Annotated in this window: 62 protein-coding genes and 2 tRNA genes (1 of these 64 cut by a window edge); 43 read left to right on the forward strand and 21 right to left on the reverse strand. The window is 61.6% G+C overall.

What is annotated here, in order from left to right; translation table 11 throughout:
- Window positions 1-5 precede the first annotated feature (5 nt).
- On the reverse strand, window positions 6-683 hold the full coding sequence (locus ACFMPD_RS12135) for a hypothetical protein (protein WP_380994601.1): 678 nt from the start codon (window positions 681-683) through the stop codon (window positions 6-8).
- 134 nt (window positions 684-817) lie between these two features.
- Here ACFMPD_RS12135 and ACFMPD_RS12140 point away from each other — a divergent pair, with 134 nt between their 5' ends.
- The 4 genes from ACFMPD_RS12140 to ACFMPD_RS12155 all read left to right on the forward strand — a co-directional run bounded on the left by ACFMPD_RS12140 (window position 818) and on the right by ACFMPD_RS12155 (window position 5196).
- Window positions 818-2113 carry a competence protein CoiA family protein gene (locus ACFMPD_RS12140; RefSeq protein WP_380994604.1) on the forward strand — a complete coding sequence of 432 codons (1296 nt, stop codon included), beginning with the start codon at window positions 818-820 and terminating at the stop codon, window positions 2111-2113.
- Between the two features lie 300 nt (window positions 2114-2413).
- Window positions 2414-3784 carry an antiviral reverse transcriptase Drt2 gene (drt2, locus tag ACFMPD_RS12145; RefSeq protein WP_380994607.1) on the forward strand — a complete coding sequence of 457 codons (1371 nt, stop codon included), beginning with the start codon at window positions 2414-2416 and terminating at the stop codon, window positions 3782-3784.
- Between the two features lie 126 nt (window positions 3785-3910).
- The gene (locus ACFMPD_RS12150; protein ID WP_217361175.1) at window positions 3911-4090 is read left to right on the forward strand and encodes a helix-turn-helix transcriptional regulator; all 180 of its coding nucleotides are present in this window, start codon (window positions 3911-3913) and stop codon (window positions 4088-4090) included.
- The gene (locus ACFMPD_RS12155) at window positions 4087-5196 is read left to right on the forward strand and encodes a hypothetical protein (protein ID WP_380994610.1); all 1110 of its coding nucleotides are present in this window, start codon (window positions 4087-4089) and stop codon (window positions 5194-5196) included. The genes ACFMPD_RS12150 and ACFMPD_RS12155 overlap by 4 nt, the downstream gene beginning before the upstream one ends.
- Here ACFMPD_RS12155 and ACFMPD_RS12160 read toward each other — a convergent pair.
- Window positions 5193-5453: a hypothetical protein gene (locus ACFMPD_RS12160; protein WP_271108867.1), complete on the reverse strand. Its 261-nt coding sequence runs from the start codon at window positions 5451-5453 to the stop codon at window positions 5193-5195. The genes ACFMPD_RS12155 and ACFMPD_RS12160 overlap by 4 nt on opposite strands.
- Window positions 5450-5683, reverse strand: coding sequence for a hypothetical protein (locus tag ACFMPD_RS12165; protein ID WP_170436864.1), 234 nt, complete (start codon window positions 5681-5683; stop codon window positions 5450-5452). The genes ACFMPD_RS12160 and ACFMPD_RS12165 overlap by 4 nt, the downstream gene beginning before the upstream one ends.
- A gap of 814 nt (window positions 5684-6497) precedes the next feature.
- On the opposite strand from ACFMPD_RS12165, the gene ACFMPD_RS12170 reads away from it, so the two are divergent.
- The 6 genes from ACFMPD_RS12170 (at window position 6498) to ACFMPD_RS12195 (ending at window position 9669) form a co-directional block, all read left to right on the forward strand.
- Entirely contained in the window at window positions 6498-6734 is a 237-nt protein-coding gene (locus ACFMPD_RS12170) for a hypothetical protein (protein WP_380994615.1), read from the forward strand.
- Window positions 6724-6969 carry a hypothetical protein gene (locus ACFMPD_RS12175; protein ID WP_301653678.1) on the forward strand — a complete coding sequence of 82 codons (246 nt, stop codon included), beginning with the start codon at window positions 6724-6726 and terminating at the stop codon, window positions 6967-6969. The genes ACFMPD_RS12170 and ACFMPD_RS12175 overlap by 11 nt, the downstream gene beginning before the upstream one ends.
- Window positions 6966-7310 carry a hypothetical protein gene (locus ACFMPD_RS12180; RefSeq protein ID WP_380994618.1) on the forward strand — a complete coding sequence of 115 codons (345 nt, stop codon included), beginning with the start codon at window positions 6966-6968 and terminating at the stop codon, window positions 7308-7310. Before ACFMPD_RS12175 ends, ACFMPD_RS12180 begins: the two co-directional genes overlap by 4 nt.
- 161 nt (window positions 7311-7471) lie before the next feature.
- Complete coding sequence (locus tag ACFMPD_RS12185; protein ID WP_380994621.1) at window positions 7472-7951, forward strand: hypothetical protein; 480 nt, start codon at window positions 7472-7474, stop codon at window positions 7949-7951.
- Between the two features lie 399 nt (window positions 7952-8350).
- The gene (locus tag ACFMPD_RS12190) at window positions 8351-8788 is read left to right on the forward strand and encodes a hypothetical protein (protein WP_301653675.1); all 438 of its coding nucleotides are present in this window, start codon (window positions 8351-8353) and stop codon (window positions 8786-8788) included.
- Complete coding sequence (locus ACFMPD_RS12195) at window positions 8785-9669, forward strand: hypothetical protein (protein ID WP_380994624.1); 885 nt, start codon at window positions 8785-8787, stop codon at window positions 9667-9669. Before ACFMPD_RS12190 ends, ACFMPD_RS12195 begins: the two co-directional genes overlap by 4 nt.
- Here the strand turns inward: ACFMPD_RS12195 and ACFMPD_RS12200 are convergent.
- The 3 genes from ACFMPD_RS12200 to ACFMPD_RS12210 all read right to left on the reverse strand — a co-directional run bounded on the left by ACFMPD_RS12200 (window position 9638) and on the right by ACFMPD_RS12210 (window position 12220).
- Complete coding sequence (locus tag ACFMPD_RS12200) at window positions 9638-10990, reverse strand: tyrosine-type recombinase/integrase (protein ID WP_380994627.1); 1353 nt, start codon at window positions 10988-10990, stop codon at window positions 9638-9640. The two genes, ACFMPD_RS12195 and ACFMPD_RS12200, sit on opposite strands and share 32 nt — an antisense overlap.
- A 160-nt stretch (window positions 10991-11150) precedes the next feature.
- A tRNA-Asn gene (locus tag ACFMPD_RS12205) sits at window positions 11151-11225 on the reverse strand.
- Between the two features lie 77 nt (window positions 11226-11302).
- The gene (locus ACFMPD_RS12210; RefSeq protein WP_380994629.1) at window positions 11303-12220 is read right to left on the reverse strand and encodes an MBL fold metallo-hydrolase; all 918 of its coding nucleotides are present in this window, start codon (window positions 12218-12220) and stop codon (window positions 11303-11305) included.
- A gap of 40 nt (window positions 12221-12260) precedes the next feature.
- On the opposite strand from ACFMPD_RS12210, the gene ACFMPD_RS12215 reads away from it, so the two are divergent.
- Window positions 12261-13580 (forward strand): ATP-binding protein, encoded by a 1320-nt coding sequence (locus ACFMPD_RS12215; protein ID WP_380994631.1) that lies wholly within the window; start codon window positions 12261-12263, stop codon window positions 13578-13580.
- A 15-nt stretch (window positions 13581-13595) separates the two neighbouring features.
- Here ACFMPD_RS12215 and ACFMPD_RS12220 read toward each other — a convergent pair whose 3' ends face one another.
- The 4 genes from ACFMPD_RS12220 to ACFMPD_RS12235 form a co-directional block, all read right to left on the reverse strand.
- Window positions 13596-14399 carry a lytic murein transglycosylase gene (locus tag ACFMPD_RS12220; protein WP_380994634.1) on the reverse strand — a complete coding sequence of 268 codons (804 nt, stop codon included), beginning with the start codon at window positions 14397-14399 and terminating at the stop codon, window positions 13596-13598.
- Between the two features lie 195 nt (window positions 14400-14594).
- Window positions 14595-14963, reverse strand: a complete 369-nt coding sequence (locus ACFMPD_RS12225; protein ID WP_380994637.1) for a hypothetical protein — start codon at window positions 14961-14963, stop codon at window positions 14595-14597.
- 150 nt (window positions 14964-15113) lie between these two features.
- On the reverse strand, window positions 15114-16520 hold the full coding sequence (gene glnA / locus ACFMPD_RS12230) for a type I glutamate--ammonia ligase (RefSeq protein WP_380994639.1): 1407 nt from the start codon (window positions 16518-16520) through the stop codon (window positions 15114-15116).
- A 35-nt stretch (window positions 16521-16555) separates the two neighbouring features.
- On the reverse strand, window positions 16556-16894 hold the full coding sequence (locus tag ACFMPD_RS12235) for a P-II family nitrogen regulator (RefSeq protein WP_380994640.1): 339 nt from the start codon (window positions 16892-16894) through the stop codon (window positions 16556-16558).
- A gap of 170 nt (window positions 16895-17064) precedes the next feature.
- Between ACFMPD_RS12235 and ACFMPD_RS12240 the strand changes: the two genes are divergently transcribed.
- Together ACFMPD_RS12240 and ACFMPD_RS12245 are read left to right on the forward strand one after the other, a co-directional pair.
- Window positions 17065-18615 carry an NAD(P)H-hydrate dehydratase gene (locus ACFMPD_RS12240; RefSeq protein WP_380994643.1) on the forward strand — a complete coding sequence of 517 codons (1551 nt, stop codon included), beginning with the start codon at window positions 17065-17067 and terminating at the stop codon, window positions 18613-18615.
- Window positions 18616-18747: 132 nt separating this feature from the next.
- A tRNA-Leu gene (locus ACFMPD_RS12245) sits at window positions 18748-18832 on the forward strand.
- 61 nt (window positions 18833-18893) lie between these two features.
- Here the strand turns inward: ACFMPD_RS12245 and ACFMPD_RS12250 are convergent.
- On the reverse strand, window positions 18894-19499 hold the full coding sequence (locus tag ACFMPD_RS12250; RefSeq protein ID WP_380994646.1) for a hypothetical protein: 606 nt from the start codon (window positions 19497-19499) through the stop codon (window positions 18894-18896).
- A gap of 19 nt (window positions 19500-19518) precedes the next feature.
- Complete coding sequence (locus tag ACFMPD_RS12255; RefSeq protein WP_380994648.1) at window positions 19519-23097, reverse strand: hypothetical protein; 3579 nt, start codon at window positions 23095-23097, stop codon at window positions 19519-19521.
- A gap of 444 nt (window positions 23098-23541) precedes the next feature.
- On the opposite strand from ACFMPD_RS12255, the gene ACFMPD_RS12260 reads away from it, so the two are divergent.
- Together ACFMPD_RS12260 and tig are read left to right on the forward strand one after the other, a co-directional pair.
- Window positions 23542-24651, forward strand: coding sequence for a porin (locus ACFMPD_RS12260; RefSeq protein WP_380994651.1), 1110 nt, complete (start codon window positions 23542-23544; stop codon window positions 24649-24651).
- Between the two features lie 184 nt (window positions 24652-24835).
- Window positions 24836-26167, forward strand: coding sequence for a trigger factor (tig, locus tag ACFMPD_RS12265; RefSeq protein ID WP_380994654.1), 1332 nt, complete (start codon window positions 24836-24838; stop codon window positions 26165-26167).
- A gap of 111 nt (window positions 26168-26278) precedes the next feature.
- On the opposite strand, the gene ACFMPD_RS12270 is transcribed toward tig, so the two are convergent.
- The 4 genes from ACFMPD_RS12270 to ACFMPD_RS12285 form a co-directional block, all read right to left on the reverse strand.
- On the reverse strand, window positions 26279-27121 hold the full coding sequence (locus tag ACFMPD_RS12270) for an acyl-homoserine-lactone synthase (protein ID WP_380994657.1): 843 nt from the start codon (window positions 27119-27121) through the stop codon (window positions 26279-26281).
- A gap of 78 nt (window positions 27122-27199) precedes the next feature.
- Window positions 27200-27901: a LuxR family transcriptional regulator gene (locus ACFMPD_RS12275; protein ID WP_380994660.1), complete on the reverse strand. Its 702-nt coding sequence runs from the start codon at window positions 27899-27901 to the stop codon at window positions 27200-27202.
- A 37-nt stretch (window positions 27902-27938) separates the two neighbouring features.
- A complete protein-coding gene (locus ACFMPD_RS12280) occupies window positions 27939-28337 on the reverse strand; it encodes a helix-turn-helix domain-containing protein (RefSeq protein ID WP_380994663.1) in 399 nt (132 codons plus the stop codon).
- A 281-nt stretch (window positions 28338-28618) separates the two neighbouring features.
- Window positions 28619-29113 carry a transglycosylase SLT domain-containing protein gene (locus ACFMPD_RS12285; protein ID WP_380994665.1) on the reverse strand — a complete coding sequence of 165 codons (495 nt, stop codon included), beginning with the start codon at window positions 29111-29113 and terminating at the stop codon, window positions 28619-28621.
- Between the two features lie 332 nt (window positions 29114-29445).
- Between ACFMPD_RS12285 and ACFMPD_RS12290 the strand changes: the two genes are divergently transcribed.
- Entirely contained in the window at window positions 29446-30054 is a 609-nt protein-coding gene (locus ACFMPD_RS12290; RefSeq protein WP_380994668.1) for an isopropylmalate isomerase, read from the forward strand.
- Between the two features lie 115 nt (window positions 30055-30169).
- Here the strand turns inward: ACFMPD_RS12290 and rplI are convergent, their stop codons facing one another.
- The 3 genes from rplI to rpsF are packed head-to-tail and all read right to left on the reverse strand — an operon-like array spanning window position 30170 to window position 31425.
- A complete protein-coding gene (rplI, locus tag ACFMPD_RS12295; RefSeq protein ID WP_380994671.1) occupies window positions 30170-30802 on the reverse strand; it encodes a 50S ribosomal protein L9 in 633 nt (210 codons plus the stop codon).
- A gap of 12 nt (window positions 30803-30814) precedes the next feature.
- Entirely contained in the window at window positions 30815-31042 is a 228-nt protein-coding gene (gene rpsR / locus ACFMPD_RS12300) for a 30S ribosomal protein S18 (RefSeq protein WP_005852865.1), read from the reverse strand.
- Window positions 31043-31071: 29 nt separating this feature from the next.
- Window positions 31072-31425: a 30S ribosomal protein S6 gene (gene rpsF / locus ACFMPD_RS12305; RefSeq protein ID WP_380994679.1), complete on the reverse strand. Its 354-nt coding sequence runs from the start codon at window positions 31423-31425 to the stop codon at window positions 31072-31074.
- Window positions 31426-31699: 274 nt separating this feature from the next.
- Here rpsF and ACFMPD_RS12310 point away from each other — a divergent pair, with 274 nt between their 5' ends.
- Together ACFMPD_RS12310 and ACFMPD_RS12315 are read left to right on the forward strand one after the other, a co-directional pair.
- A complete protein-coding gene (locus tag ACFMPD_RS12310; RefSeq protein WP_380994681.1) occupies window positions 31700-32257 on the forward strand; it encodes a hypothetical protein in 558 nt (185 codons plus the stop codon).
- Window positions 32258-32469: 212 nt separating this feature from the next.
- On the forward strand, window positions 32470-33057 hold the full coding sequence (locus tag ACFMPD_RS12315) for a YceI family protein (RefSeq protein ID WP_380994684.1): 588 nt from the start codon (window positions 32470-32472) through the stop codon (window positions 33055-33057).
- A gap of 14 nt (window positions 33058-33071) precedes the next feature.
- On the opposite strand, the gene ACFMPD_RS12320 is transcribed toward ACFMPD_RS12315, so the two are convergent.
- The gene (locus ACFMPD_RS12320) at window positions 33072-34298 is read right to left on the reverse strand and encodes a cytochrome b/b6 domain-containing protein (protein WP_380994687.1); all 1227 of its coding nucleotides are present in this window, start codon (window positions 34296-34298) and stop codon (window positions 33072-33074) included.
- A 162-nt stretch (window positions 34299-34460) separates the two neighbouring features.
- Here ACFMPD_RS12320 and fabD point away from each other — a divergent pair, with 162 nt between their 5' ends.
- Both fabD and fabG read left to right on the forward strand, forming a co-directional pair.
- Window positions 34461-35399, forward strand: a complete 939-nt coding sequence (gene fabD, locus ACFMPD_RS12325; RefSeq protein WP_380994689.1) for an ACP S-malonyltransferase — start codon at window positions 34461-34463, stop codon at window positions 35397-35399.
- 75 nt (window positions 35400-35474) lie between these two features.
- Window positions 35475-36212 carry a 3-oxoacyl-[acyl-carrier-protein] reductase gene (gene fabG, locus ACFMPD_RS12330; protein WP_380994692.1) on the forward strand — a complete coding sequence of 246 codons (738 nt, stop codon included), beginning with the start codon at window positions 35475-35477 and terminating at the stop codon, window positions 36210-36212.
- Here the strand turns inward: fabG and ACFMPD_RS12335 are convergent.
- Window positions 36180-36710 (reverse strand): DUF2726 domain-containing protein, encoded by a 531-nt coding sequence (locus ACFMPD_RS12335; RefSeq protein ID WP_380994695.1) that lies wholly within the window; start codon window positions 36708-36710, stop codon window positions 36180-36182. The genes fabG and ACFMPD_RS12335 overlap by 33 nt on opposite strands.
- Window positions 36711-36746: 36 nt before the next feature.
- On the opposite strand from ACFMPD_RS12335, the gene ACFMPD_RS12340 reads away from it, so the two are divergent.
- The 23 genes from ACFMPD_RS12340 to ACFMPD_RS12450 form a co-directional block, all read left to right on the forward strand.
- Window positions 36747-37016, forward strand: coding sequence for a hypothetical protein (locus tag ACFMPD_RS12340; RefSeq protein WP_380994698.1), 270 nt, complete (start codon window positions 36747-36749; stop codon window positions 37014-37016).
- 168 nt (window positions 37017-37184) lie between these two features.
- Window positions 37185-37418 (forward strand): acyl carrier protein, encoded by a 234-nt coding sequence (locus tag ACFMPD_RS12345; RefSeq protein ID WP_005982462.1) that lies wholly within the window; start codon window positions 37185-37187, stop codon window positions 37416-37418.
- Between the two features lie 140 nt (window positions 37419-37558).
- Window positions 37559-38098: a GNAT family N-acetyltransferase gene (locus tag ACFMPD_RS12350; protein ID WP_380994701.1), complete on the forward strand. Its 540-nt coding sequence runs from the start codon at window positions 37559-37561 to the stop codon at window positions 38096-38098.
- 101 nt (window positions 38099-38199) lie between these two features.
- Window positions 38200-38943 (forward strand): 1-(5-phosphoribosyl)-5-[(5-phosphoribosylamino)methylideneamino]imidazole-4-carboxamide isomerase, encoded by a 744-nt coding sequence (locus tag ACFMPD_RS12355; RefSeq protein ID WP_380994704.1) that lies wholly within the window; start codon window positions 38200-38202, stop codon window positions 38941-38943.
- Between the two features lie 124 nt (window positions 38944-39067).
- Window positions 39068-40333: a beta-ketoacyl-ACP synthase II gene (gene fabF, locus ACFMPD_RS12360; protein WP_380994707.1), complete on the forward strand. Its 1266-nt coding sequence runs from the start codon at window positions 39068-39070 to the stop codon at window positions 40331-40333.
- Complete coding sequence (gene mltG / locus ACFMPD_RS12365; protein ID WP_380994710.1) at window positions 40333-41487, forward strand: endolytic transglycosylase MltG; 1155 nt, start codon at window positions 40333-40335, stop codon at window positions 41485-41487. Before fabF ends, mltG begins: the two co-directional genes overlap by 1 nt.
- 238 nt (window positions 41488-41725) lie before the next feature.
- Window positions 41726-42055: a hypothetical protein gene (locus ACFMPD_RS12370; RefSeq protein ID WP_380994712.1), complete on the forward strand. Its 330-nt coding sequence runs from the start codon at window positions 41726-41728 to the stop codon at window positions 42053-42055.
- A gap of 1 nt (window position 42056) precedes the next feature.
- Entirely contained in the window at window positions 42057-43349 is a 1293-nt protein-coding gene (locus tag ACFMPD_RS12375) for a DNA-packaging protein (protein ID WP_380994828.1), read from the forward strand.
- Between the two features lie 158 nt (window positions 43350-43507).
- On the forward strand, window positions 43508-44695 hold the full coding sequence (locus ACFMPD_RS12380) for a phage portal protein (RefSeq protein WP_380994715.1): 1188 nt from the start codon (window positions 43508-43510) through the stop codon (window positions 44693-44695).
- Complete coding sequence (locus ACFMPD_RS12385) at window positions 44688-44915, forward strand: GTA head formation protein, RCAP_rcc01685 family (RefSeq protein ID WP_380994718.1); 228 nt, start codon at window positions 44688-44690, stop codon at window positions 44913-44915. The genes ACFMPD_RS12380 and ACFMPD_RS12385 overlap by 8 nt, the downstream gene beginning before the upstream one ends.
- 35 nt (window positions 44916-44950) lie before the next feature.
- Window positions 44951-45508 (forward strand): HK97 family phage prohead protease, encoded by a 558-nt coding sequence (locus ACFMPD_RS12390; RefSeq protein ID WP_380994720.1) that lies wholly within the window; start codon window positions 44951-44953, stop codon window positions 45506-45508.
- Between the two features lie 36 nt (window positions 45509-45544).
- The gene (locus ACFMPD_RS12395; protein ID WP_380994723.1) at window positions 45545-46726 is read left to right on the forward strand and encodes a phage major capsid protein; all 1182 of its coding nucleotides are present in this window, start codon (window positions 45545-45547) and stop codon (window positions 46724-46726) included.
- A 168-nt stretch (window positions 46727-46894) separates the two neighbouring features.
- Window positions 46895-47494, forward strand: a complete 600-nt coding sequence (locus ACFMPD_RS12400) for a head-tail connector protein (protein WP_380994726.1) — start codon at window positions 46895-46897, stop codon at window positions 47492-47494.
- Window positions 47491-47829, forward strand: a complete 339-nt coding sequence (locus tag ACFMPD_RS12405; RefSeq protein WP_380994728.1) for a head-tail adaptor protein — start codon at window positions 47491-47493, stop codon at window positions 47827-47829. The genes ACFMPD_RS12400 and ACFMPD_RS12405 overlap by 4 nt, the downstream gene beginning before the upstream one ends.
- Entirely contained in the window at window positions 47826-48239 is a 414-nt protein-coding gene (locus tag ACFMPD_RS12410; protein WP_380994730.1) for a DUF3168 domain-containing protein, read from the forward strand. The genes ACFMPD_RS12405 and ACFMPD_RS12410 overlap by 4 nt, the downstream gene beginning before the upstream one ends.
- A gap of 24 nt (window positions 48240-48263) precedes the next feature.
- Window positions 48264-48677: a phage major tail protein, TP901-1 family gene (locus ACFMPD_RS12415; RefSeq protein WP_380994733.1), complete on the forward strand. Its 414-nt coding sequence runs from the start codon at window positions 48264-48266 to the stop codon at window positions 48675-48677.
- Between the two features lie 4 nt (window positions 48678-48681).
- Entirely contained in the window at window positions 48682-49002 is a 321-nt protein-coding gene (locus ACFMPD_RS12420; protein ID WP_380994736.1) for a gene transfer agent family protein, read from the forward strand.
- Window positions 48999-49202: a rcc01693 family protein gene (locus ACFMPD_RS12425; protein ID WP_380994739.1), complete on the forward strand. Its 204-nt coding sequence runs from the start codon at window positions 48999-49001 to the stop codon at window positions 49200-49202. The genes ACFMPD_RS12420 and ACFMPD_RS12425 overlap by 4 nt, the downstream gene beginning before the upstream one ends.
- Window positions 49195-49854, forward strand: a complete 660-nt coding sequence (locus ACFMPD_RS12430) for a phage tail tape measure protein (protein WP_380994741.1) — start codon at window positions 49195-49197, stop codon at window positions 49852-49854. The genes ACFMPD_RS12425 and ACFMPD_RS12430 overlap by 8 nt, the downstream gene beginning before the upstream one ends.
- Before the next feature lie 24 nt (window positions 49855-49878).
- On the forward strand, window positions 49879-50511 hold the full coding sequence (locus ACFMPD_RS12435) for a phage distal tail protein, Rcc01695 family (RefSeq protein WP_380994744.1): 633 nt from the start codon (window positions 49879-49881) through the stop codon (window positions 50509-50511).
- Window positions 50511-51398: a DUF2163 domain-containing protein gene (locus tag ACFMPD_RS12440; RefSeq protein WP_380994747.1), complete on the forward strand. Its 888-nt coding sequence runs from the start codon at window positions 50511-50513 to the stop codon at window positions 51396-51398. Before ACFMPD_RS12435 ends, ACFMPD_RS12440 begins: the two co-directional genes overlap by 1 nt.
- Window positions 51398-51847 carry an NlpC/P60 family protein gene (locus tag ACFMPD_RS12445; protein ID WP_380994750.1) on the forward strand — a complete coding sequence of 150 codons (450 nt, stop codon included), beginning with the start codon at window positions 51398-51400 and terminating at the stop codon, window positions 51845-51847. Before ACFMPD_RS12440 ends, ACFMPD_RS12445 begins: the two co-directional genes overlap by 1 nt.
- A protein-coding gene (locus tag ACFMPD_RS12450; protein WP_380994752.1) for a baseplate multidomain protein megatron crosses the window boundary here: on the forward strand, window positions 51847-53407 show its start. It continues 2363 nt past the right edge of the window; only the first 1561 of its 3924 coding nucleotides appear in the window; it begins with the start codon at window positions 51847-51849; its stop codon lies beyond the right edge, outside the window. Before ACFMPD_RS12445 ends, ACFMPD_RS12450 begins: the two co-directional genes overlap by 1 nt.

The following is a 53407-nucleotide window of genomic DNA, read 5'->3' on the forward strand; positions in this document are numbered from 1 at the left end:
AGCAGTCAGACCGGACGCTTACCGACGCCCAGCCCTAGCGCGCCCATGTCGGTACGCAGTGCGGACGACACGGTGTCCTTGTTCCAGCCAAGTGTTGCCATAAGTTCCTCGATGGTCGCACCCTTGGCGAGCGCCTCGGCCATCAGATGCCGCTTGCTGCCTGCCTTAGTCGCTTTGACGTCTTCCGGTTTGCCCGGTTCGATCATCACGCGGTCGGGCAGTTCGCGCGGCTTGCGGGCCTTGGGTGCTGCTTCTGCCTCGATGCCTTCGGCCATCAGGTCGAACGCGACGCGGATGCCGTTGTCGGCCAGCACCTGTTGCACGGGGCCTTCGCCGTTGACGCCTTCATCCGTGATCACGAGCAGCGCCTTGTTCGAGAGGGAGGCAACCACGCCTTGAACCTGCTTCTGGGTCAGGCCCGTGCGCTGCGCGATCTCAGGCACGTCGCCCCACGTCATGTTGTCGGCCAGCATTGCGTCCAGGGTCTCGGCGCCATTCGCGTCGATCCCGGCGTCCAGGTAGGCGACGAGGACGCGTTTCTCCATCGCGGTCAACTTCGGCGGTTGCGCCTCGATCATCGCGACGAGGTCGTCCTTGGCGATCTTCTTGAGCGCGGAGGCGGTCAGCGGCTTCGCCAGCATATCGTTGAGGGCAGGCTTGGTCAGGGTGTTGAGGTCGGTCATGTCTGTCACTCCGTTGATGTGGGCGCAGCGCACCCGGTGACACGACGTTCGGACCTCTCCCCGGCGCTGTTCAACCGGAGATGCGGACACTATCCGTTGTTTGTTTGAGACACCGCCTCCACTATACTGAGGGCATGTCTCGAGAACCCCGCCGCATAATTGAAGAAGTGATCTTCGAGAAACTAGGTCCGTTGTCGGCCCGCGATCTGCTCGCCATGCCGCGCGACGGATGGGAGAACCTGCGAGCTGGCATCACCGATCACCGGAATGGGAAAGACGGCCTCGTCGCCCGCTGTGTTGCCTGCCAAGGGCAGGTCTACATTACGACCTCACATGGACGCCCGCTGTTCGCCCACTATCAAGGTTCTGATCCGCGCTGCCCTTGGTATTCCGGGAAGAACATGCACCCGAACGATGCGCGGGCAGCACAGTATCGAGGTCAGCAAGAATCAGAGATGCACCGGAGCATGTGCGAACTCGTCGCGGAACTCGCTGCACTGGACGAGCGGTGCGATGGTACGAAGGTAGATGAGTATCTGCCGCCCACAAAAGGCGAGCACGGACGCTATCCCGACGTTCTGGTTGACTGGCGCGACTTCGGGCGCTTCGCCGTCGAATACCAAATGTCCCACACCTTCCAGACGGAGGTGTCGCAGCGTTGCATCCACTACGACCGCGAAGGCATTCCGCTGCTTTGGGTATTGTCATCCTTCGATCCCGAACGCGTGCCGCAGGCGGTTTCGGATGTTGTGCATCGGCACAGAGGCAATGCCTTCGTCCTGGATCAGCAGGCGGTCAACGCGTCGCGCGAGCAGCGCACACTGGTTCTGACGTGCTATCTGTCCAACGGTGAGGGATACGACGCCCCTGTCCTGGTCCGCTTCGATGCTCTGACACTCCCGGAGTCCTGCCTTCCCTTTCTTGAGGATCGACTTGCAGGGCCGTTGCTCGAACGGATCAAGTCGAAACGCTTGCCGTACTTCCGCGCTCTGCGAGCGTGGGGCGATAGAATGAGCGACCTTCCGTTGGCGGACCTTGAGCCATTCGCGGAACGGCAGCGCGTTGACCGCTTAGTCGCCGCTGCGTTCTCCATCGTCGCGGAAGCTGCTGGCAAGCCGGAGAACTTCGCAAGTGAGCACCCGAACAGTCGCGCGATGCTGAACACCTTCCAGAACTCTGGATCACTCGCGCCATATGCACACTTGCTGACTGCGCTGATCGAGAACACGTCACAGCGCTGCTTGCTAAAGGGCAGCGTCGGGGAACACCTTCGGCGTTCGATCAACGGCCACAGGCTCGGCCATATCGAACAGGTCAGCGAGGCGTCGCCTGAATGGCGGTTGCTGCGCGAGTTGCTGCCCGAGGCGCTTGACCCATTTACGCGTCAACGCTTGGTTGAGGCGGAAGCACTGCCAGCCTGGGCCAAGTGACCCAAAAGAAAAAGAACAAAACGCGAAGAAAAATTTCGGTAACGTCTTGTAAACCGTCTGTGAGCACCCATCTGAGAGAGGCCCCGGGACAATGGGCCCGGATGACCAGTGTTAAGGACCGCAAGCGCTATCTGCGCCAGCGGGTTCCGGGTCGGCTTGATCTCGGTCATGTCGCATCCTTCCAGGCACATCGTGGTGATACTATACCACGCAAGGTTATCTCGTACCGGAGGGTGCAATTGAGCACCTGCTGATGGGAGCAAGGTTAAATAGCCCGGGCATTTGACGAACGGAGTCGCTATGCCCGGGTTTTACCTGCCTACCGAGAACGAATTCGATCCATCGACCGATGATTTTGTGTTGCCCGCCATTTCGAAGGAGCGGCGCTATAAGCATTTCGATCTGCCCTTGCCCGAAAGCGAGCGGGAACTGGCGATTGATTTCACGCAAGAGCTCGAGCCGCACCGTTTCTTGCCGATGCTCGGGTTCACGGACCTCGCTCGTCGATACATCCGCCAGAAAGGTGCCGATGGCAAATGGCTTCGGGATGCAGACGGGAATTTCATCCGAAAAGTGAAAGAGAAGCCTCGTCCGATCCGGTTCGCCGGACACGCCGACGCTGCATACTTGCAGGCATATGCGGAACACCTAAACCCGTTTTATGAACGAGCGCTGGCAGAAGACGGGACCGCTAGCGCTGTTCTGGCCTACCGCAAGGGCGGCGGCACAAACATCCACCATGCCAAATCGCTGTTTGACGAGATCGTGCATCGCCAGGATTGCACCGTCGTAGCAATGGACATCTCCGGCTTCTTTGATTGCCTTGACCACACGCTGTTGCGAGATGAAGTCGCAGGTTTGATGGGCGAAACTCGGCTAAACGGCCACCACGGCACAGTGTGGAAAAATGTGACCCGCTACTCGTGGGTTGAGACGGAGGATTTGGACGCCGTACTGGGAAAGAAGCGAAACGGCCACGGCCGGGTCTGCTCTCCAGCCGATTTTGTCCAGCACGTAAGGGGGCGCAAAGGCGGGCTGGTTCGGAAGCATGACCAGACGTTCGGCATCCCACAAGGGACGCCAATTTCTGGTCTATACGCCAACATCTACCTGCGGACATTTGACCGAGAAATGATGGCGTGGGTTGGACGCTACGGCGGGTCTTATCGCCGCTATTCGGACGATATTGCCGTCGTTCTTCCCCTGGGAAGAAAAGTTGATCACGTTGTCTCGGTTGTAGAGAAGATGTTGGCCGATTTTGGACTTGCTATGTCCGTCGACAAAACCGACCACGCTCACTTCCAAGGCGGACGTCTCATTTCAGCGAAGGCGATCCAGTATCTCGGTTTCACGTTTGACGGCACCACGGTGCTGATCCGACCATCATCCCTCGACGCCTACCGGCATAAAATGCGACGCGGCGTCCACGCAAAACTTGTCGCGGCGAAAGGCAAAGAGATTCCGTCGTTCCAGGTTTTTAAGCGAGAGGTACTTAGCCGCTATACCCATCTAGGAAAACGTCGCAATTTCTTGAAGTACGCATACAAAGCGGCTGACGTGATGGGCAGTCAAGAAATCCGACAGCAGGTGAAGCCGCATATGACTTGGTTCAATCGAGCCTGGGAGAAAGAAGTCGCAAAGGTCTACGGGGGCCTCGTCGTCGCATCGTGACGGGTGTTGCTGAGATTTTAGCGCACGGCACCTTGAATATTCCAGGTTCCACCTTGTTCTCGCGCTGACAGAACCGGTGGTTGTCCAATAACGTCGCAATGAAGACGATTGCGAAAGGAATGGACGATGCCGGAATGGCCGGAATGGATGAGTCCCGAGGTGGCCGCTTGCTACCTCGACACGTCGGCAAGCACCCTCGCTGACTGGCGTTTTAAGGGGAAAGGGCCTACGTTTAAACGCGTGGGCAAGCGGATGGTGCGCTATCGGAAAGCGGACCTCGACGATTGGATGGAGGCCCAGGCGTGAGCGAGAAATCAGAATTCGCTGATGGCGAGAACCTGCGCCAATTCCTCGTCCAGGTGAAACGGGTTGTCGAATGGCTGCACGAGAACGGCGAGAAATACGGCCTGACCGAAAAGGTGAATGACGGCACGGTTTCTCGGGCATTGCGGGGCGAGCAATTCGATCACCGATTGACCGATGCTCTGGACGCCCTGCATTCCGAGGCGATGCGCGATCCGTGGAAATGGTGTGCGCCGCCGAAGACGGTCGAGGAATTGACGGGGTTGCCGTGGTGGCATGAAACGCTCAAGCCGGACGTGCCGCTCAACACCTGGAACCTGATGCGGAAGCGGCCATTGTCCGAGGATCGCCGCGTGAAGGCCCAAGGCCTGCTCGACGAGTATCGAACGCGGCTCAAAGCCGTCTGCGACATGCACGCGGCGGACGCCCGTCTCAAGATGGCGTGGGCGGCGGACGTCGTGCATCCTGGCTATGACGATTGGGTGGAGGTTGGCGGCTTGCCGCTGAACTACACCCAGAACCCCTGGGCCTTGCTCGACCTTGACGAGGAATGGGTTCTGCACGGTCGGGCGACCGCGACCAAGAAGATCGAGAAGACCAAACGACGCCGCGCGCCAGAGGGGATGCACACTGTTCTCCGGGACTTCGCCGCGACCAACAAGACCTCAGATGAACTCGTCGAACTCGCCGCACGTGCGAGCGCATTGCAGGACGTGGACATGCTCCTGCCTGACGTTCAGGAGTGCAAGCTGTCCTACGAGGTCAGCCCTGACGAAGACGACTACGACGCAGCGCAGGCGATAGTCGATCAGGCGCTTCTTTCCGGGTTCGTCGATGCGATGGCACCCAAGTTTGCCCAAGGCGACACTTGGGATGTACCGGTGTTCTCGATGTATCACCACCCGCTGCGGAATCCTGGGCTGAAACCGAACGTCGTGCGGCACACCTGGAACGGCCAGGATTACACGTCGGAGGTGGTAGAAAGTCATCGACCTAACTCGCCTAAGAGCGAAGCCGAAAAGGCGCTGGATCGCGAAGTGCAGCGAAAGTGGGAAGATTACGAGTGGAAAGTCGCGCTCCTGGACAAGATCGAGCGCAACAAGTCCTAGAGACCGGCGACGTTGAAGATCAGGCGATGCGGGAACCGCTCCTGCCTCGCCTCAAACACCGTCGCGAAGAAATCAGAAAACTGCTTCTGTGTCATCCGCAGGCCCGCGTCACAACAGGCGCGGGTTGTGCGTTGCAGGATCGTCGCGGCGGTGTCGTCTGCCGTCAGTGATGCGACAACCTCCCGGCGGATGCGCGGGAGGTGGCGATCTTGCTCTCTGAGGGCGCGGCGCACCTCCTGCTCGATGACCGGGGTCATGCGTGATCCCAGGGGTTCTGGCCAGGGAACAGGGCGCTCATGGCAATGCGGCGCTGCTCGTCGTCCACGGCGGTCATGAACCAGCGGTTCGCCTTGGCGCGGTCGTTCAGTGCCCCCATGCGGTGCAGGCATCCGAGCGCCCATTCCACGAAGGACGGTTCAGACGGTGCGCCGGTCAGGCGGGCCTTGGGCGCGAAAGCAGCGGGCGAGGCAACGGCAAGTTGGGTCATGGTCGGGTCTCCGTTGGGTGGTTTCGATCAACATACGATCCGCCACCGGGTTGGCTCGACCGGGAAAGGAGGTGGATTCTGATAACTTGGTTATGCGGAAGGCGGTGCCCTGCGCCGGTATTCGTGCGCGCCTGCGTGTGCGCGCGTGCGCAGAATAATCATCAACCATGTATCGGTGATCTCGATGATTATCCTGCGGCGCGGTGTGGGAGGTTGCCTTGCAGGGTGCAGGACGTGCAGGGTCGTCAATGATGCCAGTGGTTTGCGGGGAAATCCCGTGCAGGGCGCGTGCAGGGAACCGGCGATCCTGTATGATCTACCAGAAACGATCACCACGGTTCGCGCGCGTGCGCGCACGTAAAGCGCGCCTCACTCTGGTTCACCCGCTTCCTGAGCAAGCGCACGCGTAACACCGTCTTTGCCCCTGGCACACGCGGTTCTCTGAGCAGAGGGCGACCGCCTATCGAAACCGACCCCTGGTCATCCTCGCAGAGCGCGGGCGTGAAGGCGGTTTCGGTCGCGCCCCTACCGTGACGCCCAAAAACGCGAGACGCCGCCTTGTGCCCAAGCAGCGCCGCGCTCTGACGGCATTGCTCGCCCATGCCCGCCGTCGTCCGTCGTCGATCCTGGCCAAACCCCCGGAGGTAGCAATCAAGATTCGGTCAAAACGGCGTCCGCGTTTGCCCAACTGCTTGAGCGGAAACGCGTCTCGGGGTGATGGCGCATCACTTCGCGGTTCGCCACCTGCTTTCGCGGTGTAACCGCGCCGGGGCGAGGTCTTATCGTCATGGCGACGATAGCACGGAGCAACCCCATGACGACACGACCCCGCAACCACGGGCGCCCAGCCTACAACGAGAACGATTCCACGGACGCCGTGACCGTCACCGACGACGAGGCGACGGCTATCCTGCAAGGTGCAGGCCTTGGCATCAAGCGCGTGACCCGGAACCCAAGCGGACAACTGACCGCGCAGTGGCGCAAGGAGCCAACAGACGCGGACATCCTCCTGTCCGGGACGTTGGTCGAAGGTGTCGCCCATGCTTTCTGAGCGCGCCGTCAAGCGCCACGTCAAAACCTTTCAGGACCGCCCCGTCGCCCATGTGATCGAGAGCGAAACCGTCGATTACGACAACCGGTCCTTTTCCTTCTCGGTGTTCGGTCACGAAGATCCGAACGTCGTCACCCTGATCCTGGGCGGCAACGAGTTCACCCGGTCCCGCGCCTGCCTGACCGAGAGCATGGAGCGCGTCCTGCAAGCCATCAAGGAGGTGCCACCCGCATGAAGCATCCGAAACCCTACGCCGACTTCTTCCTCGCGAACACCCATGCCTGGGAGGTCGATCCCGGTCACGAGGCGCACATCTATTCCTCCGGCGAGGACAGCTTGACCCCCTGGATTGCCGGCGACGGCACGCTGCTGCTGGTCTACGCCTCGACCCGGAACGAACTCGTCGCCTTGCACAACGCCTCCGTGGGCGGCAACGACTCCTTGCGCGCCTGTGACCTTCCCGGCTGGCCTTGGCGCATCCTTCTGGACGATCTACCCGCCGCCGCATCGTCGAACCGGGTAGCGTTTCGTTTCCCCGGTCAAGACGCCATCAAAGCCGACCGGCCAGCGGCATAACCGAGTTATAGCGAGGGGCATTCCGGTATGATCAACAATCACCAAGACCCGCAATCCTGGTCGCGTGCAGGCCCTGGCCGTGCGATGATGGGCAAGTCCCATCGGGATACTCCTTGTGCATCGTCAGTGGGCCTTCTCGATAAGTCGGGGAGGCCTATCTGATGCCTGTCACCCCGTATTCCTCCCGCCTCGGCAAACCGCACAAGAACAAGAAGGAACTGGCCGAACGCATCGACCGCAAGTTGCGCGCGATGCACCTTCACGCGGGGCACGCGGAATTCGACCCGGTCGAGATGATGGCGCTGATTGGTGCTGAGGCCTACGACGAGGGCGACAAGCACCTTGCGCTCGTCGCGTTCAAGGAGGTTTCGCAGTACGTCCGCCCGAAGCTGGCCGCAACGACCATCGAGCACAAGGAAGTTCCGCAGCCGCACAGCCGAACGCGCATCCTGGGCGCATTCTCCCGCATGGGGGTCAAGGTCGAGGCAAGCGACGCGTCCCACCTCGTGCAGGAGGTCATGGAGCGCGACGGTATCACCTACGAAGAAGCCGCCCTGGTCGTCGAGCAGGAGACGGGCGTTGAGGTTCTGCCGAACGTCGTCGCCATCCCGGCCATTGCAGGCCCCGAGGACGACGATTGACCTGGGTCGAACTTGCGATGGTGGCCGCAACCCTGGGCGTCGGTGCCCTGATCCTGTTTCGCTGACGCCCAGAGCGAGGCGCTGCGTGCGGTTCTCCGACCGCGCCCCCACCCTGATAGGGCACACCCCAAGAACCGCCTTCGCTGACGCGCTCTGCGAGTTTCGGGGGCGACTGATTTTCTATCAGGCCCGGACGGCTGCGATCCTGGGCGGTTAGCAATTCGGGCGCGTTGTTTTGACGGCGCTTTGACCGGCAGTTTCAGGTCCAGCACCTCAGCACCTGATTATCCATCTTCAACCGTCCCCGGAGAAGGGTCCAACGTCGCGACGACCCGACCAACGGCGGGCGCGTGATCCTGGGCAAGGTAGCGCGCCCGCCACCTGCACGAAGGAACCCCAATGGCAGAACCCATCTACATCGACGCGAAGGAGGCCCAAGCCAACTCGCGCGCATTCCAAGAAGCCGTCCGCAAGGCGGATGAACTCGGCGTTGACCTGAAACACGTCAAACCGGAAGATGCCGTCGTCGGTCTCGACAAGCGGCGCGATCCCGCCGCCTACCGCGAGGCGAAACGCTGCGCCGAGGTTCTGGGTACCACCGTCACGTTCGCTGACCCTGAGGGCGACGCGAACGAACCGCCGGTGGCGCTGACCGGCGCGAACCATCTCGAAACCGACGATGCGCTCTACATCATCTCGGGCAAGGTCAGTCCTCGCGATTACCAGCGCCTGACGACCAATGCGCGGCAGGCCCTGAAACGGGTCGTGCCGCTGCGCTCCTGGGATGATGCGCCGGAACCCGTGATCCACGCGCTCAAGGCCCACTCGGCGGCATGAACGCGCTCGCCACCATCGAAGACGAGGCCTGGGACGAGGAGCAATTCGTTCCAGGCACCCACGCCGCCCTGGTCAATGCCGTGATCCTCAAGGCGGTGACAGACCTGTTCTCGGCCAATGTCCCGGAAACGGATCGTGCGGACGCCTTCGCCTTCCTGACTTCCGACAAGGGGTCCTGGGCAGAAAGCCGGGCGCACCTCTGCTGGCTCGTCGATCTCGACCCCGACCTGATGCGCGCCCGTATCTGGGACATCCTCAACGGCAATCGCGACGTGTCCAGCTTGACGCGGCGCGGCATCCCCACGCTGGACGCGGAACATGGGCGGAAGCACCTGGCCGTTGTGCGGCAGCAGGAAGAAGCGGCAATGGCAGCGGCGCGCGTCCAAGCCGAACGCGCTCGCGAACGTCGAGAACGGGAAGCGGTGATACAGGAAGCGATGGACAGGCAGGCGCGGGAAGAACTGGAAGAGGAGCGGCGCATCTTCGAGCAACGCTTGAAGGCGGCTGAAACCGAGGCAGGCATACGTCCACAGCAGCGGAGCAAGGTGGCGAAGGCGGAGTACGTCGAGAGGGAAGGAATACCGCTCGGGCACCTGCTGCGCATCGACGATCCCTGGGAACCCGGCACCTATTGCACCTTCCTTGGGACGTTGCTGCCGAGCAAGTCGAACTCGATGGGCAGGGCGGTTGCCGCTGCGTGCTCGGAACACGGTTTCGTCCTGGCACACCACACCCGCTACAACCTGGATTCTCTGCGGCAGGCGGCGTCGATGTTGAACGTGGACCTTCTCTATCTCGACGCGGACGGCAACCCGGTCAGCTACTCGTCCGACGCCGTGACGGCACGGCTCAGGTTGCGGCCCCCTCAACTCGCCGCATGATCTCGTCCGCGACCTGCTGAACCGTCGAGCGCAGGTCGGGGGTGACGACGTAATGACCATCCGTCCCGCCAAGGCCTTTGCCGACCTGAGACAGGCGCTGCGTGTCGCTCACGCCCAATTCGACGGCGACGGTTTGCCACTCCTTCCGGCATTGCTTCGGGGTCCAGCGATCCGCGCCGCGCGTGATCGTCGGCAGCGTCGTCAGACGCCCGCCGGTCGGGCCGGTGAAGACAAACTCGTGCCGTCCGGTCATCGACTCCAGGCGCTTCAACTGCGCCACGGACCAAGACGACAAGGCAACCTCGCGGTAGTCGGTGGTCTTGGTCATCCCGAACCAAACCTTGCCCGCGTCGAGGTCTACTTGGTCCCAGCGCATCGCGAGCACCTCGCTCGGGCGCATCCCGGTCAACAGCGCGACCTTGAGCGCCGACTTCGGGATCACAGTTAGCTTGTCCACCTGCCGCCACCATGCCCGAATGTCGGAAATGCGCTCGACGGCGTTCTGCGCGCGCAGACTCTGCCATCCCTTCGGCAATCCGATCCCGTCGCCTGCGGCGTCGATCACCATCGGGTGCGCCGTGACGGGCACCTCCTTCTTGGCAACCGCGTAGTTGAACAGCACCTGGACGGCCATGAAGAACATCTGCGCTGTGCGCCGTCCGCGCGTGCGGGTCAGGTTGCGCCATGTCTGCGAGCACAATTCCGGGGTGATGCTCGTGATCGGGCGACTCCACCAGCCGCCCGGCCATTCGCGGGTGGCTGCGTAGGGGCCATCCTTGCCGTAGGATTCCGCACCGCCAAGGTAGCGGCATTGCTGGACAATGTGCTGCTCTGCGCGGCGCGCCTTCTCTGGGCCTTTCTCTTCCAGGATCGACGCGCGCTTGTGCTCCTCATACATCTTCCAGACCTGACCGACCGTCAGTTCGTCGGCGCGGCGCTTCGCCTTGCCCTTGATGATCCGGCGCGCGGCTTGGTCGGAAAGGTCTTCGGGACGCGCCTCGCGGATGCCTGCCATGATGCGGGCATAGGTGCGGTCGTCGTCACCGAGTTGCTTCGCGCGCGGATCGACACCGCGACGGATTTCCGGCAGCAGAATGTCGCGCGCAACGGCGCGGGCCTCGTTCGCCTTGGTCACGTCGGCGCGCCCGATCTTCACGCGGATGAAGCGCCCGCCCGCTTCGCCAGCGGCATAGTATGTCTTGGTGCGTCGCCCGACTGACAGGTTGAACCCTGCAAGGTCGGTGTCGTGGACCCAGTGCGTCCCGGAATCCCGATAGGGCAGGCCGTCAACGAGGGCCTGGGTGATCTTCTGGTGCGGCATGGCCGTCTCCATCGCTTTGACCGAATTTTGACCGGCTGGTCAGCGATGTTTTCGGTCGTTGTCGGTAGACAACTCAACCGGAAGTATCAGGTAGTGTTTTGATTTTATAAGGATATAACCAACATCTTTCCCATTGCGATGGTGACAGGGGCAAGATGTTTGGCTCCGGCGGTAGGGATCGAACCTACGACCAATTGATTAACAGTCAACTGCTCTACCGCTGAGCTACGCCGGAACGGTAGCGGGCGTATAGCAACCAGATTCTGCGTCGTCCAGAGGTTTCCGGAAGATTTTGAGATTTTCGCCGGCACCTCAAGGGATACGCGAAAAACGCGCCTGAGCAGAAAGTTCGCAGTCTGGGTGGATCCTCGATTTTCCGGTCAGATCAACCAGATGCGCGAAGACGTTTCGTTCGGCGGCGGCCAGGAGTTCGGACGGTGTATCCGTGTAAATGCGTTCGGCCAGTTCACGCGCCGTGGCCGGACCCGCGCTCAGCGCCTGCAGAATCGCGGTCTCGCGGCCTTGACGGTGTCGGATCAGCCAGTCCAGCCGGTCGGACGGATCAAGGATTGGGGCTCCGTGACCGGAATAGAAGACACGCCAGTCGCGTTGGCGCAGACGATGGCACGATGCCATGAAATCGGTCAGGTCGCCATCGGGCGGCGACACCAGCGAACTGGCCCAGCCCATCACATGATCGGCGGTGAAACAGAGGTCGCCCCAGGCCAAAGCGATGTGGTTGCCCAGATGGCCGGGCGTGTGCAACACGTCGAGGGTCCAGCCGTCGCCTTGGATGACCTCTTTATCCGTCACGATCCGGTCGGGCTGAAAAGCCACGTCAATGCCTTCACCGCCACCGGCCAATCCGCCGGCGGCCAGGGCGCTCATCACTTTGCTGCGGCCGGAGTGGGACGGGCCAAAGCCCAGGACCGGGGCGCCGGTGCGGGCCGCCAGTGGCCGGGCCAGCGGCGAGTGGTCGAGATGCGAATGGGTCACGATGATATGGCTGATGCATTGGCCTGCCTCCACGGCGTCCAGGATCGCCTCCAGATGCGCGGGGTCGTCGGGACCCGGGTCGATGACCGCCAGCCCCCGGTCGCCCACCAGATAGGTATTGGTGCCCCGATAGGTCATCGGTGACGGATTGGGAGCCACGATACGGCGCAGACCCGGTTCCAGCCGGACGGCCTCGCCATGAGTCGGGTTGAAATCGTCCGGGGGCAGGGCCATGGCTCTTCCTCTTGTCTCAGCTGCCCGCTAGGCTTAGCGCATGTCCTTCAACTGGCTCAAACACTATATGCCGCGCAGTCTCTACGGACGGGCGGCTCTGATTCTGGTCGTGCCGGTTGTCAGCGTGCAACTGGTTGTTTCCGTTGCATTTATACAAAAACATCTCGAAGACGTCTCGAGCCAGATGTCGATGACACTGGTGCGTGAACTGGATGTCATCGCCACCCGGACCGCGACGGCGATCGACCCACAGGAGGCTCTGGACCAGATGCAGCCCTACCTGGCGGCATTTCAGATGGACGTCGCCTTTGTGCCAAAGGCCCAAGTGCCGCAGGCTGACAGATTGCGCTGGTACGATTTCTCGGCCCGGGTTGTGCGCCGCACGGTCCGCGCGGAGATACCGAACACGCTGGCGATGGTTTTTCCGGACAACCGGTCGGTGCAGTTGTTCCTTGGCTCTGAGTTGGGGGCGGTGCGCGTCAGTTTCGCGCGCAGTCGGGTTGCGGTGGCCAATCCGCATCAATTGATCGTCACGATGGCATTCTTCGGCTTGCTGATGACGGTCATTGCCTTCCTGTACATGCGCAATCAGTTACGTCCGGTCACCCGGTTGGCGGATGCCGCACAGGCGTTTGGCCGGGGGCGAACGGTGCCTTTTTCACCCGCGGGTGCGATTGAGGTGCGCGCGGCTGGCGGCGCCTTTCTGGAGATGCGGTCACGCATCGAACGGCAGATCGAGCAGCGCACCCTGATGCTGTCCGGGGTCAGTCATGATCTGCGCACGCCGTTGACCCGCCTGCGCTTGGGTCTGGCGATGATCGACGAAGACGATGCCGAGCCGTTGCTGCGCGATGTCGACGAGATGCAACGTCTGCTGGATGCGTTTCTGGATTTTTCGCGAGGCGCGGCCGAGGGCGAACCCGAAGAGGTCGACCCGCGCGATCTGGTGGCCAGGATCGTAGAGGATTCACAGCGTGCCGGTAACCCGGTCACTCTGGGTGACAGCAACGGGACCGGCACGGTCATGCTGCGCCCGGTGGCGATGCGCAGGGCGATCGAAAACCTGCTGGGTAACGCTGTACGCTACGGAACCCGTGCACAGGTTTCGGTGGCGCTTACCGAGAAATCGCTGCGGATCCGGGTCGAGGATGACGGGCCGGGCATCCCGGCGGATCGTCGCAGCGAGTCGATCAAACCCTTTGCCCGGCTGGATCCAGCACGCAATCAGAACCGGGGCAGCGGCGTCGGGCTGGGACTGGCCATCGTCACCGACGTGGCCCGTGCCCATGGTGGTACTCTGCGACTGGGTGATAGCGAAACCCTGGGCGGGTTGTGCGCGGATATCGTCATCGCGCGCTGATCGCCGCGGGGCGGATCAACCGTCGATGCGCGCGGCCATGATGGCGATGGCCTGCTGATAGACCGTGGCGGCGTTCCATTGTTTGATGACGGCGAAATTCGGTTGGTTCTGCTGGTATCCGCGACCGGGTTTCCAGCCCTTTTGCCGCAGGAAATTCGCCGTCGACGCCAGCGCGTCGGTGACGTTGTAGAAATCGACCCGCCCATCGCCGGTGGCGTCCACCCCGTATTTCAGTGCATTGCCGGGCAGGAACTGGGTGTGCCCCAATTCGCCATGCTTTGCGCCCAGGGTGGCGGTGGTCAGGGTGCCCTGATCCACCAGTTTCAGCGCACCGATCGCGTGCGGCACAAAGAACTCCGAGCGTCGGCAGTCATAGGCCAGCGTGGTGATCGCCGACACCACCTGGCTGTCGCCCATGAACCCGCCAAAGGCGGTTTCCATGCCGTGAATGGCGATCAATACGCCCGCGGGCACACCATATTGGCGTTCCAGCGCGGCATAGAATTCCGGGTTGCGCGCCTTGCGTTTGCGCCCCTGTGCCACGATCGTATCCGACCCGCGCAGCTTCATGAACTTGTCCAGCGAATATCTGAACGACTTCTGGTTGCGGTCCGCCGCGATCGTCCGCGTTGCATAACGCGCCTGTGCCAGGGCCTGCAGACCGGGCTTCTTGACCCCGGCCTTGCGCGCCTCGCGGGCAAACTCGGATTTCCATTTGTCAAAGCCGCTGCCCGTATTGCCGCATGTCGCAGCCTCTAGCGAAAGAGGGGCGCAGGCCAGGGCCAACAGCAGGGTGGCGGATCTCAGGGCAGGAAACATTCTGTAACACTCCGGAACCAAATCGTTGCAACGATAGCGTGCAAACCCGTGAAAGCAAACCGAAAGACCGGCTGCGCGACTTACCGGCCATCGAACGCCATCGGGTTTAAGAAACCGTAAGTATGCGGTGAGTTCCGCCAACACCGCAAATTGCCGGTTCTCGGCAGACCATGTGCGCCAGCGTGTAAAAACCGTTCAGTTGCTCAGCAGCAACCTGGCCAGGTCAGGATCGGAATAGTCGCGCGATTTCAGCTCTTTTTCGATCCAGGGGTCGTTTTCCATTCGGCGGATTTCATCCTCGGTCATGCGGGCGCGGATCATCGCGGACAGATGATTGTCCGCCGTCAGAACCCCAGCAGGAAGCGTGTCGGCGATGTCCAGAAAAAACATGGCGCCCAGAGCTGTAATCAACAGAGCGGGGCCGCCCAGTCTGATCCACAGCGGCAGTCGCCGGCCCGTGGCGCCGCCGCCATCGCCGTTCTGGCCGGGCGTCTGCCCGGCGCGCCGCTGGTTCCTGGTGTTTATCCGTGCAATCCGCTCGGAAAATCCCTTGTCCGATGCCATCAGATGCCCTCAGATATTACGTTCTTCGCACCTCTTTCTTTCGTTCTTCAGGGGCGTAATTGCGGCGCGGCCAAGGCAAATCCTTGGACCTTTCAACGAAAAAGGCGCCCGACTTTGGGGCGCCCTTCCATGTTTTCTTAATGCTGTTGATCAGCAGCTATAGTACATGCCGAATTCAACCGGATGGGGTGTGTGCTCGTACTGATGCACTTCATCCATCTTCAGGGCGATGTAGCCTTCGATCTGATGCTTGGTGAACACGTCGCCCTGCAGCAAGAAGTCGTGATCCGCCGCCAGCGCATCCAGCGCTTCGCGCAGGCTGCCGCAGACAGTGGGGATACCGGCCAGTTCTTCGGCGGGCAGATCATAAAGGTTCTTGTCCATCGCTTCGCCCGGATCGATCTTGTTCTTGATGCCATCCAGTCCGGCCATCAGCAGGGCGGCAAAGCACAGATAGGGGTTTGCCGCGGGATCGGGGAACCGGGCCTCGACGCGCTTGGCCTTGGGGCTTTCGGTCCACGGGATCCGCACACAGCCCGACCGGTTGCGCGCGGAATAGGCGCGCAGCACCGGGGCCTCAAAGCCAGGGATCAGGCGCTTGTAGCTGTTGGTGGTCGGGTTGGTGAAGGCGTTCAGCGTCTTGGAATGCTTGAGGATACCCCCGATGAAATACAACGCCTCCTGGGACAGATCGGCATATTTGTCGCCGGCAAACAGCGGCTTGCCATCTTTCCAGATCGACATGTTCACATGCATACCCGACCCGTTGTCGCCATAGATCGGCTTGGGCATGAAGGTCGCCGACTTGCCATAGGCATGGGCGACGTTGTGGATGACGTATTTGTATTTCTGCAGCTCGTCGGCCTGGGTTGTCAGCGTGCCAAAGATCAGGCCCAGTTCGTGCTGGCAGGACGCGACCTCGTGATGGTGCTTGTCCACCTTCATGCCCAGACGTTTCATCGTCGACAGCATTTCGGCGCGCAGATCCTGGGCTTCGTCGGTCGGGTTGACCGGGAAATAGCCACCCTTCAGGCCCGGGCGGTGGCCCATGTTGCCCATCTCGTATTCTGTGTCGGTGTTCCAAGAGGCGTCGGTGGCGTCGACCTCATAGGAGACCTTGTTGATCGAGTTGGAAAACCGCACGTCGTCGAACAGGAAGAATTCCGCTTCGGGGCCGAAATAGGCGACATCACCGATGCCGGATGCCTTGAGATAGGCTTCGGCTTTTTCGGCGGTGCCACGGGGGTCGCGCTCGTAGGGTTCGCCAGTGTCCGGCTCGACCACGGTGCAATGCACGCACAGGGTTTTCTCGGCATAGAACGGATCGATATAGGCGCTGTCGGTGTCGGGCATCAGCTTCATGTCCGATGCTTCGATCGATTTCCAGCCCGCGATAGACGAGCCGTCGAACATGAACCCTTCTTCCAGAAAGTCCTCGTCCACCAGGTCGGAGACCACCGTCACGTGCTGCAGCTTGCCGCGCGGATCGGTAAAGCGGATGTCGACATAATCGACGTCTTCGTCCTTGATCGTCTTGAGAATTGTTTCCTTACTCATTCCCTTGGGTCCTTTTCTTTCAAGCGTATGGTTGTTTACAGCGCGTCCGAGCCGGTCTCGCCGGTACGGATGCGAATTGTCTGTTCGACAGGGCTGACGAATATCTTGCCGTCACCGATTTTGTCGGTCTTTGCCGCCGCGACGATGGCCTCGATCGCGCCGTCGATCTGGTCGTCGTCCAGCACGATCTCGATCTTGACCTTGGGCAGAAAGTCCACGACATATTCCGCCCCGCGATACAGCTCGGTATGGCCTTTCTGACGACCGAAACCCTTGACCTCGATTACGGACAGGCCCTGAACGCCGACGTCCTGAAGCGCCTCTTTGACCTCATCAAGCTTGAACGGTTTGATGATCGCTTCGATCTTTTTCATCTGCCTCTCCTGAGCAACGCTGTTCAGGCGCGTCAGATCACTTCTATTTGCCGGCCACAATCGGTTACGGTGGTCGGGCCGGCACCGCGCGTGCTGAAATTGAACTGGATGCCGTTGTTTTGGGCGATATGCATAAAAAACGGGCAGGATTGAATCGGTGAGGGATTTGCATGGCTGAACTGCTGACTGCCGCTCAGATGCGGGCCATCGAAAACGCGGCAATCGCGTCGGGCAGCGTGACGGGGCTGCAGCTGATGGAGCGCGCCGGGGCCGGCGTGGTCGAGGCGGTGCTGGAGGAATGGCCCGACCTGGCCGAGGGCAGACACAGCGCGGTGGTGCTCTGCGGCCCCGGCAACAATGGCGGTGACGGTTTCGTCGTGGCGCGCCTGTTGCAGCAGCGCGGCTGGGACGTGACGGCGCATCTGTTCGGCGACCCGGACAGCCTGCCGCCGGACGCCCGCACCAATCACCGGCAATGGATCGAACAGGGACCTTGCATGCCGCTGTCGGATCGCAGCCTGGGCACGGTGAAATCGCGGCCAGATCTGGTGGTGGACGCGCTGTTTGGCACCGGTCTGACGCGGCCGGTCGAAGGCGACCCGGAATTCCTGCTGAGCAACCTGGAAACGCTGCGCGACGAATTCGGTGTCAGATGTGTGGCGGTGGACATTCCGTCGGGCGTCTGCTCGGACAGCGGCAAGGTGCTGGGCTGTTTTCCCCGGGTCGATCTGACAGTCAGCTTTCACACCGAAAAGACCGGTCACCACCTGGAACAGGCCGACAGCCATTCGCGCCGCCTGGTGGTCAAGGATATCGGGCTGCCGCATGCCGAGAAAAGTCATGAACGGGCGGGACATGTCTGGAAAGTCGAACCCCCAAGGCCGCAGGATCTGGCAAAACCGGTGCCCGGTCAGAAATACACGCAGGGCCATGCACTGATCCTGACTGGCGGTCCCGGCCGCACCGGGGCCGCACGGCTGGCTGGGCGGGGGGCGTTGCGGGTCGGGGCGGGGCTGGTGACGCTGGGGGTGCCGCCGGCGGCGCGGGCCGAGGTCGCCAGCCAGATCACCGCCATCATGCAGACGCCGGTCGCCAATGCGGATGCGCTGACAGAGTTGCTGTGGGACACCCGCCTGAACACCCTGTGCCTGGGGCCGGGGCTGGGAACCGATGGCCGGGCGCGCGATCTGGTGGCCGCGGCTTTGCCCTTGGCGCGCCCCATCGTTCTGGACGCTGACGCGCTGACGGTGTTTCGCGACCGGCCCGCCGACTTGTTCGAGCTGTTGCATGACCGGGCGGTGCTGACACCCCATGGCGGTGAATTTGCCCGGCTGTTTCCCGATCTGGCCAGGAAACTGGCGGCCGAAGCCAAGCGCGGCCCGGGCTATTCCAAGGTGGATGCCACCCGCGCGGCGGCCAAGCGGGCCGGGTGCACGGTGCTGTTCAAAGGCGCAGACACGGTGATCGCCACACCCGACGGTCGTTGCTCGATTCATTCCGCCCATTACGATCGCGCCGCCCCCTGGCTGGCCACGGCCGGGTCGGGCGATGTTCTAGCCGGTATGATCACCGGTCTGCTGGCGCGCGGCCAGACGCCCATGGCGGCCTGTGAGATTGCCGCCTGGCTGCACACGCAATGCGCACTGGAATTCGGGCCGGGCTTGATCGCCGAGGATATCAGCGAAGGGATTCCATCCGTTTTGCGCGCGCTGGAAGTCTAGGCGACCCGGGCGCAGCGGGCGCGCCGCGTCTGCCCCGGCCCGAGGGCACCTGTTTTTGCTCGCATCCGCAATTCAGCTTTGATATGCAACGTCGGACCGGCCGACGCATGTGCGGACAGAGCGCTGGTTTTTGCGGGTGTGGCGGAATTGGTAGACGCACCAGATTTAGGTTCTGGCGCCGCAAGGCGTGGGGGTTCAAGTCCCTTCACCCGCACCAAAACAACGGTTTTTCAATAGGCAACGCGCGCCGGAGGGGGTGGGCCGTCCGGCGCATGGGTTCAGATGTCGTCGGGTTCAGGCAGATCGTCGGGCAGATCGGCGAAATCCGGCGCCTTGCTGCTGGCCGCCTTGTCGGCCAGATTGGCGGTTTCGGGCGCGGGTTCCGGCCGGTCGGCGGGGCGACGGGACTGACCTGCAGGCCGGGGCGGAGACTCGACCGGCGTCAACGGCAGCGGTGCATAGGCGGGGGCGGTCAGATCGCCCAGACCTGCGGTGACCCGATAGGGCAGGCCGGTCAACGCATCCGCGGCAAAGAACACCAGATTGCCGTCCTGATGTGCCGGTGCCTGAATCGCCGAGAAATCCGGCACGCCGAAATCCCGCAACCGCATCACGTTCTGCTGCCACGGCTGGTCCGGGTCCTCGCTGTTCAACCGTTCGCGATATTGCGTTTCAAAGGCGCCGGGGTCGGCGATCAGGCTGTAATCGCCGTCGCGGGCGAAATGCGTGACCTGCAACGCCAGTTCCGAGGCAGCCCCGGGATCGAGCAGGCCGGGTTCGGCCTGCAACAGCTCGGTCAGGCTGAGATAGGCGGTGTCGCCGACAAAGGCGGCCGGCGCCCCGTCAGGCCCATGGCCCGGGACGATATCGGAATTCTCGGTCATGCGGCGTCTCCTGTACGGTTCATGCGACTTTTGCCCATCCTGTGCTCACCCATTTTTCGGCTTCGTTCTGCGGCGTCAGCGTCCCCGGCGGATCCTTTTTGCTGAACAGGGCCGGTTTGCCCGTTGCCGGGTCGGCGGCAATCACGAAATAGGTGTGATCCGCGGCACTGCCCCAATTGGTGTCGGCGATCACGAATTGCGGGGCGCCCAGATCGTTGATCAGGCGCGTATCCATCGCGGCATCAAGCCGGCCTTCGAAATATTCCTTCCACTCGGTCTTTTCCTTGGCCAGCGCCTCGGGCGTGGGCGCCTGGGGCTGGTTGTCGCGCCAGTAATTCGCCTCGGCCTCGGCGACCGCCTCGATATAGGTGGCGCTGGCGGCCTTGACATGCGCCTTGAAGGCGGCCGGTTTCATCGGAGCCGTGGGAGTCTGCGTGGCGAGGATCTGATCCAGCGCGGTCTTGGCATTGCCGGTCGCGCCCTTGCCAAAGGCGCTGATTTCCTTTTCGAACATGAATGCCAGTTGATCGACGGGGATGTCGGCATCGGCGATGTCCTTTCCCGGATCCAGCAATTCCCGTTTGATGTTGTCCTTCAGCGCGCCGGGGCCGCCGGTACGTAGCGGGGTCAGCGATTCATCGCCGGGCAGGATGTTGAAGCCATGCATGCCCCAGGTCAGGACCGTCGACATCTCGCCGGGGTCGGCGGGATCGTTGCTGGGGGCGAAATTCGACATGACGCAGGACAGCACCTCGGCGGTGCGTTCCGGAATGTCCGCTGTGGCCGGATTGACCCGGGCAACGATGTCGGTGGCGGTGATATCGCCGCCAAAGATCGTCTTGCTGGCCTCGTGGGTCTGGCCGCCGCTGGGCAGTTCCCAAGGCCATTTCCCGTCGATCTTGATTGCGTCGGCAAAGCCGCTTTTGGTGACCTGATTGGCGACGTCGTTGACCGAGGTGAACATCTTTGTGTCGCTTTTTTCGACCACGTCCCAGACGATATCGAAAACGATATCCTCGTACTGATCCAGGTTTTCGATGACTTTACCGTCGCTTTTGTGGATCAGCTGATAGCGGCCCTTGGACGAGGACCCGTCATTGGAATCGACGATCTCGACCTCTGGGTTATAGACCAGTTCGACCGCATTCTTGATGGCGTTCTCAAGCCGTGCCGTCACATCGGCGCGCTTTTTGGATTTGACCTTGTCGGTGATGACGCTGACCATGTCCGAGATCGAGTCGGTCATGCTCTGGTTCAGGCCGCTGAAATCCGAACGCGCGATGGCGGTTGCGGCGGTGTATTCCAGGCTGCGCACCAACGGGTCCTGATCGCCGGGCACGTTCTGGATCGCCGGCAGGGGGTCGCCGGTTTTCGGTTTGTATTCGCCGTCCTTGGCCAGATCGCGATAGTTCTTCATTGCCTCCAGCGGGTCGTCATTGCGCAGCTTGACGATGCCGGCAGTGGCGAAACAGGAGCCCACGTCGCCCTGAAAGACCGGGGTCAGCATGGCGTTCAGGATGGCGCCACGCGTCTCGGCGACCCCAACTGCGGATGCGTCCTTGCCACTGGATTTTGCCAAGAGGGCGCGGGCGGCATCCTCGGTCGGGGCAGCGGTCACATCGGTCAGGATGGTCTGGGCCTCGGCCGAACCCTGCAGAAAATCCATGGTGTCCAGCATATGCGTGACCTGGGCCGGGGTGGCGCTGGACAGGGCTTTGGGGTGGAACATGACGTCCAGCAGCGCATCGCGCCCCTTGTCGAAATCCATCGTGCCGTCGCCCTTGAGCAGGGCCGCGCCCACATGTTTGGTGCGCTTGGTTCCGGTTTCGTTGCGCGTCGCGCCACCGGAAACCGCATCGCAGCTGGCGAAATGGCGGCCTGTCTTGAGATAGTCGTCCAGCTTGGCGGCCTCGGTTGGCGGCAGGTTTGCCGACATGGCCACCAGCCGACCGGCATAGGTTTCGACATAGCCTTCGTTGGTGAAATAAGTGCCCGAATCCGAGGCGAAATTACTGGCGACCTTGTCACACATCAGGGCCGCCGTGGCCGCGACGCTTTCGGGATGGGCGGCGGTGGCGGCGACATCGGTGGCGGTTTCGGCAACGCGCGGGTTGCGGCCAAAGAGCTCGATCAAATCCTTGGCAACCGCCGGTTCCAGAGACCTGCCATTGGACGGGGCCAGGGGACCAAAGCTGACCGCTTCCAGCAGTTTTTTCTTGCCCTCGGCCTGACGCTGTTCTTTTTTGCGCGCCGCGAGATCGGCATTGGCGGTGTCCAACTCGTGCCGAGCCGCATCGACATCCGACTGTTTGCTGACGACCTCGGCCTGAGCCTGCTGGGCCGTGGCCTTGGCCTGCCCAAAGGCCTGATGCTTGCCGCCGAAATCAGTGTTCAGATCGCGATAGGCGGCCAGCACCCGGGGGTAGTCCTGATGCTCCGGATCGGCCAAGACATCCTTGTTGGTTTTCTTGAAGTTCTGCAGGGCGACATAGGCTGCTTTGGCGGTGTCATAGGCTGCCTTGGCGGCTGCATTCTTGAGTTTCTCGTCGGCGACGGCGGCCTCTTTGGCATCAGCGGCAAGCTGCAGCGCCTCGGCCTTGGTCTTGGCTTCGGCGGCGGCGGTCTCGACTGCCTGTTGCTTGGATTGCAGAAAGGCGCGGTCGACCTGGGTGTCGCCGAGATCGGCCTGGATCGATTTCAGAACGGTCGTGGCCGCCGCCAGTGCTGCGGGGTCGGCTTTGCCCAGGGTGACCAGCTTGGCTTTCTGGCCGTCGCTGGTACCGGTTTCGCCCAGCGTGGCCGTCAGTACACGGGTCAGTGCCGCATCGATGCGCCCCGCAAGCGTGTCCAGCCGCGCCGGCAGCCCGTCCAGATCGGTCAGTCTGGCCTTGATCGCGACCGGGTCGTCGGCAGTGATCGCATCGTTGATCGCGGTCAGGTCGGTGTCGATGCCGCCGGCCAGCGTGTCCATGGCGCCGTGATCGTCGTCTGTGGTGACGCGGGCCAGCAGGACGCGCAGTTTGGCAAGACGGCCGGTCTGCGCCGCGTGACCAACCTGCAGCCGCTCTTTCTCGGCGGCGCGTGTGGCAGCGGCCTGTTCGACCTGCGCGATGGCGGTACGCAAAGCGGCGATGTCGCGCCCGGCCTTGGCAGCGTCCTCGGGGGCCGGGATGTTGTCGGCCAGCAACGCCGCGATCGCGGTCCGCTTTTCGTCGAGATCGGCGATCTCCGCTGTCAGCGCGCCGTCCGGATTGCCGCTGAGCGTCGCCAGTTCTTGTTGCAGCGCGATGCGTTCGCGACTGCGTTCATCCAGCGCCGCCTGAACGTCGTTCGCCATGGCAATGGCGTTCTGCGCCTCGGCCAGGGCCTGCGCGAATTCGCCCTGGTCCTTGTGCGATCGCGCCGCGTCCAGGGTCTGTTGGATCGGCCTGACGTTCGGGGTCACGCCGGTCAGTTGGTCAAGCAGCGTCTGGGCCTGTGTTTCGGCCGCCAGAAACGCCTCGTAGTTGCGTATCTTGGCCTTGTCCGATTTGCGGTTGAACAGACCGCCCTTGATGAACCTTTCGACAAAGTCCCTCTGCTTGTCGTCCAACGGCATGTGGTCCCTCCTGGTAATTCGGATCAAGGCCCGTATCCGCATCCGGGAGACCGATCAGGTGTACCGGTTTTCGGGTACACGGTTTTTCGGTTCGATTGGGGAGTCAGGGGCTTTTCTTGGGGCGGTTGAAAAAACCTAGACCGACACGCCGCGCAAAGGCAAGGCAGGACCTTGCCGCCAGGTCAACATGCGATGCGGCGGCGGCCTTCAGCAGACCCTGATCCGTCCTTGCGGCCCGGGACCTGACACCGCTGGAGATTGTGGCCGCGAGATTGCTGGCCCGTACCGTGGATCGACCTGTGCGACGCCGCGCCGGGAAAGCCGCCAACGGCCATTCTGCGTCGATGCGGCTGTTTACAATTTCCCCAGGAAAGGCAAAGAGTCAACTATCGCAACTCGCGCGTGTCTGCGCTTGACACAACCTCACAAGAATCGAGTTTTGAGATGACCAAACTGCTTTCACGGCCTCTGGCGGCCGCCGCCGTTATGTCCCTGACCGCTCCGGCAATGGCCGAAATGAAATATGAAAACGCGACAGGCGGCAGCGCCCTTGCGTATGGCCAGCTCGACCCGGCCTATCTGTCCTTTGACGACGGGGTGTCCACCACCAGCGACATCGTCGACAACACCAACTCGAACAGCCGCGTCGGTCTGTGGCTGCGCCAGGACTATGGGGCGAACAAGTTCTCGTTCAATTTCGAGACCGCGCTGGGTCTGCGGCCCTCGGCGGGCCTGTCCCAGGCCACCACGCCCAAGGGAGTCGATTGGGACCGGACCGATATCCGCAAGGTCGATTTCAGCCTGCAAACGGCCAGTGCCGGGACCTTCTTTGCCGGTCAGGGCAGCATGTCCACGGATGGTGTCGCTGAATCCGACCTGTCGGGGACCTCGCTGATCACCTATTCGTCGGTGCCGGATACGGCCGGATCCTTTGTCTTTCGGACCGCGGCGGGGGCCTTGTCCACCCGCTCGATCGGCGGTTCGTTCGGCAACTTTGACGGCGCGCGGCTGGGTCGTGTGCGCTATGACACGCCGACCTTTTCAGGATTCACGTTGTCGGCCTCGTGGGGGACCAACATCCTGTCCTCGCAAAACGACTCGGAAACTGCGGCGATTGCGCTGCGCTATGCCGGCGATTTCGGTGACTACAAAATGCGCGGTGCCATCGGGTATTCATCGACAAAGCCCGGCGGCGGCGCGTCCGATTTCGATGACACGATCGGCTCGTTCAGCGTGCTGCACAGCTCGGGGATCAACTTTACCCTTGCCGGTGGTGATCGCAGTACAGCGGGCAACTATGGCTATGGCAAGCTGGGCTATCTGGCCAGTTGGTTCTCGGTGGGCAGCACCGCCTTGTCGGTCGATTACTACCGCGGCAGCGATCAGAGCGGGGCTGGCTCGAAATCCAAGTCGATCGGTTTTGGCGCGGTGCAGAAATTCGACAACGCCAACATCGAAGCCTATCTGGGCTACCGCACCTATGAACTGACCGAAACGGCAGCGTCCTATCAGGACGCTTCTTCGATCATGTTCGGGGCGCGCTGGAAGTTCTGAGCCGCAGATTACTGCTCGATTGCAAGATCAAAGCGCGCTCTTCGGGGCGCGCTTTCTTGTTTCATTCCCGTTTGCGGCGACTTTGCCCTGTAAAGCCCCTTGCACCGCACCGTGCGGACCAATAGAAGGCCCCAAATTTGCACAGTGCGCCGTCGGTGCACGTATGAACCTATGGGGAAGTCTGATGCAAGTCACCGAGACAATGAACGAAGGTCTGAAACGCGGCTACGCGATCAAGGTCAGCGCCGCGGAACTGGAGGGCAAGGTCAACGAAAAGCTTGCCGAAGCCCAGCCGGAAATCGAAATGAAAGGCTTTCGCAAGGGCAAGGTCCCGATGCCGCTGTTGAAGAAACAGTTCGGTCAGCGCCTGATGGGCGAAGCGATGCAGGAAACCATCGACGGCGCCATGAGCAAGCATTTCGAAGACAGCGGCGACCGTCCGGCGCTGCAGCCCGAAGTGCGGATGACCAACGAAGACTGGAAGGAAGGCGATGACGTCGAAGTGTCTCTTTCCTACGAGGCGCTGCCCGAGATTCCGGAAGTCGACCTGAAGTCGATCACTTTGGAAAAGCTGGTGGTCAAGGCCGGCGACGAGGATATCGAAGAGGCGCTGGGCAATCTGGCCGAGACCGCGCAGGATTTCGAGCCCCGCGATGAAGGGTCCAAGGCCGAAGACGGCGATCAGGTGGTCATGGATTTCGTCGGCAAGGTCGACGGCGAGGCCTTTGAGGGCGGTTCGGCCGAGGATTACCCGCTGGTTCTGGGCAGCAACAGCTTTATCCCCGGCTTCGAAGAGCAACTGGTTGGCGTGACGACGGGCGAAGAAAAGGCCGTTACAGTCAATTTCCCCGAGGATTATCAGGCCGAGCATCTGGCCGGCAAGGAAGCGGTCTTTGACTGCACCATCAAGGAAGTGAAAAAGCCGGTCGCCGCCAAGATCGATGACGAATTGGCCAAGAAGTTCGGTGCCGAGGATCTGGACGCGCTGAAAACCCAGATCGGCGAGCGCCTGGAAGCGGAATATGCCGGCGCGGCCCGCGCGGTGATGAAGCGGACCCTGCTGGACGAATTGGACAAGATCGTAAACTTTGAACTGCCGCCCAGCCTGGTTGACGCCGAGGCCGGTCAGATCGCGCATCAGCTTTGGCATGACGAGAACCCGGACGTTCAGGGCCATGATCACCCCGAGATCACTCCGACCGAAGAGCACACCCGACTGGCCGAACGCCGTGTCCGTCTGGGCCTGTTGCTGGCCGAACTGGGCCAGAAGGCCGAGGTGCAGGTCAGCGACGCCGAAATGACCCAGGCGATCATGAACCAGGCGCGGCAGTACCCGGGTCAGGAACGCCAGTTCTTTGAATTTGTACAGCAGAATCAGCAGATGCAGCAGCAATTGCGCGCGCCGCTGTTCGAGGACAAGGTCGTGGATTACGTGTTCGAACTGGCGACGATCACCGACAAGACAGTCAGCAAGGACGAGCTGCAGAAAGCCGTCGAGGCCATGGAAGAAGAATAAGGCGACAATGGCGCCGCCAAACGTGATGAGAGCCGCCCGAAGGGGCGGCTCTCTGCTTTTGAGGGTGAGGGTGGTTTGGTAGTTGTGAGTGGTGTCGTGCCTTGGTCGTTGTCAGCCGGTTCGGCGTAAGGATTGCAGCGAGTCCGGCGGCAGTTGGTTGCCGACCGCCTGGATCAGGCGTTGGACGGCCGCGACTTCTTCGTCGTTGTCTGCGTCACGCAATTGCTGAGCAAAGTAGTCACGCAATTCGCCGCTGTCGCGCTTGCGCGGCGTTTTTCGTTTTTTTGCCAACTCGCGTTCGGCGATTCGATCCAGGCATTCCTGTTCGGTCGCAAAGACGTCGTGCTTGATGCCTGAAAATTCGCGAATGCTGGCAATTCTCTCGTCCGAGCAATCCATCAAGGCCGCCATGGCCGTGACCTTGCCCATCGGCTTGGCGCTGCCAAGATAGTCATAGGGCGCATTTCCGGAGCGTTTCAAGACCCGGTTCATCACCGGGTCGATGACCGCGACCGCGTCCAGGACGCCGGCGTTTTTCGCGTATTCAAAAGCCCCGATCATGACTTCGCTAGTAACATAAGAGATCGAGTTTCGGGTTTTCCCGCCCGACAGCTTGACGGTGTCGACGCAAAATCGCGTGGCTTCCCAGATCTGCGCGCTGCGCAGCGGCGGTTCGCCATCCAGCAGATTGTAAAACACATCTGCCAGCATGTGCGGACCAGTGGTCTGCAACAGGCGCATGCACCCGACAACATCCCCGTCATCATCGATGCTGACGATATGCGTTGGATCGAGATTGTCGAAATCGTCGATCTCCATGCCGTCCCGAACATCGACTTCCCAGCCAAGCCGGTCTTGAAATACCCGCGCGCGCAGCCGGTACATGTCATTGAGAACAGTAGAGAATTTCTGTCTGTTCAGTGAGTCAATTGTGATTATCATTCCGTTCCCCATCGTCTTTCCACGTTTTAAGTTACATATGTGGAAAATTCGATCTATTGGGGAATTCCCGTATGTCGGGGCCGTCTGGGTTTAGCCGGGCAAAATCAGATTCAACCCAACCGCGCGCCCGACAGCCTGAGCGGTCGACAGCGCCCCCAACTTCTCGCGGCCCGAGCGCAGATGCACCTCGACGGTCCGGTGCGAGATGGAAAGAATGTCGCCAATATCCTGCTGGGATTTACCCACCGCGACCCATTGCAGGATTTCGATTTCCCGCGACGATAGGGCCGGCATGGAAAGGGCGCGGGCCAGCACTCCCGTCTGCATGACATTGTCATGGATGTGAACGGCCGAGACCTGAAGATCGCCCATGACGACCTTTTTCTGTTTTTCCCATTCGACCGTAGAGCAGTTTCGGGTGACGCTGAGTAGTCCGCATTCGCCATAAGGGCCGCGGATCGGCACCGTCATGCCGCGGTCGCTTATCCCGAAATCATGGGCGTCGCGAAAGACCTTGGTGAATTTTCCGTCATGGTCGAAACGGCTCCAATCCACCGGTGCGATGCTCTTGGCGGATTTGTACAGAGTCGGATCGACATGATGAAAGCCGCGCTTGGTATAGTGCAGTTTCCATTCTTCGGGGTAGTTGGCATAGCCGCGTACATCGCCGTTGACCGGATTCGCCGAAGCATAGGACGCATAGTCAAAACCGAGCATCTGGCACAGATCGTCCAGGAATACATCCGCGTGCTGGTCGACGTCCTGCACTGAACTCAGATCGATCAGTTTCACATTGTTGTCCTCGACACCCGGCGCGGTTACGCCGCGGCTAGGTGGTCACCTTCACCTTGGTTTCGGTGTTCGCCATGGACCGGATAAAGGCGAGAACCGCCTTTTTCTGTCCCTCGGGCAGGGCCGCATAAAGTTCAATCAATTCCAGTTTTTCGGGGTCCGAGAGAAAGGACATGTTGTCTTGCGGTGTCGCGTCCTTGCCTGAGCCGCCCAGCTTGTCCGGTTTTATGCCGTCAAAGAACTGCGTGACATCCACCCCCAGAACGTCGGCGATCGACCACAACCGCGAGGCGCTGACACGGTTGGCGCCGGTTTCGTATTTCTGTACCTGCTGAAATCTGACCCCGATGGCATCGCCCAGTTCAGTCTGGCTGATGCCCAGCGAGCGCCGACAGGCGCGGATTCGTTTTCCGACGAGAATATCTACCGTGTTCATATCAGTCCTCTGTCCCCCGACCTTGGGAATATTGAAACTGCAGTCTCCACATGCCCCAATAAACTTGGCGTTCCGGCTTGCGCAGCTCACAAAGTTCACGTTTTCAAGTTTAGCCACTTTGCACCAGATCGCGCTTGCAGGCAATGAATTTCCGATTGTCGGCGCCATGCCGGGTTCAACGGGGCGTTGAAAATTTGAATCAACCCCGGCCGTTCCCTCTGCGCAATTTCCTGGCTTGCCCGAGGCTGGTTGATGCGATGCCGGCCGTTTGCCGGACCTGGCTATTTGATTTCGATCGGTTGCACCAGTCCGGTTTCTTCCAGCATGCCGCGCCGTTTCGCTTCTTTCCAGTATCCGCGTGAATAATGCTTGATCGCGGCATCCTGGCTGCCATCCGCCAGCAGCCAGGCACCACGCAGGTATTTTCCGGCATATTTCAGGTTGATTTCCGCATCCAGCAGGTCCTTTGGCTGTCCCTCAAAACCCATGGACCGGGCCGTCGCGGGCAGAATTTGCAGCAGCCCATAGTAGGGCCGGTTGATCGCCCACGGGCGGTGCGTGCTTTCGCGCACGGCCAAACGGTGAACCAGTGAGCGGGGGATTTCGTAGAGATCGCCGTATTTGTTGATCAAACGCCGCAACTCGGGTGTTTCATTGGCGTAAAGAGGCGGCGTAGGTTGGGCCCGGACGGGCTTGTCGGCGGGCGCGCCGCAGGCGGATGTGGCAAAACCAAGCGCAAGCAGGGCCAATGCGCGCCGACGGGTCAGTGATGACATTGCTCGTCTCTTTCTATGTCGCAATCCGGACAAGATAATGCGGGAATGGCGCAAAACAACACCGAGCAACGCCGCGTCTGCTGGATGAGCGATAGGCCGCCAGTCCCGCAGTCCGCGCGTCGTCGCAGGTGGAAGTCGTTGCGATACAGCGTTTGCGGTCCGCGCCACAATGTCGGATCGTCGCCCGGGCGGCTGCGCTGCCGCCTGGCCAAGTTACGCAGGAGCCCCGGGCGCATGGTTTTGGAGCAAACGGAGCAGGATGCGCGGCATTCAGGCACTCGCGGCATCGCGCCAATCAGCAGATTGACGCGCATATTGCGGGGTCCGGTTGCGTGACGCAGAACTGGACCGATTGCCTGTTCTCGCAATGGTCGCCGCATGTGGGCGATCCCGGTCTCGGCGGATGGCTAACGGTTGCTGCCTATGGGCTGGCATGTGCGCTGTGTCTGCTGGCCTTTGGGCGGCAACCGCAGAGACATCTGCGGCGGCTGGGACAGGGGCTGGCAGCGGTTCTGGCGGCGCTGATGATCAACAAGCAACTGGACCTGCAATCGGCGTTGACGGGGCTGGCGCGATGTTTTCTGCAGGAACGGGGCTGGTACGAGGCGCGGCAATGGCTGCAGGTCTTTGCGGTTCTGGCGCTGGTGCTGATTTGCATACTGGTCGGGGGGATTCTGCTGCGCGGGATGCGCGCGCATCTGTCTCTGGTCTGGCCGGCGCTCCTGGGGGTATTCTGCCTCATGGGCTTTGTCGCCGTCCGGGCCTATGGCATCCATCATCTCGAACGATTCGTCGGCCTGGTTCTGCACAAGGGGGGGCTGACGACCCTGCTGGAATTGGGCGGCATCGCATTGATTTGTGCCAATTCAATATGGCTGTTGACGCGGCGGCGCAGGCCGGATCCTGAGCGCAAACCAAACGCGGCGCGGTACGATGAGTGACCGTCCGGTCGTGGGAAGTACCCTTGCGTACCGCCAGAAACCGGCGGAACTGAGGCAAAAAAAAACCGCGCAAGGCCGGGCCTTGCGCGGTGATTTCGCATTGAACTTTGTGCGATCAGGCCCGGTTTTCGTCCTCTTCGGCCGCGCTGTCCGTGGCCGGAGCGGTTTCGGCAAGGTCGACGTCTTCGGACGCGGCGCTGCCGATATCGTCGAACAGTTCCGCGATCTCGAACTCGGCGGCGGCCTCTTCTTCGGCGGCCAGTTCCTGGATCGACTTGCCAGAGGCTTGCAGTTCGGCCTCTTCGACCGAACGGGCGACGTTGATCGCGATTTCCGCGTCAACCTCGGGGTGCAGGACCACCGTAACCTTGTGCAGGCCCAGTTCCTTGATCGGCGCGGTCAGGACAACCTGTTTGCGGTCGACCGAGAACCCGTCTTCGGTAGCCACATCGGCGATGTCGCGCGGTGTGACCGACCCATAGAGCGAGCCGGCATCGGATGCCGAGCGAATCACGACGAACTGCTGGCCGTCCAGCTTTTCGGCCAGGGCCTCGGCCTCTTTGCGGGTCTCCAGATTGCGCGCTTCCAGCTGCGCTTTCTGCGCCTCGAAATTGGCGATATTGGCGTCGGACGCGGACAGCGCCTTGCCCTGCGGCAGCAGGAAATTGCGCGCATAGCCGGACTTTACGTCGACGACGTCGCCCATCTGGCCCAGCTTGGCCACGCGTTCCAAAAGGATCACTTGCATGTCAAACTCTCCTTACTTGACGGCATAGGGCAGCAGGGCGAGGAAGCGGGCGCGTTTGATGGCGCGGGCCAGTTCACGCTGCTTTTTCGCCGAGACGGCGGTGATCCGGCTGGGCACGATCTTGCCGCGTTCGCTGATATAGCGCTGCAGCAGGCGGGTGTCTTTGTAGTCGATGGCCGGTGCGTTGTCGCCCGAGAAGGGGCAAACTTTGCGGCGGCGGAAAAACGGTTTGGCTGCCATGATTTACAGTCCTTTTCTCAAGCTTACGATCAACGGCGGTCGCGACGACCGTCGCGTTCGTCGCGTTTCTGCATCTGCACCGACGGACCTTCTTTGTGGGCGTCGACCTTGATGGTCAGAACCCGCATCACGTCGTCATGCAAGCGCATCAGGCGTTCCATTTCCTGCACGGCCGGTGCCGGAGCATCGGTGCGCAGAAAGGCATAGTGGCCCTTGCGGTTCTTGTTGATCTTGTAGGCCATCGTCTTGACGCCCCAGTACTCGTGATCGACGAGGCTGCCGCCATTGTCCGACAGCACGGCACCAAAATGTTCGATAAGGCCTTCGGCTTGCGTGTTGGACAAATCCTGACGCGCAATCATGACATGCTCATAGAGTGGCATGTGGACTCCTGTCTTGTTTCAAGGCGCATTTCAAAGGTGGGGCCATATCCCTTTCGCGGCCCCGCCACGAGAGACTGCGCGGTTCAGTTGGTTGCGAAAGGATGGCCTCATATACACGGTTTGATCCGGGGAGCAAGGCCGCATGCCCGCAGGTTCAGCATGGCGATCACGATGGCAGGTGTCAGAGCCCGGCGGGCCTGACGCTTTGGTAACCATTCTACGTCTAGCCTGACGGCGTGAGAAGACATACGGCGACCTGGAAAGGGCAGATGACATGGACGATGGGCCACCGGGCACAACTGCGGTGAAGCCGCAGGCCTTCAGGCAGGCTGACCGGTTCACGAGGGCCGACAGCCCATATCTGCGTCGCGTTGTTCTGCGGTTCGTCGGGGTGGCTCTGTTTCTAAGTGCCGCCGGAATGTGGCTGCTGGATGGGGCCCCGCGCGCAGGCGAGGTTCTGCTGATCAAACTGGGCCTCAGCATTGTCTGTTTTTTTGCCGGTGCGGTCCTGCTGACCAGTCCGTGTGGCCGCGATCCGGGACAACGTCAGCTGCCGGCTACGGGCTATCGCCAAAAGGGGTCAATGGCGGTGCAACCTGCGCCGGGCATTGACGAAATGAGCAGGCGGCTCGCGACCGTGGGTGTCGCGGCCCGCGCGCACGAAAAATCGCGCAGGCGTTTGCGGATCGAGTTTCGAACACCGGGCTGCACGCTGCATATGCTTTTGAACGGACGGAAGTCGGTGCTGTCGCGCCCGGCATCGGGGGAGGCGGGCTGGCGGTGGCCGGCCTTTCTGCCATTTGCGCCGCATCGAAATCGCGGAATCGGCTGACGCGAAGCTCCGGCTGGGCGGGGCAGGCGCCCGGCGCAGTGGTCGTGATCGGAAATTGATGCAATCTGTGTTGACAGAATGTCTGTTTGCCATCCGAATAAGCGGATACCCTGCGGGTTCCACGTGCAATCCATTGCGTTGATCTGGCGCAACCGGTGCCCGTGCTGCGGGAACCGAGTTGCTGTTCGCCGTTTGACCAGAGGAAATTTGAGATGATACCCAAAATCGCCGCAGCCGCCGCGCTCGCTGTCTTTACCACGACCGGCAGCGCGGAAACCTGGTTGATAGATCCCGAGCATACCGAGGTCAGGGCCTATTGGGATCATGCCGGATTTTCCGAGCAGTCTCTGGAATTCACCCAGGTCGATGGGTCGCTGACCTTTTCGCTGAACGCGGTGCCCGAGTCTCAGGCGTTTTTCAGCATACCTGTCAGCAGCATGGAAACCGGCGTTGAACGTTTCAACCACGATCTTTGGAGCTCGACTTTTTTCGATCTGGAGAACCATCCCAACATCACGTTCAGCTCGACCACATTTCAGCAGACGGGGCCGAAAAAGTTGAAGGTCACGGGCGATCTGACGATCAAGGATGTGACGCGACCGGCGGTGTTTGACGTCACGGTGCACAATGTCGGCGAGCATCCGGTCGGCAAGTTCTTTGACTATTTCGCCGGCAACTGGTTGGGGGTGACCGCGGTGGCCACGATCAAGCGTTCGGAATGGGGAATGGGCGCCTTTGTTCCGATGGGCTCGGATGAGATTCGGATCGTGATCAACTCGGAATTGCGGGCCGAGGAATAGAGCCGGTTCGGGGGTCAGGGGATGGTGCGTCTGGCCACCAGTTCGACCGCGATCGTCACGGTCTGGCCCAGAGTTTTCTGATCGGCCAACGCGGCACCGATGCCATAGTCCAGCCGGTTCAGGTCGACCTGGCCAGACATGGTTGCGACGTCGTCGTGGATTTGCAGGGAAAAGGGCAGCAAAACAGGCATCGAAATGCCGCGTAAGGTAAGTATGCCGTTGGCGACGTGGCCGGTGTCGGTTCGTTGGATTTCAGCAGAATAGGTGGCCGTGGGATGCGCCGCATGGTCAAGGAAATCCGGTCTCAGCGCCTGGTCCGTGACCGACCCCAGAGTCAGCGAAGCAATCGAGACCTCCACCCGCACCTGACCGGCAACTCCCGGCGCACTGGGGTCGGCATAGGCAATCGCGGCGGTCCAGTCGGCAAAGGCGCCGGTGACCGGCGTGCCCAGTTGGGTGATGGTCAGCGTCAGGCTGCCCTGTTCGACCTGCCAATCGGAACGCGGCTGGGCCAGTGGCTCGGGTGTGGCGACAGAACCGCGATGCGCCGAGATCGCCCCGCTCAAAAGCCCGGCACCGAGTGCCATGGCCCAGACCGTCACCGCCAGAACAATGGGCAAGGCCGAGCGTGGATGCGCCTGTGGGTGCGGCAGGTCGCGGCGACCGAACCACATGCGCAGCAGGGTCTGGTCACGGTCGATCAGATGATGTTTCAGCGCGCCGGCGATGTGCAGCGCCAGGGCCACGACCAGAACCCATTCCAGCACTTTATGCAGCCCGGAAAGGATCGACGCCAGGACAGGATCGACGGGGATGAAGGGCAGGTTTTGACCGAAGGGCCACCAGATCGGGGCAAAGCCGGTGGTGGCCGCATGACTGAACCACCCGGTCAGCGGTACCAGCAGCAGCGAGCCATAGAGCAGCCAATGTACGGTTTCGGCGGCCAGCAGTTCGATGCGTCGCTCGGGATGCAGAGGCCGCGGCTTGGTCTGGCTCATGGTCCAGGCGATCCGGGCCAGGGCGGTCAGGAATATGGTCAGGCCGAGGGTCTTGTGCATCGAGAACAGCAGGGCCGCGCGCGTCAGATCCGCCGCGCTGTCCGGCGTGGCCTGGCGAAACGCTTCGGCCATGCCATTGGCAGTGATCCCCAGCGGAATGATGGTCACGATCAGCAGCGCTGTCAGCCAGTGAAAGAGCTTGCTGACAAACCCGTATCGGGCCGGTGAATTTCCGAGTCTCATCGCCTACTCCGCAGGGTGCCGGCCGAGGATAGGGGAAATCTGGCGGCATTCAACGCAGCGTGTCGCACAGGAGGTGCGCGGCACGTTGATCCGGGCGGCCGGCGGGCGTTGCCACAGGCGTCGGCGCAGGCTATGCCGGGGATAAAGCAGCGGAGGCACGTGATGAGCAGAGCATTTGTATTTCCTGGCCAGGGTGCGCAGACGATCGGTATGGGGCAGTCGCTGGCCCAGGCCTATCCGGCGGCGCGGGCGGTGTTCGAAGAGGTGGACGAGGCGCTGGGCGAGAGCTTGAGCGGACTGATCTGGGACGGGGATATCGAGACTCTGACGATGACGCAGAATGCCCAGCCGGCTCTGATGGCGACTTCGCTGGCGGCAATGCGGGCGCTGCAGGCCGAAGGCGTGGAGACCAGTGCCGCGGATTTCGTCGCTGGCCATTCGCTGGGCGAGTATTCGGCGTTGGCAGCGGTGGGCGCGCTCAGTCTGGCGGACACCGCGCGTCTGTTGCGCACCCGGGGCGAAGCGATGCAACGCGCCGTACCGGTCGGTGTCGGCGCGATGGCGGCTCTGCTGGGGCTGGATCTGGCGGCCGTGCGCGAGGTCGCGCAGGAGGCAGCCCAGGGCGAGGTCTGCGAGGCGGCAAACGACAACGACCCGGCGCAGGTTGTGGTGTCGGGCCATAAAAAGGCAGTCGAGCGCGCGATCGATCTGGCCAAGACCCGCGGGGCCAAACGCGCGGTGATGCTGCCGGTCAGCGCTCCGTTTCACTGCAAGTTGATGCAGCCGGCAGCCGAAGTCATGGCCGAGGCGCTGGCCTCGGTGGACATCCAGACGCCTGCCGTGCCGGTCATCGCAAATGTGTTGGCCGAACCGGTTTCGGACCCGCAGGCGATCCGCGATCTGCTGGTACGTCAGATCACCGGAGCGGTGCGTTGGCGCGAATCCGTTCAGGCCATGGCGGCACAGGGTGTCACGGAAATCTGGGAGATCGGTGCCGGTAAGGCCTTGTCGGGCATGGTGCGGCGTATCGATCGCAGCATCGCCTGCAAGGCTGTCGGCACGGCCGAAGACGCCAAGGCGGTTGCTGCCACGCTGGCCTGAACGCCCGAAGGAACAGAGTAACCGCCGGCATCGTTTCGCTGCGCGCGAACTGTGCCGGAAGCAAGAGGAACACACATGTTTGATTTGACCGACAAGACCGCGCTGATCACCGGTGCGTCCGGCGGAATTGGCGCGGCGATTGCCCGCGCGCTGCATGGGGCGGGGGCGACGGTGGCCCTGTCCGGAACGCGTGTCGAGCCGCTGCAGGCGCTGGCCGCGGAACTTGGCGAACGGACGCATGTGCTGCCATGCAACCTGAGCGATGCCGCTGCTGTCGAGATGTTGCCGAAACAGGCCGCCGAAGCGATGGGGCGCGTCGATATCCTGATCAACAACGCCGGCATCACCCGGGACAATCTGTTCATGCGCATGTCCGATGCGGACTGGCAGAGCGTGATCGATGTCAATCTGACCGCGACCTTCAAACTGTGCAAGGGCGTGATGCGGGGAATGATGAAGGCCCGTTGGGGCCGGATCGTGAATATCAGTTCTGTCGTGGGCGCGACCGGCAATCCGGGGCAGGCCAATTATGCCGCGTCCAAGGCCGGCATGGTCGGTATGACCAAGAGTCTGGCCTATGAGGTGGCCAGCCGCGGGATCACAGCCAACGCGGTGGCACCGGGGTTCATCGAAACCGCCATGACCGACAAGCTGACGGACGATCAGAAAACTGCGATTCTGGACCAGGTGCCTGCCGGACGTATGGGTGGCGCCGACGAGATCGCTGCGGCGGTCCTTTATCTGTCCAGTCCGGAGGCGGGCTATGTCACCGGGGCGACGCTACACCTGAATGGCGGAATGGCGATGCTGTGACGCGGACGGCTGCGGCGCTAGAACGCGCTGCAGCTGGCGCTGCAATTGCGGGGCCTGGATGTCCGGCGCGATCTCGATCAACGGCACACCGGCGCGACTCAGCGCTTCTGTTTTGATGGCGTCGCGTGCGGGCTGATCGGTCCGGGGCTGATTGATCGCGTGCACCCTGCGTTGCACGTCGATTGCGCAGACGCACAGGCCAAAACGATCGAACACCGCAAAATCCAGCTGTCTGGAGTTGATCGTGGCGCAGGCATGCCGGCGATCATCGCTGCTGGCGCATCCGTGCCGGGGGGCGATGATGTCGCCCAGGCTGGTCCGGGTCGTGACCCGAAGGCCGCTGTCGGCGGCTTGCGCCGCATGTTCGATGATGGGCAACAGGCGCGACTCCGCCGGGTTCAGAAGTCGGATACGCTCGAATCGGACTCGGGCAATGGCCTGCAGAGGATCGGCCGCGATCAACTTGTCAGCCGATTCCGCTTGGGGCTGCCGGCGCATAGCTGGCACACCCGGAGGGCGCGGCAAAGCGACGCCATGCGGCCGCTTGGCCAGACGGCTGACCAGAAACAAAAGAACCACAATGGCCAAGGCGATCAGCAGCCCCTGAACCTGATGCAGGTGCAGAAAGAAAACAGAAGCTTTGGCGGTTTCGCTGGCCTGAACAGCATTCATGACGGCACCGGGATTGACAGGATACGGATTGCGCGGCTTGGGAAACAGACAAACCGCCAAAGGGCGGCATTTTGGTGGCGGGCTTGCGGCGCGACGATGATATCGGACGCATTTCTGAAAGCATTTGCCTAATCGTCAGTCTATGTTATAGGCGGCGCAGATTGGCGGGTGGGACAATGGCCTTGCACTGCCAAACCCGGACAGCCGGGATCGAGCCGCCTGATGAGGGCGAAACAAACCCACCCCAAGCGGGCTAGGGCAGACTTGGGCCAAGCGCCCGCAATGGAATGAGGAATGAACATGAGCGACGTCGCAGACCGCGTTAAGAAGATCGTTGTGGAACATCTGGGTGTTGAAGAAGACAAGGTGACCGAGAACGCTTCGTTCATCGATGACCTGGGTGCGGACAGCCTGGACACGGTCGAGCTGGTGATGGCGTTCGAAGAAGAGTTCGGCATCGAAATTCCCGACGACGCGGCAGAAACCATTCAGACCTTTGGGGACGCGGTCAAATTCATCTCCGAAGCCTCCTGAACGCGGGTACCACCGATTGAAAAAGCGGCGCTTCTAGCCACGGAAGCGCCGCTTTTTTCGTTTCGGCCATGGAAATGCTTGCGCATGACCGGGCTGTGCTGTCAGAATCCGAGTGAGGCAGGCAGACAACAAGCGGCGCAATGATCCGTGCAGTTCCGAACATCAACACAACGCATCTAACCTTGCGGGCGATGCGGCCCGAGGATTTCGACAGGTTCGCGGAAATCTGGGCGACGCCCGAGGTGGTCCGCCATGTCGGCGGTCAGCCCTGGAGCCGGGGACGGGCCTGGGAGTCGTTCCTGCGCAATGCCGGGCACTGGCACATGGCCGGGTTCGGCCAATGGGCGATTGTCGAACAATGTTCGCGCCGCATCGTCGGGCAGACCGGGTTCTTTTTCGGCGACCGGGCGCTGGGCGAGGATTTCGACCCTTATCCCGAGGCCGGCTGGATCCTGGCCCCAGAGGCCCAGGGCCGGCGATTGGGCATCGAGGCGGCAAAGGCGGCGCATGACTGGTTCGATCGGGTGATTCCCGGCCCGCTGGTGGCAAAGGTCAGTCCCGAGAATACGCCGTCGCTGAGGCTGGCGGCGGATATCGGCTATCGAGAAATTCGGCGGATCGACGCCAACGGCGAATCGATGGTCCTGCTGCGCCGCAATGGACCGCCCCAGCGGTTGTGACGCCGCAAATGATGCAGGCAGTGACGGATTAGAGGAACGGGCGGCCCCGTTTTGTGCTATCGTGCGCCGACTGCATATGGCCATCATTGGGGGGCAAGGTCATGATGATTTATCCGACCATAGAAATTCAACACGGACGCTGCGTGTCGCTGGAAAAGGGCCGTCTGGACGAGGCGACCATCTGGCACGTCGATCCGGTCGAAACCGCACATGGCTTCGCGGTTGCCGGAGCCGAGTGGATGCATCTGACCGATTTCGATGCGGTCGAAGGGCGCGACGAGAACAGTGCGCTGGTCGAAGAGATCATTCGGGCGGCGGGCATTCCGGTGCAGCTGGGCGGTGGATTTCGCAGCCGCGAGTCGGTCGAACGCTGGATCGACAAGGGCGCAGGCCGCATCGTGATCGGCACGATGGCGGCCCATAACCCGGCGCTGGTGCGCGAACTGGCCGAGCATCATCCGGATCAGATCGTTCTGGCGGTGGATGTCTGGCGCGGACAGGTTATGACCGAGGGCTGGCGCACATCCAGCGCTCTCACGCCGGACAGCTTTATTTCGGCCTTTGGTGATACGCCTTTCGCCGGCATCATCATCACCGATATCGACAGCGACATGGATGAGGTCGATGCCCAGTTGGGCTTGATTGCCGGGCTGGCCGCGCATGCCAGATCGCAGGTGATCGCCAGCGGTGTGGTGCGCAGCATCGACGACATCGCGCGGCTGACCTATGTGCCAAACATTTCCGGCGCGCTGGTGGGGCGGGCGCTATTTCGCAAGGCGGTGGATCTGGGCGAGGCTCTGGCCGTCGCGCAGCCGGGGCCCGAACCCGTGGCAGAGTTTCAATAGCGGCCAACCACCTGGCCGCCGGGTTGCGAAAATGCGCTGATGCCTTGCGCTCGGTGCTCTTGCCCCCATGCCCCGGTGCGGGGTAAGAGCGGTGCGCAACAGAATGTTGGCAAGAGGGCAATTCATGCGCAGAGTAGTCGTAACGGGGCTGGGGTTGGTGACGCCATTGGCCAGTGGAGTCGAAGAAAGCTGGTCGCTTCTGCTGGACGGGCAGTCGGGTGCCGGACCGATCCGGCAATTCGACGCCGCCGCGAGCGGGGTTACAACCACCTATGCCTGCGAAGTGCCCCGGGGCGATGGCAGCGATGGCACGTTCAACGCCGATGAATGGCTGGCGCCGAAAGAGCAGCGCAAGATTGACGATTTCATTCTTTTCGGCATCGCCGCTGCCGACATGGCCGTCAAGGACGCGAACTGGACACCGGAAGGCGAAGAGGATCGGCTGCGGACCGGGGTCATGATCGGGTCGGGCATTGGCGGTCTGAGTTCCATTGCCGACACCGCGGTCATGATCAAAGAGAGGGGACCGCGCCGCGTGTCGCCGTTCTTTATTCCCGGTGCCCTGATCAACCTGATATCCGGTCAGGTCAGCATCCGGTTTGGCTTTAAGGGCCCGAACCATTCGGTGGTGACCGCCTGTTCGACCGGGGCGCATGCCATCGGCGATGCCGCGCGATTGATTCAGCATGGCGACGCCGAGGTGATGGTTGCCGGCGGCGCCGAGGCCGCGATCTGCGAAATCGGAATTGCCGGCTTCAATGCCTGCAAGGCGCTGAGCACGAAATATGCCGACGACCCCAAGGCGGCGAGCCGCCCGTATGACACCGACCGCGACGGGTTCGTCATGGGCGAGGGTGCCGGTGTCGTGGTGCTGGAGGAATACGAGCACGCCAAGGCGCGTGGGGCAAAGATCTATGCCGAGGTTCTGGGCTATGGTCTGTCCGGTGATGCCTATCACATCACCGCGCCGTCCGAGAACGGTGAAGGCGGCGAACGATCGATGCGGGCAGCCTTGGCCGATGCCGGACTGGAACCCAAGGACATCGACTATATCAACGCGCATGGCACCAGCACGATGGCGGACACCATCGAACTGGGCGCCGTTGAGCGGATGATGGGAGATGCGGCGGGCAAGGTGACCATGTCTTCGTCCAAGTCGATGACCGGGCATCTGTTGGGGGCGGCGGGCGCGATCGAAGCCATCTTCAGCATTTTGGCAATCCGCGACCAGGTGGCGCCGCCGACCATCAACCTGGACAATCCGGCGGTCGAAACCTTGGTGGATCTGGCCCCTAACACCAAACGTGAGCGCGAGATCAACGTGGCGCTGTCCAACTCGTTCGGTTTCGGCGGAACAAACGCCAGCGTCATCTTCGGGAAAGTCAGCTGATGTGGCGCGGTCTGGCCTCGAATATGTTGACCTTTCTGATCGTGGGATTGTTCCTGCTGGTCGGGGTCGTGATTTGGGGCCAGTCGCAGTTCACCGCAGCAGGGCCTTTGCAGCAGGCGATCTGTCTGCGGGTTGAGCGTGGCTCGAACATGACCAAGGTCAGCCATATGCTCGAAGCGCAGGATGCGGTGACGAATGCCACCATTTTCCGACTGGGTGCGGACTATTCCGAAAAAAGCGATCGGTTGAAGGCAGGCAGTTTCCTGATCAGGCCGGGCGCGTCGATGGAACAGATCGTCGAGCAGGTGACGCGCGGGGGGGCCAGCACTTGCGGCACCGAGATCGTCTATCGTGTGGGCGTGACCCGGACCGAGGCGCAGGTGCGTGAGTTGGACCCGGAAAGCGAGCAGTTCATCGAGGTGGCGGCCTTTGATCCGGCAGCGGGCAGCGCGCCGGTGGCCTATCAGGAAAAACGCGCCTTGGCGGATACACGGTACCGGATCGCACTGGCCGAGGGCGTAACCAGCTGGCAGGTGGTCGAGGCGCTGAAATCCATGGAGATGCTGACCGGTGAGATCGCCACACGCCCGGATGAGGGCCGGCTGGCGCCGGACAGCTATGAAGTTTCGGAAGGCGCGGACCGAAATGCGGTCCTGGCCCGAATGCAGGAGGCGCAGAATCTGCGTATTGCGGCTGCATGGGAGAGCCGGCAGCCGGGCCTGCCGCTGAGCAACCCCGAAGAGATGCTGATCTTGGCTTCGATCATCGAAAAGGAAACTGGGGTGCCCGAAGAACGCCGGCAGGTGGCCAGCGTGTTCATCAACCGCCTGAATCAGGGCATGAAATTGCAGACCGATCCGACGGTAATCTATGGGCTGACTAAGGGGCAGGGCGTTTTGGGGCGCGGTCTGCGGCAGAGCGAGCTGCGCCGGCAGACACCGTGGAATACCTATGTCATCAACGGTTTGCCGCCGACTCCGATCGCCAACCCGGGCAGGGAAAGTCTGCAGGCGGCGGTTGCTCCTGAGGATACGGATTATCTGTTTTTTGTGGCGGACGGCACTGGCGGTCATGCCTTTGCCAGTTCGCTGCAGGAGCACAATCGAAATGTGGCGAAATGGCGTGAGATCGAGGCTGGGCGAGCCAATAACTGAGGTCTGGGCGCAGTGCGCCAAAGCCGCTCTGGTATAGTTGAAATTATCATTTTGTTAATGATACCGTACGGTTAGGGAGTTGATGGGCGCTGAAATCGCTTGACTTAGCGAGCGGTCTCGCGTATAAGTTGTGTCATGCTAGAAGAAGTAGGCGAGCGGCCGCGGGATACTGTCCCGTCGGCCGTTTTCTGTTTCTCTCGTGCGGAAAATGTTCAACGCATGAGGTAGATGAGCAAATATGACTTTGATTACCCCGGAGGAGCGCGTCTTGCGGACGGCCGAATTGTTTCGGTCGGTCGAGGAGTCGCTGCAAAGATTGCGCCAGCAGGCGGAAGACCTGCGAAAGCAACTTGAAGCCGGGGAGGACACAGATTTGTTGGATGGTAGCAAGCAGGTTGCGGCAGTCGAAAGGCTGATCGGAACTTGCCAGAAGGTGGAGACTAGCCTTGTCGAGCAGCAACAAAAACAAGCGGGAATCGTCCGGGGCGGATACGCTCTTGACCTTAACGCCGCTCGGGTTGAGGTCGGGTGCCGATTGGCTCGCCTCAGAACCTGTCGCGATACGTGACCTGTTCCTGGAAACACTTGGGGAGGGAGGGCTTTGCGCCCTCCCTTTTCTTTTCGAGTTCTGGGCGCTTGAACATCAATTGCCGCCCGAAGGAAACTGGCGCGCCTGGGTGATCATGGGTGGCCGGGGCGCGGGAAAGACCCGGGCCGGTGCGGAATGGGTGCGCAGCCAGGTCGAGGGCGCCCGCCCTCTGGATCCGGGCAAAATGAAGCGGGTGGCACTGGTCGGTGAAACCTATGATCAGGTGCGCGACGTTATGATTCAGGGTGACAGTGGTATTCTTGCCTGTTCACCCCCCGATCGAAAACCTGTCTGGAAGGCAACCGAGCGCAAGCTGATCTGGGACAATGGCGCCGAGGCGCAGGCGTTTTCGGCCAGCGACCCCGAAAGCCTGCGCGGGCCGCAATTCGATGCCGCCTGGGTCGATGAACTGGCCAAGTGGAAAAGGGCCCGGGAGACCTGGGACATGCTGCAATTCGCCTTGCGTCTGGGCGATAAGCCGCAGGTCTGCGTGACCACCACGCCGCGCAATGTCGGAGTTTTGAAGGAACTGCTGAGTGCCTCGTCGACGGTGGTGACCCACGCACCGACCGAGGCCAATCGCGCGAATCTGGCCGCGAGTTTTCTGGAAGAGGTCCGCAGCCGCTATGCCGGCACCCGGCTGGGGCGGCAGGAACTGGATGGTGTGTTGTTGGCGGATGCCGAGGGGGCGTTGTGGACCACGGATATGGTGCAGGCTGCACGGATCGGCTCGGTGCCCGCACTGGATCGCGTGATCGTGGCGCTGGACCCGGCGGTGACATCCGGTACGGGATCGGATGAATGCGGGATCATCGTTGCCGGCGCTCAGACCCAGGGGCCGCCGCAGGATTGGCGCGCCTATGTGCTGGCAGATCATACGGTACAGGGCGTCGGGCCAACGGGGTGGGCACGCGCCGCGATTGCGGCGATGGACCGGTATGGCGCCGAACGGCTGGTGGCCGAGGTGAACCAGGGCGGGCAACTGGTCGAAGAGGTGATCCGCCAGGTGGATCCTCTGGTGCCTTTCAAGGCGGTGCATGCATCGCGGGGCAAGAGCGCCCGGGCGGAACCGGTGGCGGCGCTGTACGAGCAGGGCCGGGTGCGGCACGTCAGGGGGCTGGCCGAACTGGAAGAGCAGATGTGTCTGATGACACCGCGGGGATATGAGGGACCGGGCAGCCCGGACCGCGCAGATGCTTTGGTCTGGGCGCTGCACGAGTTGATGATCGCGCCGGCGGCGCAATATCGGCGCCCGCGCATTCGCACCCTTTGATGCAAGCATCACGCCCGGCCTGATTGGCTGTCGGCGGGTGTTGCGGGACCACCGTACGGTGGCTTTTTCGAATTTTACCAAACATCGGGCAAAAGGTTCGCAACGGACCGGTCGGCGCGGATCAGACGCCCGGCGATGATCAAATAGGAGCGTCAAATATGGTTTTTGATTTCTTGCGTCGTGGCGCGGGGGCCGAGGTGCCAGAGACCAAGGCAAGCGCGACGCGGCCCGTGATCGCTTATCACAATGCTGGTCGGGTTGCCTGGAGTCCGCGGGACACGGCATCTCTGACGCGCACCGGCTTTGCTGGTAACCCGGTCGGGTTTCGCTCGGTCAAGCTGATTGCCGAAGCGGCTGCGGCTCTGCCGCTGGTCCTGCAGGATCGCAGCCAGCGCTATGACGTACATCCTGTTCTCAGCCTGATGCGTCGACCGAATACGGCACAGGGCCGCGCGGAACTGATGGAGTCGCTGTTTGGCCAGTTGCTGCTGTCGGGCAACGCCTATGTCGAAGCGGTCATGGGAGAAGGTCAGCTGCCGCTGGAACTGCATGTCCTGCGGTCGGACCGGATGAAAGTGTTGCCCGGTGCGGATGGCTGGCCTGTCGCCTATGAATACAGCGTCGGTGGCAAGGCGCACCGGTTCCAAGCCACCGGCCAAGTCTCGCCGATCTGTCACATCAAGTCGTTTCACCCGCAGGATGACCACTACGGGTTTTCGCCGATGCAGGCGGCAGCGATGGCGGTGGACGTGCACAACAGTGCATCGCGCTGGTCCAAGGCGTTGCTGGACAATGCGGCCCGTCCAAGTGGCGCGCTGGTCTATAACGGCTCGGACGGGCATGGCTCGATGGCCGATGACCAATTCCGGCGCCTGTCCGAGGAAATCGAGGCGAATTATCAGGGAGCCCGCAACGCGGGACGGCCCATGGTGCTGGAGGGCGGGCTGGATTGGAAGCCGATGGGGTTCTCGCCCAGCGACATGGAATTCCAGAAAACCAAGGAATCGGCTGCACGCGAGATCGCACTGGCCTTTGGAGTGCCGCCGATGCTGATCGGCATCCAGGGCGATGCGACTTATGCCAATTACCAGGAGGCGAACCGCGCCTTTTATCGGCTGACGGTGCTGCCGCTGGCCACCCGGGTTGCCTCGGTCCTGAGCGACTGGCTGACCCAGTTCAGCGGTGAAGACGTGGAGTTGAAACCGGACTTGGATCAGGTTCCGGCCCTGGCTGCGGAACGGGATGCACAATGGTCCCGTGTGAAAGGCGCCGACTTTCTGACCGAGGCGGAGAAGCGTGCATTGCTGGGTCTGCCCGCCTTGCCCGAAGGCGGTTCGGATGGATGACAAGCGCAGCAAGTTCGAACCGTTTGAATGCGGGCCGGGGCTGATGCTGGCGGCGCATGAAAAGGTCAGCAAGATCCACCACGACAATCTTTTGCAGCGGTTGGGGCGGCTGGAAGAGATGATGGAACGCCTGGAACGCCGGTTGTGGCTGGCCGTCTATGGCGTCGTGGCGGTGATCCTGGGGCAGGCGGTTCAATCCTTTGTCGTCGCCGTGCCCTGAGACGCGAAAAGAAACCGGATAACAAGGAGTGTGTCATGGAAACGGACACCGGGCTAGAGCACAAGTTCGCCAGGTTTGGCGACGGGCTGAGCGTCACCGAAGACGCGGTGATCTCAGGCTATGCCAGCCTGTTCGGAGAGACCGATCAGGGCGGCGATATAGTGCAAGAGGGCGCCTATGCGGTGTCGATCAAAGGGCTGGAACGGAGCGGCCAACGGGTCAAGATGTTGTGGCAGCACGATCCGGCACAACCGATCGGTGTTTGGGACGAGGTGCGCGAAGACGCCAAAGGCCTGTGGGTCAAGGGGCGGTTGTTGGACAGCACGCAAAAGGGGCGTGAGGCCGCAGCCCTGATCGCGGCGGGTGCCATCGACGGTCTTTCGATCGGCTATCGCACACAAAAGGCAAGCAAGAATGACAAGGGCCAGCGGCTCTTGACCGAACTGGAGCTTTGGGAGGTGTCCTTGGTGACCTTTCCGATGCTGCCCAGTGCGCGAGTGGCGGCCAAGGGCGACAGCCTGGCGGCGGAAGCCACTTTGCGTGAATTGGCGGCGACACTGGAGAGTGCGCGGCTGGAGCTGGCGCGCCGATAACCGCGCCTTTTTCTCACCCACAGACAGGATGTTCCGATGAACAAGACCGACGGATCGGCCATGGCCGGCGATGGTGTGCCCCTGGTTCAGGAGGTGAAGCAGGCGATGACCGGCTTCGTGAGCGAATTCAAGGGCTTTCAAGATGAAATCGAAAAGAAACTTCAACAAACGGAAGAGCGACTGACCATGCTGGATCGAAAATCTCAAATCGCGGCGCGTCCGCATCTGTCTGCTGCCACCGACGAGGGCGCACCGCACCAGAAGGCTTTCAATGCCTATCTGCGTTCGGGTGAAGACGAAGGCTTGCGCGGTCTGGAGCTGGCCGGAAAGTCGATGTCGACCGCTGTCAACAGCGATGGCGGCTATCTCGTGGATCCCCAGACTTCTGATGCGGTTCAGTCGGTGCTGCATTCGACCGCTTCGATCCGGGCAATCGCATCGGTTGTGAATGTCGAGGCGACCAGCTTTGACGTGCTGGTGGACCACACCGATGTCGGTGCCGGCTGGGCGACCGAAACCGGCCCGCAGTCGGAAACCGATACGCCGCAGATCGACCGTATCACCATCCCGCTGCACGAGCTGAGCGCCCTGCCCAAAGCAAGCCAGCGTCTGCTGGATGACAGTGCCTTTGACATCGAAGGCTGGCTGGCCGGCCGGATCGCTGACAAGTTCGCACGTGCCGAGGCGGCCGCATTCATCAATGGCAACGGTCAGGACAAGCCGCGTGGCATTCTGGATCACGCCAAGGTCGACAACGATGTTTGGACCTGGGGAAATATCGGTTACGTGCCCACCGGCATTGATGGGGATATCGGCGGCGGCGACGCAATCGTCGATGTCGTCTATGCGCTGGGGGCGCAGTACCGGGCCAATGCGAGTTTCGTGATGAACTCGAAGACCGCCGGGCTGGTGCGCAAGCTGAAGGATGCGGATGGCCGTTTCCTTTGGTCCGACGGTCTGGCCGCCGGCGAGCCGGCGCGCCTTATGGGATACCCGGTCGTGGTCGCCGAGGACATGCCCGATGCGGCGAGCGACGCCTATGCCATTGCCTTTGGCGATTTCAACAGCGGTTACACCATTGCCGAGCGGCCTGATCTGCGTGTGTTGCGGGATCCGTTCAGCGCCAAGCCGCATGTCCTGTTCTATGCCACCAAGCGCGTCGGCGGCGATGTTTCGGATTTTGCCGCAATCAAGCTGCTGAAATTCGGCGTCGCCTAAGCGGCACCGAATGCAGGGCCGGGCAACCGGATCTGTGGTGGGCACGCGTCAGGACAGACCCTCCTTGTTGTCTAGCTGCTCCCCTCCGTCCGAGCAACTTGGGGCGGCGCGTGTCCACCAAATCAGGATGAATTGGCCCGGAGGGGGCCGAGCTTGCGGAGTGAAGTGATGATGTTGATTGAAGAGGCCACCGTGTCCGATGCGGCTTTGCCGGTGGCAGAGTTCAAGGCGCATTTGCGTATGGGAACCGGGTTCGGCGAAGACAGTCTGCAGGATAGTGTCCTGAGGGGTTTTCTGCGTGCTGCTATCGCGGCCATCGAAGCCCGCACGGGCAAGATTCTGATTTCCCGCGACTTCACCTGGTCCTTGACAGGCTGGCGGGATCGGGCAGGCCAGGTTCTGCCGGTGGCACCGGTAACACACATCACCGGAGTGACGCTGATTGACGCGCTGGACAGGGAAACGGTTCTGCCGGACGAAAAATTCCGGCTGGAGCCGGACAGCCAGAGACCGCGCCTGCGCCCCATCGGAAGCCTTTTGCCGCTGGTCCAGACCGGCGGTGCGGTGCGCATCGGGTTCACCGCCGGTATTGCGATGGATTGGGGCAGTCTGCCGGCTGATTTGGGGCAGGCGGTTCTGTTGTTGGCCGCGCATTACTACGAGTATCGCAACGAGACGACTCTGAGCGACGGTTGCATGCCGTTTGGTGTGACCAGCCTGATACAGCGATACCGCGCGATGCGCGTCGGGATCGGAGCCGGCCAATGAGTTTGCCGCGTTTGAATCGCAGGCTGGTCCTGGAGGCGCCACAGCGCGTTCCGGATAATGCCGGGGGCTACTCTGAGAACTGGATCGGCCTGGGTGAACTTTGGGCGGAGGTCCGTCCGAAAACCGGACGGGAGCGCGCCGAAGCAGGGATCTCGGTCGCGTCGGTTCCATTTGACATCATTGTTCGCGCAGCTCCGCAAGGGTCGGCGGCACGCCCACGACCGGAACAGCGGTTTCGCGATGGCAGTCGTCTGTTTCGCATTCGGGCGGTCGCTGAACACGATTGGGACGGACGATTTCTGACATGTTTTGCGGATGAGGAGTTGGTGGCATGAGCTATTGCATGGCAAGCGCACTGCAAGCAGCGGTGTTTCAGTGCTTGCGCACCGATCCCACCGTCAGCGGGCAAGTCGGAAACGCGATCTATGACGCAGCTCCGGTGGGCAACATTCCCCCGCTTTATGTCTCGCTTGGACCGGAGGCGGTCCGCGACAAGTCGGATGCGAGCGGCCACGGTGCAGTTCATCGCTTTGTAGTTTCGGTGGTCACCGATGAGGCGGGATTTGGCAAGGCAAAGTCGTTGGCTGCGGCAATCAGCGATGCGTTGGTCGATGCGGACCTGACCCTGAGCCGCGGTCGCCTGGTGGGGCTGTGGTTTGAGCGCGCCAACGCAAGGCGCACCGGCAGGGCCGGACGGATCCGGCGCATCGATCTGAGATTTCGTGCGCGCCTGGAAGACAGTTAAGCAATCAATCTTAGGAGACTCGATATGGGTGCTCAGAACGGCAAGGACCTTTTGGTCAAAGTGGATATGACCGGCAATGGCGTGTTCGAAACCATCGCGGGGCTGCGCGCGACGCGGGTCAGCTTTAATGCGGAAAGCGTGGATGTGACCAGCCTGGAGAGCCAGGGCGGTTGGCGCGAGTTGCTGTCCGGCGCGGGTGTGAAAAGCGCGTCGATCTCCGGCTCGGGTGTTTTCAAGGATGCGGGTACGGACGAACGGGCGCGCCAGTTGTTCTTTGACGGAGAGATGCCGGGTTTTCAGGTGATCATTCCTGATTTCGGCATTGTGGAAGGTCCGTTTCAGGTCACTGCCATTGAGTATTCCGGAAACCATGATGGCGAAGCGACCTATGAATTGTCCATGGCCAGCGCCGGAGCGCTGAGCTTTACGGCACTTTGATCCGATGGCCAATCCGTGGACGGGAGAGGTGGCTTTGGTCATCGATGGAGAGCGGCGGGTGCTCAAGCTGACGTTGGGCGCATTGGCCGAACTGGAACAGGCGCTCGATGCGCCATCTCTGGTGAAGCTGGTGGAGCGGTTCGAAAGCGGCACGTTTTCAACCAGGGATGTTCTGGCCTTGATCTTGGCGGGACTAGGGGGCGGTGGCGTCGACATTACTGCCGCTGAACTGGGGCGGGCCGAGATAGAGGGGGGACCCATGAAGGCGGCACGTGTGGCCGCCGAGTTGCTGGCACGGGCGTTCATGTTGCCGGGTGAAACATGACGCGATTTGACTGGCCGGCTCTGATGCGGGCCGGGATTCAGGGATTGCGGTTGCGGCCAGAGGATTTCTGGCGGCTGACCCCCGCGGAGTTGCGTTTGATGTTGGGGCAGGGTGGCGCGCAGGCGCCCCTTTCCCGGGCCGGGCTGGACGCCTTGTTGGCGGCCTACCCGGACAAGGAACAAGGAGAGTGCGATGACTGATCGGGACGGAATATCCGATTTGGACGACCGCGCGGAAGCGCTGGAGGACAGCCTCGGCGCAGCGGCGAACATGGCGGCGGGATTTGATAGCGAGCTGCGCCGCATGCGCGAGTCCCTTGGAGCGACTGGAAAGGATGTCTCGACCTTGGAACGTGGCTTGTCCAAGGGGCTGCGGCGGGCGTTCGACGGCGTTGTCTTTGACGGAATGAAACTGTCGGATGCCTTGGATACCGTGGCGAAATCGATGATCCAGACCACCTACAACGCTGCGATCAAACCGGTTGCGAACCATTTTGGCGGTTTGCTGGCGCAGGGCGTCAACGGGATGGTCCAGGGCATACTGCCCTTTGCCGATGGTGGCAGTTTCTCGCAGGGGCGTGTCATGCCCTTTGCCAATGGCGGAGTGGTGTCCAGCCCGGTGACATTTCCGATGCGGGGCGGCACCGGGTTGATGGGTGAGGCCGGACCGGAGGCGATCATGCCACTGGCCCGCGGTGCAGACGGAAAGTTGGGTGTGCGCAGCGCGGGGGCGCAGGCTGTTAATGTCGTGATGAACATCACCACACCGGACGTGCAGGGGTTCAACCGCAGTCAGGGACAGATTGCGGCCCAGATGAGCCGAGCATTGGGCCGCGGCAACCGCAACCGCTGAATTCGGATCGGAAGGGGAAATGGGATGAACTTTCACGAAGTGAGATTTCCTGCATCGCTGAGCTTTGGCTCGGTTGGCGGGCCTGAGCGCCGCACGGACGTTGTGACCCTGGCAAACGGGTTCGAAGAACGGAACACGCCATGGGCGCATTCCCGTCGTCGCTACGATGCGGGAATGGGGATGCGTTCGCTGGATGACGTGGAAACGCTGATTTCGTTCTTCGAAGCTCGTTGCGGGCAGATGTACGGTTTTCGCTGGAAGGATTGGTCGGACTTCAAGTCGGGCCGTCCCTCAGGGGACGTTGCATTCAACGACCAGATCATTGGCACCGGCGATGGGAGCCGCACCGAGTTTTCTTTGATTAAGACATATCAATCCGGTGCGTTCGATTATGCCAGACCGATTTGCAAGCCGGTGGCGGGAACGGTCCGAGTTGGTGTCGGGGACAGCGAGTTGCGCGAAGGCACTGATTTCGACGTGGACGTGTCGACGGGACTGATCCGCTTTGGTCTGGCCCCCGAGCATTCCCTGGCCATTACTGCCGGATTCGAATTCGATGTGCCGGTCAGATTTGACACGGACCGCATCCACACCAGCGTCGCGACCTTTCAGGCGGGGGACGTTCCAAGCGTTCCGGTAGTCGAGGTGCGGGTCTGATGGCTGCGATGAATGACACGTTCCGGGCGCATATCGAAACCGGGTTGACGACGCTGTGCCGTTGCTGGGCCATAACCCGAAAGGACGGTACGGTTTTTGGGTTCACCGATCACGATAGGGCGCTAGCCTTTGATGGGATCGAGTTCAAAGCGGATTCTGGTCTGTCGGCTTTGGCTCTGCAGCAGAGCACGGGCCTGTCGGTCGACAACACCGAAGCGGTAGGTGTCCTGAGTGACGCGTCGGTTCGAGACGAAGAAATCGTCGCCGGACGATTTGATGGTGCTGAAGTCCGGGCCTGGCTGGTCAATTGGGCGGACGTCAATGTGCGGTGGCTGCAGTTTCGTGGCCATATTGGCGAGCTGCGGCGCTCGGGTGGTGGTTTTCAGGCAGAGCTACGCGGCTTGACCGAAGCGTTAAATCGCCCGATGGGCCGTATCTATCAAAAACCCTGCACGGCGGTACTGGGTGATAACGGTTGCCGTTTCGGTTTGAACACGGCGGGGTATTTCACCGAACGGCCCGTTGAGCAGGTCACCGACACACGCGAATTTCAGTGGCAGAATATGTCGGAATTCGAGCCTGGCTGGTTTGCGCGCGGTCGCCTTGTGGTTCAGTCGGGGCCTGCTGAGGGTCTGTGGGGTATGATCAAGCAGGATCGGTTCCAAAACGGTGCGAGAGTGATTGAACTGTGGGAGCCCATTCGGTCTCAGGTTTCGGAGGGCGATGTCGTCCGATTGGAAGCTGGGTGCGACAAACGCATGGAGACATGCCGAAAAAAGTTCAACAATATTCTGAATTTCCAAGGATTTCCGGACATTCCGGGCGAAGACTGGATGATGACCGTTCCAAAGCAAAATGGAACCAATTCAGGTGGGAGTCTGCGGTAATGACCGATCAGGACCAAGTTGTGCAGGCGGCAAGAAGCTGGATCGGCACACCCTATTGCCATCAAGCGTCGCGACGGGGTGCTGGCACTGATTGCCTGGGTCTGGTGCGGGGAATTTGGCGGGAAATCATCGGCGAGGAGCCCGAGGCCGTTCCAGTGTATTCCATGGATTGGTCCGAACCGCAGGGCGAAGAGCGCCTTTGGGTTGCGGCTGGGCGTCATCTGATCAGATGTTCAATGGTCCGATCCGAACTGGAACCCGGTGACGTGGTTCTGTTCCGGATGCGGAGCGGGTCGGTTGCCAAGCATCTTGGGGTCGTCTCGGAAACCGGGAACTGCGCCCGGTTTGTTCACGCCTACGCCGGATACGGCGTTGTCGAAAGTCCCCTGAGTGCGCCATGGAAAAGGCGGATCGTGGCGCGTTTCAAATTTCCTCGGGAGGAGCAGTAATGGCGACGATACTACTTTCAGCTGCCGGAGCGGCAGTCGGCGGATCTGTGGGCGGCACGCTGGCGGGACTGTCCACCGTGGCCGTTGGCCGCGCAGTCGGTGCCACAATGGGACAGGTCATCGATCAGCGGCTTTTGGGCACCGGATCGGAGCCGGTGGAGACCGGACGTGTCGACCGGTTCAGATTGACACGGGCGGGTGATGGAGAGCCGATTGCGCAGGTTTTTGGCAGAATGCGTGTTGGCGGTCAGGTCATCTGGGCATCTGATTTCATTGAAACTGCCAGCAAGACAGGCGGCGGTAAGGGAAGCCCCAGCACACCAAAGGTGACGACATACAGCTACTCTGTCTCGCTGGCGTTGGCAGTTTGCGAAGGCGAGATCTCGACCATCGGGCGTGTCTGGGCCGATGGTGAAGAGGTCAGTCGCGACGAACTGAACCTGCGCATCTATTCGGGTTCGATGGATCAGTTGCCCGACCCGGCCATCGAAGCGATCGAAGGAGCAGGGAACGTTCCAGCCTATCGAGGGACAGCCTATGTTGTTATGGAAAACCTGTCCTTGGAGCGGTTCGGAAATCGGGTGCCGCAGTTCTCTTTTGAAGTCCTTCGCACCGAGCAAGGCGACTCGCCGAGTGTCGACAGCGACCCCGCTCGGATGATCAAGGGAGTCGCGCTGATGCCAGGTACCGGCGAATACGCCCTGGCGACGACGCCGGTTTATTACAGCAAGGGGCCGGGCAGCAGTTGGGCCGCGAACAGCAACAGCCCGTCCGGAAAGACCGATTTTGAGACCTCTTTTGACACTTTGACTGAAGAACTGCCCGGGTGCGATGCGGCCTCTTTGATCGTGTCTTGGTTCGGCAATGATCTGCGTTGCGGTTCCTGTGAAATTGCCCCCAAGATCGAGCGCGCAGAAGTCGACGGCAGCAACATGCCATGGGAAGTGGCGGGCAAGACACGTACTACGGCTGAAGAGATCGCTCGACAGGATGGCAATCCGATCTACGGCGGTACGCCCGCCGATGCGGCTGTCGTCGAGGCGATCAGGTATATGAACGCAGCGGGCCGGCGTGTGATGTTCTATCCCTTTATCTTGATGGATCAAGTCGCCGGAAACGGGTTGAAGGACCCCTGGACCGGAGCTGCTGACCAGCCGCCATTGCCTTGGCGTGGTCGCCTGACTTTGTCGGTCGCGCCGGGAAGAGATGCTTCGCCGGATGGTTCGCTGGCCGCGGAAAACGAAGTTTCGCAGTTTTTTGGAACGGCGCGTGCCTCGGACTTTTCGGTCGGCGATGGTGTTGTGCAGTACAATGGTCCGCAGGAATGGGGACTACGGCGTTTCATCCTGCACTATGCGGCCTTGTGTGCCGCAGCTGGCGGCGTTTCTTCCTTTTGCATTGGTTCGGAAATGCGCGGGTTGACGCAAATCCGCGGGAGCCAGGGGTTTCCGTCGGTGTCTGCCCTGAAAGAACTTGCGGCCGAAGCTCGGTTGCTGCTGGGGCCAGGGGTTAAGATTGGCTACGCTGCCGACTGGTCCGAGTACTTTGGGTATCAGCCCC

It is taken from the genome of Sedimentitalea sediminis (genome assembly GCF_042687825.1).
Lineage (GTDB): Bacteria > Pseudomonadota > Alphaproteobacteria > Rhodobacterales > Rhodobacteraceae > Sedimentitalea.

Bases quoted from the DNA above. Each gene is read 5' to 3' on its own strand.
- ACFMPD_RS12135 (WP_380994601.1), bottom strand. From the start codon at position 683: ATGACCGACCTCAACACCCTGACCAAGCCTGCCCTCAACGATATGCTG.
- ACFMPD_RS12140 (WP_380994604.1), top strand. From the start codon at position 818: ATGTCTCGAGAACCCCGCCGCATAATTGAAGAAGTGATCTTCGAGAAA.
- drt2 (WP_380994607.1), top strand. From the start codon at position 2,414: ATGCCCGGGTTTTACCTGCCTACCGAGAACGAATTCGATCCATCGACC.
- ACFMPD_RS12150 (WP_217361175.1), top strand. From the start codon at position 3,911: ATGCCGGAATGGCCGGAATGGATGAGTCCCGAGGTGGCCGCTTGCTAC.
- ACFMPD_RS12160 (WP_271108867.1), bottom strand. From the start codon at position 5,453: ATGACCCCGGTCATCGAGCAGGAGGTGCGCCGCGCCCTCAGAGAGCAA.
- ACFMPD_RS12165 (WP_170436864.1), bottom strand. From the start codon at position 5,683: ATGACCCAACTTGCCGTTGCCTCGCCCGCTGCTTTCGCGCCCAAGGCC.
- ACFMPD_RS12170 (WP_380994615.1), top strand. From the start codon at position 6,498: ATGACGACACGACCCCGCAACCACGGGCGCCCAGCCTACAACGAGAAC.
- ACFMPD_RS12175 (WP_301653678.1), top strand. From the start codon at position 6,724: ATGCTTTCTGAGCGCGCCGTCAAGCGCCACGTCAAAACCTTTCAGGAC.
- ACFMPD_RS12180 (WP_380994618.1), top strand. From the start codon at position 6,966: ATGAAGCATCCGAAACCCTACGCCGACTTCTTCCTCGCGAACACCCAT.
- ACFMPD_RS12185 (WP_380994621.1), top strand. From the start codon at position 7,472: ATGCCTGTCACCCCGTATTCCTCCCGCCTCGGCAAACCGCACAAGAAC.
- ACFMPD_RS12190 (WP_301653675.1), top strand. From the start codon at position 8,351: ATGGCAGAACCCATCTACATCGACGCGAAGGAGGCCCAAGCCAACTCG.
- ACFMPD_RS12195 (WP_380994624.1), top strand. From the start codon at position 8,785: ATGAACGCGCTCGCCACCATCGAAGACGAGGCCTGGGACGAGGAGCAA.
- ACFMPD_RS12200 (WP_380994627.1), bottom strand. From the start codon at position 10,990: ATGCCGCACCAGAAGATCACCCAGGCCCTCGTTGACGGCCTGCCCTAT.
- ACFMPD_RS12210 (WP_380994629.1), bottom strand. From the start codon at position 12,220: ATGGCCCTGCCCCCGGACGATTTCAACCCGACTCATGGCGAGGCCGTC.
- ACFMPD_RS12215 (WP_380994631.1), top strand. From the start codon at position 12,261: ATGTCCTTCAACTGGCTCAAACACTATATGCCGCGCAGTCTCTACGGA.
- ACFMPD_RS12220 (WP_380994634.1), bottom strand. From the start codon at position 14,399: ATGTTTCCTGCCCTGAGATCCGCCACCCTGCTGTTGGCCCTGGCCTGC.
- ACFMPD_RS12225 (WP_380994637.1), bottom strand. From the start codon at position 14,963: ATGGCATCGGACAAGGGATTTTCCGAGCGGATTGCACGGATAAACACC.
- glnA (WP_380994639.1), bottom strand. From the start codon at position 16,520: ATGAGTAAGGAAACAATTCTCAAGACGATCAAGGACGAAGACGTCGAT.
- ACFMPD_RS12235 (WP_380994640.1), bottom strand. From the start codon at position 16,894: ATGAAAAAGATCGAAGCGATCATCAAACCGTTCAAGCTTGATGAGGTC.
- ACFMPD_RS12240 (WP_380994643.1), top strand. From the start codon at position 17,065: ATGGCTGAACTGCTGACTGCCGCTCAGATGCGGGCCATCGAAAACGCG.
- ACFMPD_RS12250 (WP_380994646.1), bottom strand. From the start codon at position 19,499: ATGACCGAGAATTCCGATATCGTCCCGGGCCATGGGCCTGACGGGGCG.
- ACFMPD_RS12255 (WP_380994648.1), bottom strand. From the start codon at position 23,097: ATGCCGTTGGACGACAAGCAGAGGGACTTTGTCGAAAGGTTCATCAAG.
- ACFMPD_RS12260 (WP_380994651.1), top strand. From the start codon at position 23,542: ATGACCAAACTGCTTTCACGGCCTCTGGCGGCCGCCGCCGTTATGTCC.
- tig (WP_380994654.1), top strand. From the start codon at position 24,836: ATGCAAGTCACCGAGACAATGAACGAAGGTCTGAAACGCGGCTACGCG.
- ACFMPD_RS12270 (WP_380994657.1), bottom strand. From the start codon at position 27,121: ATGGGGAACGGAATGATAATCACAATTGACTCACTGAACAGACAGAAA.
- ACFMPD_RS12280 (WP_380994663.1), bottom strand. From the start codon at position 28,337: ATGAACACGGTAGATATTCTCGTCGGAAAACGAATCCGCGCCTGTCGG.
- ACFMPD_RS12285 (WP_380994665.1), bottom strand. From the start codon at position 29,113: ATGTCATCACTGACCCGTCGGCGCGCATTGGCCCTGCTTGCGCTTGGT.
- rplI (WP_380994671.1), bottom strand. From the start codon at position 30,802: ATGCAAGTGATCCTTTTGGAACGCGTGGCCAAGCTGGGCCAGATGGGC.
- rpsR (WP_005852865.1), bottom strand. From the start codon at position 31,042: ATGGCAGCCAAACCGTTTTTCCGCCGCCGCAAAGTTTGCCCCTTCTCG.
- rpsF (WP_380994679.1), bottom strand. From the start codon at position 31,425: ATGCCACTCTATGAGCATGTCATGATTGCGCGTCAGGATTTGTCCAAC.
- ACFMPD_RS12310 (WP_380994681.1), top strand. From the start codon at position 31,700: ATGGACGATGGGCCACCGGGCACAACTGCGGTGAAGCCGCAGGCCTTC.
- ACFMPD_RS12315 (WP_380994684.1), top strand. From the start codon at position 32,470: ATGATACCCAAAATCGCCGCAGCCGCCGCGCTCGCTGTCTTTACCACG.
- ACFMPD_RS12320 (WP_380994687.1), bottom strand. From the start codon at position 34,298: ATGAGACTCGGAAATTCACCGGCCCGATACGGGTTTGTCAGCAAGCTC.
- fabD (WP_380994689.1), top strand. From the start codon at position 34,461: ATGAGCAGAGCATTTGTATTTCCTGGCCAGGGTGCGCAGACGATCGGT.
- fabG (WP_380994692.1), top strand. From the start codon at position 35,475: ATGTTTGATTTGACCGACAAGACCGCGCTGATCACCGGTGCGTCCGGC.
- ACFMPD_RS12335 (WP_380994695.1), bottom strand. From the start codon at position 36,710: ATGCGCCGGCAGCCCCAAGCGGAATCGGCTGACAAGTTGATCGCGGCC.
- ACFMPD_RS12340 (WP_380994698.1), top strand. From the start codon at position 36,747: ATGCGGCCGCTTGGCCAGACGGCTGACCAGAAACAAAAGAACCACAAT.
- ACFMPD_RS12345 (WP_005982462.1), top strand. From the start codon at position 37,185: ATGAGCGACGTCGCAGACCGCGTTAAGAAGATCGTTGTGGAACATCTG.
- ACFMPD_RS12350 (WP_380994701.1), top strand. From the start codon at position 37,559: ATGATCCGTGCAGTTCCGAACATCAACACAACGCATCTAACCTTGCGG.
- ACFMPD_RS12355 (WP_380994704.1), top strand. From the start codon at position 38,200: ATGATGATTTATCCGACCATAGAAATTCAACACGGACGCTGCGTGTCG.
- fabF (WP_380994707.1), top strand. From the start codon at position 39,068: ATGCGCAGAGTAGTCGTAACGGGGCTGGGGTTGGTGACGCCATTGGCC.
- mltG (WP_380994710.1), top strand. From the start codon at position 40,333: ATGTGGCGCGGTCTGGCCTCGAATATGTTGACCTTTCTGATCGTGGGA.
- ACFMPD_RS12370 (WP_380994712.1), top strand. From the start codon at position 41,726: ATGACTTTGATTACCCCGGAGGAGCGCGTCTTGCGGACGGCCGAATTG.
- ACFMPD_RS12380 (WP_380994715.1), top strand. From the start codon at position 43,508: ATGGTTTTTGATTTCTTGCGTCGTGGCGCGGGGGCCGAGGTGCCAGAG.
- ACFMPD_RS12385 (WP_380994718.1), top strand. From the start codon at position 44,688: ATGGATGACAAGCGCAGCAAGTTCGAACCGTTTGAATGCGGGCCGGGG.
- ACFMPD_RS12390 (WP_380994720.1), top strand. From the start codon at position 44,951: ATGGAAACGGACACCGGGCTAGAGCACAAGTTCGCCAGGTTTGGCGAC.
- ACFMPD_RS12395 (WP_380994723.1), top strand. From the start codon at position 45,545: ATGAACAAGACCGACGGATCGGCCATGGCCGGCGATGGTGTGCCCCTG.
- ACFMPD_RS12400 (WP_380994726.1), top strand. From the start codon at position 46,895: ATGATGTTGATTGAAGAGGCCACCGTGTCCGATGCGGCTTTGCCGGTG.
- ACFMPD_RS12405 (WP_380994728.1), top strand. From the start codon at position 47,491: ATGAGTTTGCCGCGTTTGAATCGCAGGCTGGTCCTGGAGGCGCCACAG.
- ACFMPD_RS12410 (WP_380994730.1), top strand. From the start codon at position 47,826: ATGAGCTATTGCATGGCAAGCGCACTGCAAGCAGCGGTGTTTCAGTGC.
- ACFMPD_RS12415 (WP_380994733.1), top strand. From the start codon at position 48,264: ATGGGTGCTCAGAACGGCAAGGACCTTTTGGTCAAAGTGGATATGACC.
- ACFMPD_RS12420 (WP_380994736.1), top strand. From the start codon at position 48,682: ATGGCCAATCCGTGGACGGGAGAGGTGGCTTTGGTCATCGATGGAGAG.
- ACFMPD_RS12425 (WP_380994739.1), top strand. From the start codon at position 48,999: ATGACGCGATTTGACTGGCCGGCTCTGATGCGGGCCGGGATTCAGGGA.
- ACFMPD_RS12430 (WP_380994741.1), top strand. From the start codon at position 49,195: ATGACTGATCGGGACGGAATATCCGATTTGGACGACCGCGCGGAAGCG.
- ACFMPD_RS12435 (WP_380994744.1), top strand. From the start codon at position 49,879: ATGAACTTTCACGAAGTGAGATTTCCTGCATCGCTGAGCTTTGGCTCG.
- ACFMPD_RS12440 (WP_380994747.1), top strand. From the start codon at position 50,511: ATGGCTGCGATGAATGACACGTTCCGGGCGCATATCGAAACCGGGTTG.
- ACFMPD_RS12445 (WP_380994750.1), top strand. From the start codon at position 51,398: ATGACCGATCAGGACCAAGTTGTGCAGGCGGCAAGAAGCTGGATCGGC.